This is a genomic window from Photorhabdus antumapuensis (genome assembly GCF_020387775.1).
Lineage (GTDB): Bacteria > Pseudomonadota > Gammaproteobacteria > Enterobacterales > Enterobacteriaceae > Photorhabdus > Photorhabdus antumapuensis.
The window spans coordinates 1-57,671 of the sequence record NZ_JAHZMK010000083.1 but is presented as its reverse complement, the minus strand read 5'-3'; the positions used below and the strand labels follow the sequence as shown (position 1 = coordinate 57,671).

Here is a 57,671-nt window from a genome sequence, read left to right as displayed (position 1 = left end):
TTAAAGCATCCTGTTGGTTGCAAATTGTTGATGCAAAAGGAAAAAAATTATTTAGTGGAACTAAACATAAAGGTGACCATCTGAGTCTCTCTGGCTCATTACCTTATGAATTAACTATCGGTGCTCCGGCTGTTGTGGATGTACAGTTCCGGGGGCAAGCTGTCGATTTAAGCCGCTTTATTAAAGAGAGCCGTATCGCGCGTCTTAAAGTGCCAGCAGCACAATAAAGGGCCTGTTACAGTAGGGCATAGTTGTAGTTTTATCAGTAAACACATGGAAGTATGGGAGAAACACCAGTATGCATAATGAATCACCGATAAAAAGACGCAAATCTACGCGTATTTATGTAGGCAATGTGCCAGTCGGGGATGGTGCACCCATTTCGGTGCAGTCAATGACAAACGCACGTACTACAGATGTGGAAGCGACTGTTAAACAGATTAAATCGCTTGAGCGTGTTGGCGTTGATATTGTTCGCGTATCAATACCAACGATGGACGCCGCGGAAGCATTTAAGTTGATTAAGCAGCAAGCGAATGTTCCTTTGGTTGCAGATATCCATTTTGATTACCGTATCGCGCTTAAAGTTGCAGAGTATGGTGTCGATTGTCTGCGGATTAACCCTGGCAATATCGGTAATGAAGCGCGTATCCGTGAGGTTGTGGCTTCTGCCCGTGATAAAAATATCCCAATCCGTATTGGTGTGAATGGCGGATCATTGGAAAAGGATCTTCAAGAGAAATACGGTGAGCCCACTCCAGAAGCGCTGGTGGAATCGGCTATGCGCCATGTGGATATTCTTGACAGACTTAATTTCGATCAGTTTAAGATCAGTGTAAAAGCCTCAGATGTCTTTCTGGCGGTTGGTGCCTATCGCTTGTTAGCTCAGAAGATTGATCAGCCATTGCATCTTGGTATTACTGAGGCGGGTGGTGCCCGTGCAGGCTCTGTAAAGTCTGCCATTGGTTTGGGTATCCTCCTGTCAGAAGGTATCGGTGATACTTTGCGTATTTCTTTGGCTGCCGATCCTGTCGAAGAAGTTAAAGTGGGTTTCGACATTCTGAAAGCATTACGTATTCGTTCCCGTGGTATAAATTTTATCGCTTGTCCAACCTGTTCTCGTCAGGAATTTGATGTTATTGGCACAGTTAATGCCTTGGAACAGCGTCTGGAAGATTTACTCACACCGATGGATGTTTCTATTATTGGTTGTGTGGTTAACGGACCCGGTGAGGCGGAGGTTTCTACTTTGGGTGTCACCGGCGCCAGAACGAAAAGTGGCTTTTATGAAGATGGCGTACGGCAGAAAGTGCGTCTCGATAATGCTGATATGATCGATCAGCTTGAGGCTAAGATCCGTGCTAAGGCATCAATGCTCGATGAAAATAAGCGCATTGGCATAAGTCAACTGGACAAATAATGTATCTGATACTGGCTCATCGTTATGATGAGCCAGCGTTGTTTTGTTTGTTAATTGAAGCTCGTCGGTATTCGCTTCTATAATCAACATCATTTTTGAATCATTAACTAGAGATAAGACGTGGCAAAAAATATCCAAGCTATTCGAGGCATGAATGACTACTTGCCGGCAGATACGGTTATCTGGCAGCGTATCGAAACTATTTTGAAACGGGTACTGGCGGGTTATGGTTATAGTGAGATCCGCACACCGATTGTAGAGCAGACCCCGTTATTTAAACGAGCTATTGGGGAAGTCACTGATGTGGTTGAAAAGGAGATGTATACCTTTGATGATCGCAATGGTGAAAGTGTGACCCTACGCCCTGAAAATACCGCCGGTTGTGTGCGTGCCGGTATTGAACATGGTCTGCTGTACAATCAGGAACAGCGCGTATGGTATTTAGGGCCAATGTTCCGTTATGAGCGTCCACAAAAAGGTCGTTACCGCCAATTTTATCAGTTAGGTGCTGAAGTTTTTGGTCTTCAGGGGCCTGATATTGATGCCGAGCTTATTTTATTGACTGCTCGCTGGTGGCGCGAGCTCGGTATTTTTGAGCATGTGACGCTTGAACTGAATTCCATTGGCTCGTTGGCGGCACGCGCCAATTATCGCGAAGCGTTGGTGGCTTTTCTTGAACAGCATAAAGATAAGCTGGATGAAGATTGCAAACGCCGTATGTACAGTAATCCATTACGTGTCCTGGATTCAAAAAATCCCGAAGTTCAGCAACTTCTTAATGATGCGCCGGAACTGTTTGATTATCTTGATGCCGAATCAAAGGAACATTTTGATAGCCTGTGCGCACTTCTTGATGGGGCGGGTATCAAATATCGGATTAATCAGCGTTTGGTTCGTGGTCTGGATTATTATAACCGCACAGTATTTGAATGGGTGACAACGGCTCTTGGGGCTCAAGGGACGGTCTGTGCCGGTGGTCGGTACGATGGGCTGGTTGAACAACTGGGGGGCCGACCAACGCCTGCGGTGGGTTTTGCTATGGGGATGGAGCGTCTGGTTTTGCTAGTGCAAGAAATGAATCCGGCATTTGTCGCAGAGCGTTCAGTAGCCGATGTTTATCTCGCTTCTTTTGGTGAAGGTAGTCAGCAAGCGGCATTGATTTTGGCTGAACAGGTACGTGATACGTTGCCCCAATTGCGTTTAATGACGAACCACGGTGGTGGTAACTTTAAGAAGCAACTGGGGCGTGCGGATAAACAAGGCGCCAAAATTGCACTGATTCTCGGTGAGGATGAAGTCCGTTCTGGTCAAGTAGCCATTAAAGATTTACGTACAGGTGAACAACAAACGTTGCCGCGAAGCGAAATTGCTGCTCGTTTGGTTGAACTGTTAGGTTAAGGAGAGACTCTGTGGAAGTCTATACCAATGAAAACGAACAAGTAGACACGATCCGTCGCTTTTTTGCCAATAATGGTAAAGCCTTGGTTTTTGGGCTGGTGTTGGGTGCCGGGGCGCTGATTGGCTGGCGTTACTGGCAATCTCATCAGACAAATCAGTTGCAGGAAAGTGCAGAAGCTTTTGAACGGGTAGATCAAGGTTTAATTGCCAGTACAAAAGAGGGTCATGTTGCTGCTGAAAAATTTGCCAGTGAAACTAATAACAGCTATGGCGTGATGACGCATATGCATTTGGCTCAACTTGCTGTTGAAAAGAATGAGTTAACTAAAGCAGATCAGTTTTTATCTGCGGCGACTGGTCAGGCAAAAAATGAGGATTTGCAGGCTCTGGTGAATATTCGTCTAGCCAGGGTTCAATTGGCGGAAGATAAAGCGGATGCCGCGCTGAAAACATTGGAACAGGTCAAAGGTTCCGGTTGGGTTGCCGTCGCAGAGGATATTCGCGGTGATGCACTGTTGAAAAAAGGTGATATTGCCGGTGCCCGCGCAGCGTATACCAAAGGTTTGAGCTCAAATTCACCACAGGCAATCAAATCGATGTTAAATCTTAAATTGAATAACTTATCCAGCTAAGGGGAATTCTTTCAATGCAACTGCGTAAAACACTCTTGGTTGGTTTGGTGGCTTCCGTTCTGCTAGCCGGTTGTTCAAGTGAGCAAGACACAGTAACGATGTCACCATTGCCACAGGTCGAAAATCAATTTAACCCAAGCGAGGTTTGGGATAAATCTGTAGGTGATGGTGTAGGCCGTTATTATTCTCACTTGACGCCAACCTGGCAGGGCTCCGCTGTTTATGTTGCTGATCGTCATGGCATCGTTAAGGCGTTGGACATTGATAGTGGTAAAGAGATATGGTCGGTGAATCTGGCGGAAAAAGCGGGTTTCCTCTCTTCTCGTATACCTGCATTGCTCTCTGGTGGTTTGACCGTTTCTGGGGATCATCTATATGTAGGCACTGAACGTGCCAAAGTTATTGCATTGAATACCAAAGACGGCCAAGTTGCCTGGCAATCTGACGTTGCCGGTGAAGCGTTGTCGCGTCCTGTGGTGAGTGATGGTCTGGTGCTGATTCATACCAGCAATGGGATGTTGCAGGCATTGAGCGAGTCCGATGGTAAAGTGCAATGGTCCGTTAATTTGGATACACCATCATTATCATTACGTGGTGAATCGGCGCCTGCCGCGGCTTACGGTGCTGCCATCGTGGGTGGGGATAATGGTCGTGTCAACGCCGTCTTGATTTCTCAGGGACAGTTGATTTGGCAACAACGTATTTCTCAGGTAACCAGTTCTACAGAAATCGGTCGTCTTAATGATGTTGATACGACACCGGTTATTTCTGAGGGCGTGATATATGCAATAGCCTATAATGGTAATTTGGTGGCGCTTGATATGCGTTCAGGTCAGATCCTCTGGAAGCGCGATTTGGGTTCAGTGAACGAGATGGTTGTTTCTGGTGATAATATCTATATTGTTGACCAAAATGATCGTGTTATGGGTTTGCGTCAAAGTGATGGTGTCACTTTGTGGACTCAGACAAAATTGCAACACCGTAATTTAACCGCGCCTGAAATGTATAATGGCTATCTGGTTGTCGGTGACAGTGAAGGTTATCTGCACTGGCTGAATATGGATGACGGTAAGTTTGTTGCTCAACATAAAGTTGATAGTTCCGGTTTAATGAGTCGTCCGGTTGTTGCCAGTGATAAATTGATGGTACAGGCGAAAGACGGTACGGTTTATCTGTTTACCCGTTGAGTTTTGCTTACTGCCTGTTTACCGGAAATATAGAGTAAAGAGTTGTTATAATCCTACGGCTCCTGAAAAGAACAGGGGCCGTTTCGTCTTTTTAGTGTTTTGTTGCAGCTAATGATGAGTAGCAAAATACTGATTTCAAATTTAGTCATGAGGCATCAACAAATGACACCTATCGTCGCTCTGGTAGGGCGCCCAAATGTGGGTAAGTCCACATTATTTAACCGTTTAACCCGTACAAGAGATGCGCTGGTAGCGGATTTTCCAGGTCTGACTCGCGACCGCAAATATGGTCGAGCTGAGGTTGAAGGGCAGGAGTTTATTATCATTGATACTGGTGGTATCGATGGTACCGAAGAGGGTGTGGAAACCCATATGGCAGCTCAAGCTTTGATGGCGATTGAAGAGGCCGATATTGTTCTGTTCATGGTAGATGCTCGTGCCGGACTTATGCCAGCAGACCACGCGATAGCAAAACATCTACGTGGTCGCGAAAAAGCGACTTTTTTGGTCGCGAATAAAACTGACGGTGTTGATATTGATACCGCTATTGCTGAATTTTATTCCCTCGGATTGGGGGATATCTATTCTATCGCTGCTTCTCATGGCCGTGGTGTCACCCAACTTATCGAACGAGTCCTGTTGCCTTTCTACGGTAAAGGTGAAGAAGAAGTGGTTGAGTTGACTGAGGAAGAGGCCAACGCAGCTTATTGGGCAGAGCAGGAACAGAATGAAATTGAGATGGTAGAAGAGGAGGAGGATTTTGATCCATCAACTCTGCCATTGAAATTAGCCATTGTCGGTAAGCCAAATGTGGGTAAGTCTACGTTGACTAACCGTATCTTGGGTGAAGAAAGGGTTGTGGTTTACGACATGCCAGGCACTACCCGTGACAGCATTTATATTCCGATGGAGCGCGATGGCCGTGAATATATCCTTATCGATACCGCAGGGGTACGTAAGCGGGGTAAGATCTCTGAAACGATTGAAAAATTTTCAGTCATCAAAACCCTTCAAGCGATTGAAGATGCTAACGTTGTATTGTTGGTGATCGATGCGCGAGAAGGCATTTCCGATCAAGATTTGTCATTATTGGGTTTTATTCTTAATAGCGGGCGCTCATTGGTCATTGCGGTCAATAAATGGGATGGCATGTCACAGGAAGATAAAGAGAGTGTGAAAGAGATGCTGGATTATCGTCTTGGTTTTGTTGACTTTGCCAGAGTCCATTTTATTTCTGCTTTACATGGTAGTGGGGTGGGGAATCTGTTTGACTCGATTCTTGAGGCTTATGATTGTGCCACTCGTCGTGTCAATACTTCATTGCTAACCCGTATCATGCGTATGGCCGAAGAAGATCATCAACCGCCGATGATACGTGGGCGCAGGGTAAAAATGAAATATGCCCATGCTGGTGGCTATAACCCACCAATCGTTGTGATCCACGGTAATCAGGTAACCGATTTGCCTGATTCCTATAAGCGTTATCTGATGAACTATTTCCGTCGATCTCTGAAAGTGATGGGGACGCCGATTCGGATTCAGTTTAAAGAAGGGGCAAATCCCTATGCGGATAAACGTAATACGTTGACACCAAATCAAATGCGTAAGCGTAAACGTCTGATGGCACATCTGAAAAAGCGTTAATGCTAATTGTAGAAAGACGTGTAAGAAAAAGGGTGGTGATTAACCACCCTTGTTGTTGGCATTCCATATCTGAGTAATGATTTCTGGTGCATCTGACTCTGGAAGGGTGAAGTGGTATTCTTCATTTCCATTGGCGATACTGAGCAGATAATAATGTTGATCAGGATATGGTGATGGTGGCATAGAATCAGAAAAATCTTGTTCTATGGCTTGAAGAAATAACTGCTGTTGGTGCGGAGACAGTGATTTTAAATCCACTGTTTTATCTTGATTAAGGCCAGGTGTAGCGGCAAATCCTCCTTGCAGGGAAATCGTGATTTTGCTATCAGTTGTGAGTTTGAGAGTTTTATTATTCATGATATACCAGTTTTGTTACGGTTATTTTTCACGTCTGTTTAGTATAGCGTAAAATTCGTTATTAACAATTTTAGTATCTTTTATCAGATATATTTTTTACTAGTCAGGTATTACAAATAATAAAATATCGCTGGCGTTACACCAGCGATATGTTGATAGATTAATCTTCAGTTTTATCTTTATTTTTGTCCTTATCGTCTTTATCTTCCTTTACTTTAACACCCACTTCTTGCCAGCTATCAATCGTTGCTTTTTCAACATCTTCATCAAATAACTCACGAGCATGTTTAACTGTTAATTTAGCGAAGGATGAGAAGTTCGCATCACGTGCAAGATCTTTATCCAACAATGTGTTGTACCATATTTTTCCTGCTTTCTCCCAGGCATATCCACCTAATTTTATCGCAAGATTATAGAAGGCTTTATTAGGAATACCTGAATTAATATGAACACCACCATTGTCTCTATAAATCGGCAGCTCTTTAAAATCATCCATATGACCAGGCTGTGGATCTTTACCGAGAACTTCATCATCATATGCGCTGCCGGGTTTTTTCAGTGAACGAATCCCTACGCCTTTAATGTCTTTGCCCAGTAGCTCGCTTCCCATAATCCAATCTGCTTCATCAGCTTTTTGTTTCAGATAATGTTGTTTTACTAATGAGCCAAAAACATCCGCTATTGATTCATTTAATGCTCCAGACTGAAAGAAATAGACCAGATCCGCTGTTTTCTCAATAACACCATGAGATAATTCATGGCCGATAACATCGACAGAGGTTGTGAAATCATTGAAGGTTTTGCCATCTCCGTCGCCGAATACCATTTGTCCGTTGCCCCAGAATGCATTCATATATTCTTCGCCATAATGCACAGTGGCAATCAATTTCATTCCTTTATCATCTAATGAGTTGCGATTGAAAACTTCTTTATAGAAATTGTAAGTTGCTTCTAAATATCTATATGCGTTATCAACTGATTTATCTTCGTTATCTGGATCTCCTTCATCTCGTACTAATTTTCCTGGCAACTTGCGTTTATTTTCTGCATCGTGAATAGAACGATGTATAGTTGTATTGGTAACTTTATCGTCATCGCCGGAATCATCGGAAGATTCTCTAATAACATTGTCCAACATTAAACTCTGAGTGTGATTTAATGTCATTAATACTTTCTTCTTTTCATTGTCATTATTATAAATATTTTGAAGAATGTACGGCGGTATTACGCCTCTGTAGTTATTGTTTTGTATTTGCATAAAATATCTCCTGGAATAAATTTTTAGTTATTAATTAGAGGTACTCTTTAGGTACGGATTCATATTAAACACGTTTCCAGCAGATAGTCATCAGGTCCAACCTGCTTCTTTTATGTTAAGGGGTTGTTAACAATTTGTTAATGTTTTTTGTGTGAGGGATTCTTGCATTGGCTGTAATAAAAATATAAATAGTTAGGAATAGTTTTTTATAATATTCCTAACATGATAGAAAATCATATCCAGTTTTTTGCTGGTAGGAAGTCGGTATATAAAGCGGCTTCCGCAGATCCTGATTCAGGGTGATAATCATATTCCCAGCGTACCAATGGTGGCATGGACATTAAGATAGATTCTGTTCGTCCCCCGCTTTGTAATCCAAATAGGGTTCCCCTGTCCCAAACGAGGTTAAATTCTACATAGCGACCACGGCGATATAATTGAAATTGCCGTTCACGTTCACCCCATAATATCTCCCTCCTTTTTTCCACAATAGGTAGATAGGCAGAAAGGAAACCTTTACCTATATCTTGAGTGAAATTAAAACAATGTTCAAAGTCAGGTATGCTTAAGTCGTCATAGAATAAGCCACCAATTCCACGGGCTTCGTTACGATGTTTAATATAGAAGTAATTATCACACCATTCTTTATATTTTGGGTAAACATTTTCTCCATAGGGTCGACATATATTTCGGGCGGTGGTGTGCCAATGAACAGCATCTTCCTTAAAACCATAATAAGGTGTTAAATCAAAACCCCCACCGAACCACCATACTGGTGCTTCACCTTCTTTTTCTGCAATAAAGAACCGAACATTAGCATGGCTGGTTGGTATATAGGGATTCAAAGGGTGAATAACTAGAGAGACGCCCATTGCCTGATAATGACGACCGACCAGTTCAGGACGGTGAGCTGTTGCTGATAAAGGAAGCATATCTCCTGATACATGAGAAAAATTAGCGCCTGCTTGTTCGAATATCGTGCCTTCTTTCATAATTCGACTACGGCCTCCGCCACCTTCTTCTCGTTGCCAGCACTGCTCAGTAAATTTCGCTTTGCCATCTGTCTGTTCCAGTTGTTGGCAAATTTCATTCTGTAATGAAAGGAAAAAAGATTTAATCTGATTAATGTTTGGTGTATTCATGATTCTTTTCCCATTATGATGTGGTGAGCGCTATATTATAGCTATTAGTGGAAGAGAATAGTGGAAGAGAACGCATTTTCGTATTGATTCCGGTGTTAAAGCGGAGATAATGAGAAAATAGTTATTTCAATAAAAACAGGTTGGTTAAGGATGGAAATTCGGGTATTTCGACAAGATGATTTTGAAGAAGTGATCACCTTATGGGAACGCTGCGATTTACTTAATCCTGGTGTTGATCCGGAAGTGGATATCGAGCGTAAATTGACGCATGATCCTGACCTGTTTTTAGTCGCGGAAGTGGTTGGTGAAGTGGTTGGGACGATTATGGGTGGTTATGATGGTCATCGTGGTTCAGCTTATTATTTGGGAGTTCATCCTGAATTTCGTGGTAGGGGAATTGCGAATGCATTAATTGCCCGATTGGAGAAGAAATTGATTGCCCGTGGCTGCCCAAAAATAGTTCTTATTGTTCCTGAAGATAATGATGCCACTATCTATATGTGTGAAAAACTGGAATATGAAGATCGTCATCAAGAGAGCGTTATTTTTAGTAAGCGTTTGATTGTTGATCAGGAATATTGAGTTCAGATATGGCTGAGTGAAAGAATACCACTCAGCCAAAAGGCATTAGTTCAATTTGGTGACTTTTTTTACATCAATAGTCATACCATTCCATTCTTTATCGACTTCACCTTCAAGACGGATTCTGTCTTGAGGCGTTATCGTTTGACCATTCCAGTATTTATGATCAACTTCGACTTCAACAATTCCTGCATTATCGCGGAATATGAAGTGATCACTGTGGATACGGGATTCAATATGTCCTTCCAGTACGACCCAACTGTCATCTCTCATATTTTTAACTTGTTGGGTGGTGGAAACTCTTGCATTGTGATCAACAAAACCACCTTGTTGTGGTGCTTGGACGGGAGGCTGTGCTGAATCGGGACCAGAAAAACCACCAAATTGCGTCTGTGAGATTTGAGCCATTGACGGCATACTGAACAAAGTAATCAAGGCGGTGGTTATAAATATTTTTTTCATCATAGTGACCTTACTAATAGTAATGACTTTTAGGGAGGGTAATGATACCGTTAAGTTGTATTTTATCAATAAAATATTCATCTAAAGTAATTAGTTTAAACATTCTCTGAAACTAACAATCAGATGTGATGTCTCAGTGCCTATCTCTGTATTGAGTCATAAGGGAACCAGTTATGCAGAAGTATACTTTAACTAACATGTTGTCAGGATTACGTTTTGTCACAATAAGTGGTGCATTGTTACTGGCCGGTTGTACGGGTTCATCGGGTTTTTCATGGTCGGATTTGTCTCCTTTTAGCTGGTTTGGCAGCCCTTTAAAAATCTCAGATCAGGGTGTGGGAGAAATAAATGGTCTGACAGCAATGAATAAAGACGCAATAGAGAAGGGGTTGGATAGAAAGTACCACTTACGCAGTGGCATGGAAACAAAAAATGGTCAATTGGTGACAGTATTTCAAGCAATGGATGGGGATCAATTGAAGATAGCGTTATTTGGTCAGGCCGATGGAAAAGTCAGTCGCATTGAAGTGTTGGATGAAAATATTGAAACCGTCTGGAGAACAAAGGTCGGCATGCCATTTTCGGCACTTTACAGCAAGGCATTTGATGTTTGCCGAAATACGGTGAGTGAGTCAGAGAAGAGCGCTATTGTTTGCGTATCCCCACAGAGCAAACATGTCAGTTATCTGTTTACCGGTAATTGGAATGGCCCTGAAGGTTTGATTCCTTCTGATGATGTACTGAAAAACTGGAAAGTGGAACGTATCGTCTGGAAACGATGAGAGTTTCTGATTAAAAACATGAACTGAGCCGGTTTGGTGAGTTTAATGTTCCTTTTGCGGAGCCGTAACAGGCCCGCATTTTTCATTTAATATTTCTGTCAGCTTATTGCGTTTCATACTTTCTAAGTGCAATTTGGTATATTAAACGGTGATAGTTATCTACCTTGTTATAAATAAACTGGATACATTAGTCACTGGCGCGTTATTTGATGAAATAACGGATAAGGTGAGAAATGAAAAAGTATTCAATAAAAAATACGATACTAAACGGACTGGTGGTAGTAACTTTATTAGGCAGCAGTCATGCCTTTGCTGTAGAGCTGTTAAACAGCTCTTATGATGTTGCGCGTGAGCTATTTTCTGCACTGAATCCTGAATTTGAAAAACAGTGGAATGAGCAGTATCCACAAGATAAGTTGATAATCAAACAATCCCACGCCGGCTCCTCCAAACAAGCACTGGCAATTCTTCAAGGATTGCGGGCTGATGTGGTGACTTACAATCAGGTAACGGATGTGCAAATTTTGCATGATCGTGGCAATCTGCTCTCGGCTGATTGGCAGAACCGCCTGCCAAATAGCAGCTCACCTTACTATTCCACGATGGCGTTTCTTGTACGTAAAGGTAACCCCAAAGATATTCATAATTGGGATGACTTAGTGCGCCAGGATGTCAAATTAGTCTTGCCAAACCCTAAAACCTCCGGTAATGGCCGTTATGCTTATTTGGCCGCTTGGGGGGCTATTCAACAGGAAAATAGTGGAGATCAGGGTAAAACTCGTGAATGGATGAAACATTTCCTGAAAAATGTCGCCGTGTTTGATACTGGTGGTCGCGGTGCAACAACGTCATTTATTGAACGTGGCTTAGGTGATGTGCTGATCAGTTTCGAATCTGAAGTTAATAATATTCGCAAGCAGTATGGTGGTGACAAATATGAAGTGATCGTTCCACCGGTAGGTATTCTGGCAGAATTCCCTGTGGCTTGGATTGATAAGCATATTGCGAAAAACGGTACAGAGAAAGCGGCTAAAGCTTATCTGAATTATCTTTATAGCCCACAGGCACAGCGGATCATTACCAGCTTTAATTATCGTGTCAGTAATAAAAACGTGATGGCTCAACAGAGAGTCCGTTTTCCAGAAACTAAGTTGTTTCGATTGGAAGATCAATTTGGTGGTTGGCCTCAAGTGATGAAAACTCACTTCAATACTGGCGGTATACTGGATCAATTGCTGGCCGAGGGGCATAAGTAATGTTTTCGAGATCCAGTAAGCGAGTATTGCCTGGTTTTGGGTTGAGTTTAGGCAGTAGTTTGTTCTATACCTGCTTGATTTTATTGTTACCTCTGAGTGCATTAGTTGTGCAGCTTTCCAGTATGACCTGGGAACAGTATTGGCAGGTGATTGCTAATCCCCAAGTTGTAGCGGCTTATAAAGTGACATTGCTGGCAGCAGCGGTTGCCAGTTTGTTTAATGCGGTGTTTGGTATGCTGATGGCATGGGTTTTAACCCGCTATCGTTTCCTTGGCCGTAGCTTATTGGATGGTTTGATGGATCTCCCTTTTGCGTTACCTACTGCGGTAGCGGGATTGACATTGGCAACGCTATTTTCTGTGAGTGGTTGGTATGGCTCTTGGCTTGGGCACTTTGATGTGAAAGTCGTGAATACTTGGTTGGGTATTGCGGTAGCGATGGCGTTTACAAGCCTGCCATTTGTTGTGCGAACGATTCAGCCGGTACTTGAAGAGCTAGGGCCAGAATATGAAGAAGCAGCTCAAACATTAGGCGCTAATCGTTGGCAAACTTTCTGGCGGGTTGTATTGCCAGAATTATCTCCGGCTTTAATTGCGGGCACAGCACTCTCTTTTACCCGCAGCTTGGGGGAGTTTGGTGCAGTGATCTTTATTGCCGGTAACATTGCATGGCAAACAGAAGTGGTATCACTGATGATTTTCATCCGTTTACAGGAGTTTGATTACCCCGCTGCCAGTGCCATCGCATCAGTTATATTGGCAATATCCCTGATATTATTATTTAGCATTAATACTCTGCAAAGCCGCTTTGGTAAACGGATTGGGGGGCATTAATGGTTGAATTATCTGAATCTTACGTAGCACAACGACCACCTGTAAATTGGGCGAAATGGGCGCTGATCATAACAGGTGTATTGTTTTCAATCTTACTGTTAGTGATCCCCATTGTCTGGATATTTATGACTGCCTTTTCTAAAGGAGTTGAGGTAGTTACTGAGAATCTTTTAGATCCTGATATGTTGCATGCCATCTGGTTAACGATACTGATCGCATTAATTACCGTTCCGGTAAACCTAATTTTTGGCGTCATGATCGCTTGGCTGGTAACGCGCTTTCAGTTTCCAGGGCGGCAATGTTTATTGACATTGATCGACATTCCGTTTGCTGTTTCGCCGGTCGTAGCTGGTTTGCTCCACCTATTGTTTTATGGTTCGAATGGTTGGGCCGGAAGTTTGCTAGAACCCTATGATATCCAATTGATGTTTTCCTGGCCGGGGATGGTCTTGGTAACGATATTTGTGACTTGTCCGTTTGTTGTTCGAGAACTGGTACCGATGATGCTTAGTCAGGGGAGCCAGGAGGATGAAGCTGCAATTTTATTGGGGGCGTCGGGTTGGAAAATGTTTTGGCGGGTGACGTTACCTAATATTCGTTGGGCGTTGTTATATGGTGTGGTTTTGACCAATGCCCGCGCAATTGGTGAATTTGGTGCTGTCTCAGTGGTATCCGGTGCTATTCGTGGTGAAACTTACACATTGCCGTTGCAGGTTGAATTACTGCATCAAGATTACAACACCGTAGGGGCATTTACTGCGGCGGCATTGTTGGCATTGATGGCAATTATCACTTTGATTGTTAAAAGTGCTTTGCAGTGGCGGTTAAGCCGCCAACATGGTTAAGGCAGGAGCAGAATATGAGTATTGAAATTAACAATATCAGTAAATATTTTGGTCGGACTCAGGTTCTGAGCGATATCACTCTGAATGTTTTTGCTGGAGAAATGGTTGCTCTGCTTGGTCCGTCAGGCTCCGGTAAAACAACCTTGTTGAGGATTATTGCGGGTCTGGAACAACAAACCGAGGGGAAGCTGAGTTTCCACGGGCAAGATGTTAGCCGTATGCATGCTAAAGATCGGCAAGTTGGCTTCGTATTTCAGCATTATGCACTGTTTCGGCATATGACCGTGTTTGATAACGTTGCTTTTGGATTGACAGTATTGCCACGACGTAAGCGTCCGAATATGGCGGCTATCCGCCGTAAAGTTATGGAGTTGTTGGAGATGGTGCAATTGACGCATTTTGCTGAACGCTATCCATCACAACTTTCTGGTGGGCAGAAACAGCGGGTAGCGTTGGCAAGAGCGTTGGCTGTTGAACCACAAATTCTATTACTCGATGAGCCATTTGGTGCACTGGATGCTCAGGTAAGAATGGAATTACGCCGTTGGCTACGCCAGCTCCATGAGGAGCTAAAATTTACCAGTGTCTTTGTCACTCACGATCAGGAAGAAGCGATGGAAGTGGCTGACCGGGTTGTTGTCATGAGGCAAGGAAATATTGAACAGGTAGGTACGCCACAAGATGTATGGCGTTATCCGGCAAGCCGTTTTGTGATGGAGTTCTTGGGTGAGGTCAATCATTTTAGTGGTGAAATTAAAGGCTCTCAGCTGTTGATTGGCGGACAGCACTTGCCTCTCAATGTGACGCCAATCCATCAGGGGAATGTTGATGTATTCCTGCGTCCGTGGGATATCATGATGAACTCGCAACCGACACTTTCCAGTCCATTGCCAGTACAGGTGACAGAGGTCAGTCCTAGAGGGCATTTCTGGCAGCTTTCTGTTCAGCCTTTAGGCTGGCATCATGAGTCGGTTGCTGTTGTTTGGTTTGATGAGACTTCAGTACCCACAAGAGGAAACCGTTATTTTATTGGTGGTACTGAAGCGCGTTTATATGCGGGTGATAAACAATTACAAACCCTGAGTTTAGCCCAAACTGCCTGATAATTATTTGGATTTGGTTGGTACCATTTTGCTCATCTGCTTACCGCCAGGGATGGGCATTTTTTATTTAAGGTCTTGCGATATATTTCTGAATATGGTTATTTCGCATTTCTATTAAATAAAATTTGGGTAATAGCTGTGGCAAGCTTGGAACATTTTATAGGTAACACCCCGCTAGTAAAATTACAACAAATCACCGATAAGCTGGGGGTGGAAATATGGGTGAAGCTTGAAGGTAATAATCCGGCAGGCTCGATAAAAGACAGAACAGCGCTATCAATGATTCAGCAAGCTGAATTGCGGGGTGAAATTTCTCCCGGTGACGTATTAATTGAAGCCACTAGCGGAAATACGGGTATTGCGTTGGCAATGATTGCCGCAGTAAAAGGTTATCATCTTAAATTACTGATGCCTGATAATATGAGCCTTGAGCGTCAGGCTTCTATGCGAGCTTATGGCGCAGAACTGATTTTGGTGAGTAAAGCCGTGGGCATGGAAGGTGCACGTGATTTAGCTCAGCAAATGGAGCGTAATGGTGGAGGTAAAGTACTTGATCAATTCAATAACCCGGATAATCCTTTAGCGCATTTTACGACCACAGGGCCGGAAATTTGGCAGCAGACGCAAGGGCGTATTACGCATTTTGTTTCCAGTATGGGAACGACGGGAACCATTACCGGTGTTAGCCGCTATTTAAAAAGCCAATCTAACAATGTGCAGGTTATTGGCCTACAACCCGCTGAAAACAGCCATATTCCAGGTATTCGCCGTTGGTCGCCGGCTTATTTGCCCGGCATTTTCCGCAAGGAGTTAGTTGATCAAGTGTTGGATATCACTCAGAAAGAAGCAGAAGATACCATGCGTTTATTAGCTCAGAAAGAAGGGATTTTCTGTGGGGTTAGTTCCGGCGGAGCTGTTGCCGGAGCATTAAGTGTTGCGGCACAAAATCCAGGGGCTGTCATTGTTGCCATTATCTGCGACCGTGGTGATAGATACCTTTCTACTGGAGTATTTAATTAATCTGGTTATGCATTCAGCGTGAGTAGAGTACAAGAAGCGGTAAGCTCTGCTCACACTTGCCAATTCCTAAATAGAAAACGATGTAAATTGAAGATAAGGGATAAAAAAACAGCCGTGATTGTCGGCCGTTTTTTAATATGAAAATGGTATTGTGACAGTTAAAGTATTGCTACTTTTTAATACGCATAATGGGTGTTTCACCCACAGTGACAGAACCACTCAACTTGGATAACTCTTTAATCTCATCCATGTTGGAAATAACAACAGGTGTCAGGGTCGATTTTGCTCTCTCTTCAAGGAATTTAAGATCGAATTCCAAAACTAAATCACCTTTTTGTACACGCTGACCTTCTTCAGCAATACGTTTAAAGCCTTCGCCTTTAAGCTCAACCGTATCAATACCAAAATGGACAAATAGCTCAATACCGCTGTCCGATTCGATAGAAAATGCATGGTTGGTTTCAAATATTTTACCGATTGTTCCATCAACTGGTGCAACTATCTTGTTGCCGGCGGGTTTTATAGCGATACCGTCGCCGACAATTTTCTCGGCGAAGACAACATCTGGAACATCTTCAATATTGACAATCTCACCAGATAAAGGTGCGATAATCTCAATAGTGCCGCTGTTTTTTTTATCATCTGAAACTAGAGATTTCAGTTTATCAAACAGACCCATGAATCTTCTCCTAATTGTTTATACTGGACCGCGTTTTAACCGATATTGTTAGCAAAGTGTTTTTTCTTTGATGAAGGTATCAACCAATTCTATCAACCCTTTAGCGGTAGACTGAGAAAGTGCTTGCTCAGCTAGCGCTTTTGCATCTTCGTAACGAGTATTACGAATGATTTTCTTGATGCGGGGAATAGAAATCGCACTCATACTAAACTCATCCAGCCCCATGCCTAATAGCAACAAGGTAGCACGTTCATCACCTGCAAGCTCGCCACACATCCCCGTCCATTTACCTTCAGCGTGTGAAGCATCGATGGTTTGCTTAATCAGGCTCAATACTGCTGGTAGCATCGGGTTATAAAGATGAGAAATCAACTCGTTACCACGGTCTACAGCAAGAGTATACTGAGTTAGATCGTTTGTCCCAATACTGAAAAAGTCAACTTCTTTTGCCAGGTGATGAGCAATAACTGCTGAAGCGGGTGTTTCTATCATCACACCCATTTCGATTGCTTCATCGAATTTTTTACCTTCTTCGCGAAGCTGGCCTTTCAGCAATTCAAGTTCTACTTTCAGTTCCTGTACTTCTTCTACAGAAATAATCATTGGAAACATAATACGTAATTTACCGAAAGCAGATGCACGTAAGATAGCACGTAACTGAGAATGTAAGATCTCTTTTCGATCAAGGCAAATACGAATTGCACGCCAACCAAGGAATGGGTTCTCTTCTTTCGGTAGATTCATATAGGGCAGATTTTTATCACCACCGATATCCATCGTACGTATAATAACCGCTTGGCTACCCATTGCTTCGGCAACAGCTTTATAAGCTTGGAATTGTTCTTCTTCTGTTGGCAGCGCATCACGATCCATAAACAGAAATTCTGTACGGTATAAACCGACACCTTCGGCGCCATTGAGTTCAGCGCTGATCACATCACGGATGGTACCGATATTGGCACAGACTTCGACCTGATGACCATCAAGAGTCATTGCCGGGAGATCTTTCAACTTTGCAAGTTCAGCTTTTTCTGACAGATATTCGTTTTTGGTCTTTTTTAGCTGTTCAATTTCTGAATCAGACGGGTTGATGTAAATATGGTTATTTACCGCGTCCAGGATTAGGTAATCACCATTCTGGATTGTCGTCGTCGCCTGGGTGGTACCCACGATCGCTGGTAGTTCAAGAGAGCGGGCCATGATTGACGTGTGGGAAGTTCGGCCCCCTAAATCGGTAATAAAGCCGAGTACTTTTTCCAGATTGAGTTGTGCGGTTTCAGATGGGGTCAGGTCGTTGGCAACCAGAATGACTTCCTCTGAAATTGAGCCAAGATCAACAATGGGCATACCCAGAATGTTTTTCAGCAAGCGTTTACCGATATCACGCACGTCTGTGGCACGTTCTTTCAGGTATTCATCATCTAATTCTTCAAGGGCTTTGGCCTGGGTTTCAATAACAGAATAAACCGCGGCATCTGAGGTTTTGAAATCGTTTTTGATTAACGCAATAATTTCTTGCTCAAGTTCTTCATCTTCCAATAGCATGATATGCCCTTCGAAGATTTCAGCTTTTTCTTCTCCGAGGTTTTTTGCTGCTATGTTCTTGATGATTTCTAGCTGAGATGAGGCTTTTTCACGACCTTGCTTGAAATGGGAAATTTCTTGTTCGACTTGCTCTTGGCTGATTTTTTTCTGATTGATAATGATTGAGTCTTCTTTCAGTAATAGTGCTTTACCGAAAGCAATGCCTGGTGATACTAATATGCCTGAAATCATGATGTTACCTAACTACTAATAATTATTATTTAAAGAGCCAGCCCACAGATGGTTTGCTGTTTTAGGACATGCATTTAAACTGATATCCCCAGATAAAAGTTTATCCGGGGATGAGGAACGGCTAAGTGAATACCTGTTTATACCCGTTATCTTTCAAGTTGCCTCTTTGTTGGCTGCACTCGCTCACCCCGGTCACATAGTTAGCTATGCTTCCGGGGATTCGCTTCCTTGCCGTCTTGATGCATCTTGAAATCCATAGGGCATATTCACAATCTCTGAATCTTGACTGGCTTTGCGGTTAATGGAAAGTTATTCCAGTTCTGCCATCAATTTAACCAGATGCTCGATTGCTTTTTGCTCATCTTCACCTTCAGCAGAAATGGTCACTACAGTGCCTTGAGTGAGTCCCAAAGTTTGTAGCTTAAATAGGCTTTTGGCACTGGCAGTTTTACCACCGGAAGTCAGTGTGATGTCGGAGGAGAAACTTTTGGCTTCTTTAACAAACTGTGCAGCGGGACGGGTGTGTAGGCCATTTGGCGCAGTAATGGTGACTTCTTGCTGGAACATAACGTTTCCTCAATAACTTAGATTTTTGCTATGTAAGTTAAGAATCTGTAATGGACAAATTTTAACTTGAGTGTTTATTCACTGCCTATCCCATTTAAGACGATTTTATTTATCTAAAGAGAGAACTGAGTAATGTTCTGGTAAAAGCGAATAGCTCTTGAACGCTCTTTAGTACGACCCGTAAGTTCCGGGTCATGTGTTGTGCTGCCTGTATCACTTTTACTGGTAAGAATGAACAGCACTAACGACGTCTACTGAGATAGACTCTCAGGTTGATAATGTAATAAAAATTTTTATTCATTATCAAAAAAATTGTTCTTTCCGATGCTTCTGATTGATAGTTTGAAGTAAAGATAGATCGCGGAACTACTTAACTGAAACTACTACTCCTGCTAATTAATTTCGAGCATCGAAATAATTATTATTGGTTAAATACTAGACCCATTGTAAGAAATCATCTGGCAAAGTGTAAAAATTTGATCTACCACACAGAAAAAGCACCATTTAGGTGCTTTTTTATCAATAAATCTAAGTAACTTACTTAAAAACTTTTATTCATCAGACAAGTCAGTAAACAATACACTGCTTAGATAGCGTTCACCTGATGAAGCCAGAATAACGACGATATTTTTATCTTTATATTCTGGCTCTTGAGAAAGTTTCACCGCTGCTGCAATGGTGGCGCCAGAGGAGATACCTGCCAGAATGCCCTCTTTTACCATAATTTCACGTGCGGTTTTAATCGCTTCCTCGTTGCTAATTTTGAAAACGCGATCAACCAATTTCAAATCAAGGTTATCTGGAATAAAACCCGCACCAATACCTTGGATCTTATGGGGGCCCGGTTTCACTTCTTCACCGGCCAGAGTCTGACTGATAACTGGCGAGTCTTCAGGTTCTACAGCAACCGCAGTAATATTTTTACCTTTGGTGTTTTTCAGGTAACGAGCAACGCCTGTTAATGTACCGCCAGTCCCTACACCGGCAACAAATACATCCACTTCACCGTCAGTGTCTTCCCAGATTTCCGGGCCTGTGGTTTTTTCATGGATTTCTGGGTTTGCCGGATTGCTGAACTGTTGCAGGATAATATAACGATCGGGATCGCTAGCTTTAATCTCGTTAGCTTTCTCAATGGCCCCCTTCATACCTTTAGCGCCTTCCGTTAGTACCAGTTGTGCTCCCAATGCTTTCAATAGCTTGCGGCGCTCAATACTCATGGTTTCTGGCATAGTCAGCGTTAATTTGTAGCCCCGAGCGGCGGCAACATAAGCAAGGGCTATCCCGGTATTACCGCTGGTAGGTTCTACCAACTCTTTCCCTGATTGTAGGATACCGCGTTTTTCAGCATCCCAAATCATGTTGGAACCAATGCGACATTTTACACTAAAACTTGGGTTACGGGATTCTACTTTTGCCAGAATACGCCCATTGCCAAAGTGTTTTAGGCGAATTAACGGGGTACGACCAATAGTCAAAGAATTATCTTCGTAAATTTTACTCATACTCGTCTTTCAACTCCCTTTAGTGATATCCGGTCAACAATACGCCAACAACCGGTTAATGGAAATATAACTTAAATATATTTTTATTGTCTAAAAGAATAACTTAAATGAATATCACGGCATAATACGAGGAGCGTGTTGATCTCGATAGTGATCGACCCACATTGCCGTTGCTGCGCATACGGCAATAGGCATAATCACCAAATTGACAATGGGTATCATTGTTAAAATACTCACTGTTGCGCCAAATTGCAGATTAATTATTTTGTTTTGGCGAAGGGCACTACGCATTGTTGGAAAACTGACTTTGTGGTTATCAAAAGGGTAATCACAATATTGAATCGATAGCATCCAGGCACTGAAAATAAACCAGAGCACAGGTGCAACAGTCTGTCCGATAACAGGAATAAAATAGAGCAGCAATAAGACCAGAGCGCGCGGAATATAGTAGCACAGCTTGACTAATTCCCGTTTCAGGATACGTGGAACATCTTTGAAGAGTGCGATAACGCCGGTATCCGGTGCGGGGATTCCTGTTAAATCCGCTTCCAGTTTCTCCGCTAGTAGACCATTGAATGGTGCTGCGATAAAATTCACTATTGTGCTGAAGAAGTAAGTAAAAATCAGCAAAACAGAGATCACGGTCAGAGGCCATAAAATATAACTGAGCCATTGCATCCAATCCGGTACTTTGTTCACTATCCAAGGGATCCAATTCTCCAGTTTCTGGTAGAGCCACCAAAATGAACCACCGAGAAACAAAATATTTGCCAACAAAGGCAATAAGACAAATCTTTTAATGCCTGGGCGAGTCATTAATTTGCAACCTTGCACCAAATACTGAAAGCCGCTCAAATTTTTTGGCGATTTTGTCAAATTCAGCATACTTCCTATTCTCTCCTGTGTGATTGAAACGCTATCATATAGGCAGGATTTTCGACTGACTAGTATTGTTCTGTATAAAAAAAATGCAAAAGAAGCTTGTTAGGCATTTTTCTGATAAGAAAAGTGTGTATAAGCTTGCACTTGTGTTATTTGACAAATACAGTTAATACAGAAAATATTCCGCCGTGGTGGCATACTTAATTAAACAACAGAGATAGCAATGATGCAGGATTTGCGTCTGATATTAATCATTGTTGGTGCGATAGCAATAATAGCTTTGCTGCTACATGGGTTGTGGACCAGCCGTAAAGAGCGTTCTTCGCTTTTTCGTGATCGCCCAGTTAAACGTCATAAACATGATCGTCAGAATAGTTTCGTCGATGACAGTGATGATGAAGCGTCCGACAATCAGCAAAAGCCTTATGCCCATAAGCAGGTAAAATCTCATCAGGAGTATAAAGCTGAGTCAGCTATTGAGCGTCGTCAGCAAAAGTTGACTGGAATTGATGCTGTAATGCCTGAAGAAAGCGATGATCCGTTGCTGACGGGTCATCAGCCTGAGACGACAGCGAGAAAAGCCGTCGAAGAAGAGCAGGAACCCCAACTCGGTCTGTTTGAATTTGAAGAGCAGAATGAGTCTGAAAGAAACCAATCTGTGATTGAAGGAAAATCTCAGGAGGCGGTTGGCGAAAAAGAAGCTCAGACTAAAGCGAAAGAAATTGTTTTGGTTCTTCACGTAGCAGCGCACCACGGACAGGAGCTGAATGGTGAACCTTTGCTGCAAAGTATTCTACAATCTGGCTTCCAGTTTGGGGAAATGCAGATTTTTCACCGCCACGTGAACCCATCAGGTAGTGGCCCGGTACTGTTTAGCCTGGCAAATATGGTGAAACCGGGCTCATTTAATCCTGAAATAATGGCTGATTTTACGACTCCAGGGGTTTCTATGTTTATGGTGGTCCCTTCTTACGGAGAATCTAGTCAGAATTTTAAATTGATGTTGCAGGCGGCCCAGCGTATTGCTTCTGATGTTGGGGGTGTGGTGCTTGATGATGAGCGAAAAATGCTGACACCGCAAAAAATTGAATTGTATAAGGCACGTATTCGCAGCACACTTGGTGTTCAGGTATAATCAATTTATCGAATGTTCAAGCCCCCGCCAGTCGGGGGCTTTTTATCGCTGGTTATAAATCATGAAATCAACTGCTCAACAAATAGAAAAGCTCAGAACAGCACTGCGTCATCATGAATATCTGTATCACGTCATGGATGCACCAGAGATCCCTGATGCAGAATATGATCGGTTAATGCAGGAATTGAAGGATCTTGAAGAACAATACCCTGAGTTGATTACATCGGATTCACCAACGCAGCGGGTTGGAGCGGCTCCTCTGACGGCTTTTGAACAAGTCCGCCATGAAATTCCTATGTTGTCACTGGATAACGTATTTGATGAAGAGAGTTACCTGGCGTTTGATAAGCGGGTGCGTGACCGCTTGAAAGAGACCCTGGATTTAGCTGTGTGCTGTGAGCTGAAACTAGATGGTTTGGCTGTCAGCCTGTTGTATGAAAATGGTGAGTTGGTACGGGCTGCAACTCGTGGTGATGGTACAACAGGGGAAAATATTACATCCAATATACGGACTATCTGTGCAATTCCACTGCGTCTATTCGGCGAAAATATTCCAGCTCGTATTGAAATTCGCGGTGAAGTTTTCATGCCGCAAAAAGGGTTTGAGAAGCTGAACGAGGAAGCTCGCCGCACGGGTGCAAAAGTATTTGCTAACCCACGTAATGCGGCGGCTGGCTCTCTGCGTCAGCTCGATCCCCGTATTACGGCTAAACGTCCATTGGCTTTCTTCTGTTATGGTGTTGGTGTATTGGAAGGGGGAGAGTTACCGGCCAGTCACTACGAGCGATTGATACAGTTTAAGAAATGGGGATTGCCGGTCAGCGATAAAGTTAAAGTTTGTACCAATAGTCAACAGGTTATTGATTTTTATCATGATATTGTAAACCAGCGTTCCGCATTGGGGTTTGATATCGATGGTGTTGTTGTTAAAGTCAATTCGCTGGAATTGCAGGAAACATTAGGCTTTGTTGCCCGTGCGCCACGCTGGGCCACGGCATTCAAATTTCCTGCTCAGGAGCAAATGACGATTGTTCGTGATGTTGAGTTTCAGGTTGGTCGTACTGGCGCCATCACACCGGTAGCACGTCTGGAGCCAGTGCAGGTCTCTGGTGTAATTGTCAGTAATGCAACATTGCACAATGCGGATGAGATTGAACGTTTAGGTTTGCGGATTGGCGATACGGTTATTATCCGCCGTGCTGGTGATGTGATTCCACAAGTTGTCGGTGTTTTGGAAGACAGAAGGCCGCAGGACAGTAATGAAGTGGTTTTCCCTGAACATTGTCCGGTATGTGGAGCAGATATTGAAAGGATTGAAGGGGAAGCTGTCGCGCGTTGTACGGGGGGATTGGTGTGTGGTGCTCAGCGTAAAGAAGCACTTAGACATTTTGTTTCCCGTCGAGCGATGGATGTTGACGGCATGGGAGAAAAGATTATCGATCAGTTGGTGGATAAAGAGTATGTCGAAACCCCAGCAGATCTTTTCAGACTGACGGCAGGCAAGTTGACTGGGCTTGATCGCATGGGGCCGAAATCTGCCCAGAATGTGGTGGATGCGTTGGAAAAAGCGAAAAAAACCACCTTTGCCCGTTTCCTTTATGCGTTGGGTATCCGTGAAGTTGGGGAAGCGACCGCTGCTAATTTGGCTGCTCATTTTGGCGAACTGGGTAAATTACGTTCCGCTGATGAGGAAGCATTGAAAGAGGTTCAGGATGTTGGCGAAGTGGTGGCAAAACATGTCGTTAACTTCTTCAGTGAACCTCATAACCAAACAGTCATTGACGATCTGATTGATAATATCGGTATCAACTGGGAACCGGTCATCGTAACGAGAACTGAGAAGATTGACAGCCCATTTTCGGGTAAAACAGTTGTATTGACAGGTTCATTGCATCAGTTATCCAGGGATGAAGCCAAAGCTAAACTTATTGCATTTGGGGCAAAAGTGACGGGCAGCGTTTCTAAGAAAACAGATTTGGTGATTGCGGGTGAAGCCGCCGGTTCAAAGTTAGCTAAAGCTAATGAGTTGAATATTCCGGTTATTGATGAAGAAGAAATGATCCGTTTATTGGGTGAATAACTTTTTGTTTACATACTGATTATTGAGAGTTTTTCTCAATAATCAGTCATACGCTATGAAGGTATTTATAAAGCTTATTTTATACGATTCAGCTAAAAATGTGATCAGGCCCATTAAGTAAAGGTTTACAGTAAGAATTATTTCAGTTTAATGTGATACTTATCCTCATTTGATCGCCTTTTATTACATAGAATGCATTTATAAGAGTTCGCTTTCTATCGTGTTTGGAGTGTGATATGTCTCAGATCCTGCATTTCTTTTTAGCTTTGATTGTCATTGGCGGCCTTGCTATTTTGGCAAGTAGTGACCGTAAAAGTATTCGTCCTCGCTATGTTATTCAATTGCTTGTTATTGAACTTATATTGGCTTGGTTTTTCCTGAATTCTGGTATTGGTCAGGAATTTGTCATGGGATTTGCTGGTTTGTTTGAGCATTTACTGAAATATGCGGGTGAAGGGACTGAATTCATTTTTGGCGGCATGATGGATGCGAAACTGGCATTCTTCTTTCTGAATGTATTGTGCCCGATTATCTTTATCTCTGCGCTGATTGGTATTTTGCAGCATATCAAACTATTGCCAATCATCATCCGCGTTATTGGTACTCTGCTGTCTAAAGTCAACGGCATGGGTAAACTGGAATCATTTAACGCAGTCAGTTCTCTGATACTTGGGCAGTCTGAAAACTTTATTGCTTATAAAGATGTACTGGGAAAAATGTCTGAGCGTCGTATGTACACGATGGCGGCAACGGCAATGTCAACGGTTTCTATGTCAATCGTTGGTGCTTACATGACAATTTTAGCGCCTAAATATGTTGTAGCAGCATTGGTGCTTAATATGTTCAGTACTTTTATCATCCTATCATTGATTAATCCGTATGCTGTTGACAGTGAAGAAGATATTCAGATGAACAATCTTCACGAAGGCCAAAGTTTTTTCGAAATGCTAGGTGAATATATTTTGGCGGGTTTCAAAGTGGCGCTTATTGTCGCTGCTATGTTGATTGGTTTCATTGCTCTAATTGCGGCTATTAATGCGTTGTTCAGCATGGTGTTTGAGAAGAGCTTCCAGGAAATGCTCGGCTACGTGTTTTATCCATTTGCTTGGGTGATTGGGGTCCCCACAGATGAAGCATTACGGGTTGGCAGCATCATGGCAACCAAATTGGTTGCTAACGAATTTGTGGCAATGCACAGCTTACAATCAATTGCGACAGAACTTTCTCCTCGTTCACAGGGTATTTTGTCGGTATTCTTGGTTTCTTTTGCAAACTTCTCTTCCATTGGGATTGTGGCAGGTGCGATTAAAGGCTTGAATGAGAAACAGGGTAATGTTGTTTCGCGCTTTGGTTTGAAACTCCTGTTTGGTTCAACGCTTGTCAGTTTCTTGTCTGCGGCTATTGCAGGTTTGGTACTGTAAAAGATAACGTTTTATCGTGGAATATTGCATCATGGATGGTGCAGTTTCCTTTTCACATATTTCTCCTTATAGACGTGCAAATGATGGAAAAAGAAAACCTGATAGAAATAGCTAATACTGCAATGCCGTTCGGTAAATACAAAGGGCGTATGCTCATTGACTTACCGGAAGAGTATTTATTGTGGTTCGCTCGTAAGGGTGAATTTCCACAAGGTAAATTGGGTGCGTTGATGGAGATGACTTTAGCAATAAAACTAGAGGGACTAGATTCGTTGGTGAAACCATTGAAAAAAGGTTAGCCAGGGTTGGCATTTGTTTTTTAAACGATGAGAGTGGTTAGATATGGTAATAACCAAAAGGCCCTGAAAGCATGGCTTTCAGGGCCTGATAATTTTGGTGGAGCTAAGCGGGATCGAACCGCTGACCTCCTGCGTGCAAGGCAGGCGCTCTCCCAGCTGAGCTATAGCCCCACGAGTGTGGTATTTCCTAATTTTAGTACCAAATACCTTGTTTCAATATAAAGGCTTTGGTGGAGCTAAGTGGGATCGAACCGCTGACCTCTTGCATGCCATGCAAGCGCTCTCCCAGCTGAGCTATAGCCCCAATCAAAATCAATGGAACGGGGCGCATAATATGAAACCCTGCAAATACTGTCAACGGCTAACTTATCATTCTCGCAACAAGCGTTGAAAAAGCCATCAATTTTATGATGAGTTAACAAAAATAGAGGTTGAGCAATGGGTTGAATTGATAACAAAAAGGCATCACCTGTGATAAGTGATGCCTTGGGTACATTAATTAGGATTAAATTTCACGTTGAGTAATGAATTCCAGCGCTTGATTGATACGGGATAGAGTACGGGCTTGCCCGATAGCGTGAATAGTGACATCCACACCAGGGGATTGACCTGCACCGGTAGCAGCAACACGCAATGGCATACCAACTTTACCCATGCCGACTTCCAGCTCATCAGCGGTGGATTGAATGGCATGATGAACATTTTCTGGTGTCCAATCAGTAATTGAAGCTAGCTTTGCATGGACAACTTCAAGAGGTTGACGGGCAACTGGGCGTAAATGTTTCTTTGCTGCATCGGCATCAAATGCAGCAAAATCTTCATAAAAGTAGCGGCAGGATTCTGCCATCTCTTTCAGAGTCTTACAACGTTCGCCCAATAATTTAATCAGATCAACCAACTGTGGACCATTACGGGTATCAATACCTTGTTGCTCAATATGCCATGCTAGATGAACGGCAACTTTCTCTGGAGGCAGGGTATTAATATAGTGATGGTTCAGCCATTGCAGTTTTTCTGTATTGAATGCGCTGGCGGATTTATTGATAGCATCCAGGCTGAACAGCTCTGTCATTTCTTCAATGCTGAAAATTTCTTGATCACCGTGCGACCAACCCAAACGAACCAGATAATTCAGCAGTGCTTCTGGCAGGTAGCCATCATCACGGTATTGCATAACACTCACTGCACCGTGACGTTTGGACAATTTTTTACCGTCATCACCTAGGATCATCGAAACGTGTGCATATTCTGGCACGGGAGCGCCTAGTGCTGTCAGAATATTAATTTGGCGAGGTGTATTATTGATATGGTCTTCACCGCGGATGACATGGGTGATCTCCATATCCCAGTCATCGATAACAACACAGAAATTATACGTTGGTGAGCCATCGGTACGACGGATAATCAGATCATCAAGTTCCTGATTACTGAATTCAATTGGGCCCCGGATACGATCATTAAAAACAACAGAACCTTCTTGTGGATTGCGGAACCGGACGACATGGGGTTGAGCGGGGTTATGTTGACATAGATTATCACGGCAACGGCCGTCATAACGCGGTTTCTCGCCATTTGCCATTTGAGTTTCCCGCAACTCTTCCAGACGTTCTTTAGAACAATAGCAGTGATAGGCACTCCCTTGTTCTAGCATTTGATCAATTGCCTGGTTATAACGATCAAAACGTTTCGTCTGATAATAAGGGCCTTCATCCCAATTCAGATTTAACCAGCTCATACCGTCCATAATGGCATTGATAGCTTCCTGAGTTGAGCGTTCAAGGTCAGTATCTTCGATACGCAATACAAATTCGCCTTTGTTATGGCGGCTATATAACCAGGAATAAAGTGCGGTACGAGCACCGCCAACATGGAGATAGCCAGTTGGGCTTGGTGCGAAACGGGTTTTGATTTTACTCATCGGGGATTGCCTTAATTACGTTTCACTTTTCAATGAACGTTATCGGTGATTTAAAGTAATAAAAGTGGGGGGTTATTTTATCACTGCACCTTAATTCCTCAATGCTGTTAACGGGAAGTTATTGAGAAAAGTCAGCGTATTTGTCTAAACTGTACCCTATAGTGATGATAATTATCTCTCCCTTGTTTAATTTTGAGACGAACGATATTTTTCTCTAGAAAAAGCGTTGACTCACTCTGAACTATCCCTATAATGCGACTCCATCACGACGGGGCGATTAGCTCAGTTGGTAGAGCATCTCCCTTACAAGGAGGGGGTCATCAGTTCGAATCTGGTATCGCCCACCATCTCGTTGTGATAAAAATGATTTTATGATTGGGCGATTAGCTCAGTTGGTAGAGCATCTCCCTTACAAGGAGGGGGTCATCAGTTCGAATCTGGTATCGCCCACCAATCATAAATTCAGTGGTATAGAAGCAGTAATAATCATCATGAAGTGGGCGATTAGCTCAGTTGGTAGAGCATCTCCCTTACAAGGAGGGGGTCATCAGTTCGAATCTGGTATCGCCCACCACTTCATTAAGATTGTTTCAGGCGGTATCACGTATCTTTGGTGTGGGTCGTTAGCTCAGTCGGTAGAGCAGTTGACTTTTAATCAATTGGTCGCAGGTTCGAATCCTGCACGACCCACCACGCCAAAAGACACGATTAGAGTAATTCTCCTATAGATGGGTCGTTAGCTCAGTCGGTAGAGCAGTTGACTTTTAATCAATTGGTCGCAGGTTCGAATCCTGCACGACCCACCATGCCAAAAGACACGATTAGAGTAATTCTCCTACAGATGGGTCGTTAGCTCAGTCGGTAGAGCAGTTGACTTTTAATCAATTGGTCGCAGGTTCGAGCCGAGCGAAGCGAGACAACAGCGCGTGAGCGCTGGCCCGAAGGGCGAGGCCGTAGGCCGAGTCATCCTGCACGACCCACCATGCCAAAAGACACGATTAGAGTAATTCTCCTATAGATGGGTCGTTAGCTCAGTCGGTATAGCAGTTGACTTTTAATCAATTGGTCGCAGGTTCGAGCCGAGCGAAGCGAGACAACAGCGCGTGAGCGCTGGCCCGCAGCAAAAAAGTCACGAGCAATGCGAACATTCAAACTATGGCCTCTTGGAAACAGGTAGAACCAAGATGTGGTAAGTAACTTTAGTACTTGTACGGCACATCGGCTAATCAATGAGTCGTCAGAGCCTTATAGAAATTAGGGTTTTCTTGGATGATAGCTAACACCTTTGCCGCTAGTCCTGTCGGGTTTCGACGCTTTTGCTCCCAGCTTTTAATTGTATCAAGGCTAGTGCCTAAAGCCTCCGCCATCTCTGCCTGTGAGATGTTAAGTTGAGCACGGATAGCTTTAACGTCGGCAACTTCGTATCGGGTCACACGTGCTGCGGCTTTATTACCTTGTTTAATTTCAACTGCTTCTTCGAGGGATGCTTTCAATTCGTCAAAAAAACTCATATTACGCCTTATTCTTTTATCGTCGGGTAAACATACTAGTTTCGATAAATTCTATAGCATGACTTACAAATTTATTCTATACCTTGAGCATGAGCTTCATCATTATGTGTATATACAAATTTTACGCTCAAATAATATATCTTATCTATTAATGATACAAAATCCATTGATATTTTATGAGTCATTTTGAGTTGTTTAGATCTGTTTAGCGGTGTATTCTGTATATACAGATTAACCATGAGTTGAAAACACCGAAGCACATGAAGTTCTTGATATCATCAAACATCAGATTGAAATTAGCAGGCAAAAAGCCGCCTGTTAATGAAGAGGATATACTCCAGTGTTTTTCTAATCGGGTTGGACGTTTTCTTGAGGATACAAGGGAAGATAATAAAACTGAGCCACCCACTAAATGGTTTATATCTGAAACTGATTACGGTGTTAAGTTAAAAATAGTCTTTATCTATTATCCTGAAAAAGGGGTTGCTATAAGGACTGCCTATGCACCTAACGAAGATGAATTGAGAATTTACCGAAAATACGGTCTAGGAACAGAGAAATGAGCAGGCAAACTGATAAGCGAGCAAATAACCTGATAGCTTCCACCGATGAAGCATGGGAGAACGGTGAGCTTGGTTGTAGTGAGTCTCACGTTAAAGTATCTGATGATATAACAGAAGATCTGATTAACGAAGTGTTGGAGTTACAGCCCATTTCAATTAGGTTAAATCGATCTCTGATAGAAGACTTGAAAATGATAGCTGACCTTAATGGCTTAGGCTACCAGCCATTGATCAGGCAAGTTTTAAATCGTTTTGCTAATAGTGAGAAAAAACGGGTACTCGCCGAAGCTCACAGCAAAGCAATGAGAAGTGAAAAAAGAAAATCCAGTAAACGTCATAAGGCTGCTTAACTACATAGTCTTAGCTGCATAGTATATAAATGTAAAAAACCAACTGGTGAGGTTGGTTTTTTTGCATTTACCCTTGAATAGTGTGGTTTGCCTTTATGCTATTAATTAACTGCTTGCCAGTCATTCACTGTTAAACGATCTATACCAATAAAGCCGGATGGGATAAGCTTTACCTAATTGTTGTACTAGTTAATTATTAGGATATAAAAATGAACCTCTATGGATTAGTTGCTGATATTGGCGGCACCAATGCCAGATTAGCACTTTGCAATTTGGAAGATGGGGCTATTGATCGAATTGAAACATATAGTGCAAAACAACACACTGGATTAGAATCTATTATCAGTTACTACTTAGCGGAGCAAAAAATAGCAGTAGCTTATGCATGTATCGCTATTGCTTGCCCGATAAATGGTGATTGGGTAGAAATGACCAATCATCAATGGGCATTTTCTATTAGTGAGCTGAAACAGACATTTGGGCTAGAAAAATTAGATGTGATTAATGACTTCACAGCTGTATCTATGGCTATTCCAATGTTGACAGAGGAATACAAGGTTCAATTAGGAGGAGGAGAAGCGGTTAAAGACAAGCCGATAGCGGTTTATGGGGCAGGGACTGGCCTTGGTGTCGCTCATTTGATCAAAGTGGATAAGCAATGGGTCAGTTTACCGGGTGAAGGCGGCCATGTGGATTTTGCAGCGAATAGTGAAGAACAAGATGCAATATTGGCTGTTTTACGGCGTAAATTTGGGCACGTTTCGGTAGAAAGAATCTTGTCCGGTAGTGGGTTGGTAAACCTTTATCAGGCTATTGCCATTTTGGATCATCGTCAGCCAGAAGATTTAGAACCAGAAACAGTGACGCAACGAGCGTTGGATGAAAGTTGCCAATATTGCTATCGTGCTCTGACACTATTTTGTGAAATTATGGGGCGATTTGGCGGAAATTTGGCGCTAAATATGGGGACTTTTGGTGGTGTGTATATCGCTGGTGGTATAATGCCGCGGTTTCTTGATTTCTTTAAGCAATCGAACTTTCTTCATGGATTTGAAGATAAAGGGCGCTTTAAACCGTTAGTACAACAGATTCCTGTTTATTTGATTACTCATCCACAACCAGGATTATTAGGTTCAGGTACCTATTTACGGCAACAACTTTCACTTATTGATTAAATTATAAAGGCAGATATATATTTCAAAATTAATGATTGTATATATCTGCCTGGAATTTTTTAAAATGTCACTATTGCAACTATATATTAATATTAAAATCTATGAAAAATCCATTTTATTTTTAAGTGTTAATGGTTTTATTTATATGGATTAGAGATTTAAGAATAAATTTAAAGAAGAGATATTATGATTTATCCAATTCATGGGTGAAATTATTATCTCTATAATTCACATTGAAAACAGGATATAAAGTTTTAGTTTAAGATCTTAATCCTATAAAATGGAATAATAATGATGTTGCTAATTTTTTTTCATATAATTTATATGGTTACGATTTATCTTGGTAAATCGTGAATATTATACCTAATAGATTTCGAGTTGCATCGCGACGGCAAGGGAGCGAATCCCCGGGAGCATAGATAACTATGTGACCGGGGTGAGAGAGTGCAGCCAACAAAGAGGCAGCTTGAAAGATAACGGGTATATATTTAAATACTTCCCATTTGCTGCTTAATCTCCCTTGATTGAGTTTATTATCGGCAATATTGCAACCAAGTTTTATCATTATTGGGGTGTAATATCAGAATAAATTATTATGTGATTATCAACGCCTAAATAGATGGTATTAAAAGATCGATATGACATTTGACAATGAGATTTATATTCACAATATTTATGTAACTAATTGATTTATTTTAGATGAAAAGCGGATATGTTATTATGCTGTTTTTCATGGTTAAATACTTTTAAGTTATTGAAATTTTAATTGTTTTGTTTTCTCTTTTTATACTTTATAATCTGTCAAAATTTTTTATTTAGAACAGTACTGGATAGAAATGAAAACGATAGAAGTTGATGAAGACCTTTACCGCTATATTGCCAGCCATACACAACATATTGGTGAAAGTGCATCTGATATTTTACGGCGAATGCTAAAATTTAACGCCGAGCAGCCAGTACAAAATGTACAGCCTCTCAGTGCTGTGGAGAAAGCGCCAGTAGCCCGCCCGCGTGATTCTGTCCGTGTGATACGTGAATTGTTACTTTCAGATGACTATTCTGACAAGAAAAAATCTGTTGAGCGTTTTATGTTGATCTTATCTACGTTATACAGCTTGAATAGTGAAAGTTTTTCCCAGACGACTGATGCTATGCACGGCCGCACCCGTGTTTATTTTGCTGGTGATCAACAGACATTGCTCGCCAGTGGTAAACAAACTAAACCTCGCCACATTCCGGGCACACCTTTTTGGGTAATTACTAACACCAATACTGACCGTAAGCGTAATATGGTTGAGCAAATTATGCAGGATATGAAATTCTCAGCCAATTTTATCGACAAGGTGTGTGGCACAATTTAACTGATTAAGGCTGTGCTGACGACAAAGTACAGTGCAGCTTTTGTCCAGGGGAGATTTAAAGTGGTAAATCATCCGCGTGCGGGACAGATTGCCCGCCAAAGTGATCTGATAAATGTAGCGCAACTTACATCACAGTATTACACCTTACATCCTCAGCCGGAAAACTCAGAGCATAAGGTTAAATTTGGTACATCCGGTCATCGTGGCAGTTCTCAGCGTCACAGTTTTAATGAAGCGCACATTCTGGCAATTACTCAGGCTGTTGCAGAAGTTCGCAAGCAGCGGGGAATCAATGGCCCTTGTTATGTGGGTAAAGATACCCATGCTTTATCAGAAGCGGCATTTATTTCCGTATTGGAAGTCTTGACGGCTAACAACGTAAATGTGATTGTGCAGGAAAATAATGGATTTACGCCAACACCTGCGATTTCTCATGCCATCCTTTGTTATAACCGCTTGGGGAAAGCATTGGCTGACGGGATTGTTATTACTCCTTCCCATAATCCACCTGAAGATGGGGGGATTAAATATAATCCGCCTGATGGTGGCCCCGCAGATACGGATTTGACAGCAATTGTAGAACGTCGTGCCAATGAGTTGCTCGCAGAAGGTCTGAAAGGTGTTAAACGTTTGCCATTTGTTCAGGTATTGAACAGCGAATATTTGCATCAGCAGGATTTAGTTGAGCCGTATGTTAGTGCGTTGGGTGATGTGGTTGATATGGCTGCTATCCAGCAGGCTGGGCTAAAAATCGGTATTGATCCTTTGGGTGGTTCTGGTATTGCGTTCTGGCAGCGTATCGGTGAGCGCTACAATTTGGATCTGACGTTGGTTAATGATCAAGTTGATCAGACATTCCGTTTTATGCACTTGGATCATGATGGCGTCATTCGCATGGATTGCTCGTCCCCTTGGGCAATGGCGGGTTTGTTAGCCATGCGCGATAAGTTTGATTTGGCTTTTGCAAACGATCCTGATTATGACCGCCACGGTATTGTCACTCCTGCCGGTTTGATGAATCCGAACCACTATCTGGCAACCGCGATAAATTACCTATTCCGCCATCGTCCGCAATGGTCAGAAAGTGTTGCGGTAGGCAAGACCTTGGTGTCCAGTGCCATGATTGATCGGGTCGTTGCCGATCTTGGTCGTGAATTGGTGGAAGTACCCGTGGGTTTTAAGTGGTTTGTTGATGGACTACACAAAGGTGAGTTGGGCTTTGGTGGAGAGGAGAGTGCGGGGGCTTCTTTCCTGCGTTTTGATGGTACGCCGTGGTCTACAGATAAAGATGGGATTATCTTGTGTTTGCTGGCGGCAGAAATGACCGCAGTGACAGGGGAAAATCCGCAGCAGCATTACAATAAGTTGGCCGCCCGCTTCGGGACACCAAGTTACAGCCGTATTCAGGCGCCGGCAACTTATCAGCAGAAAGCATTATTAGCCAAGTTGTCACCAGAAATGGTGAAAGCAGAGAGGCTTGCAGGCGATCCAATCATAGCCCGGTTGACAAAAGCTTCTGGTAACGGAGCGTCAATAGGCGGCTTAAAAGTGATAACAGAAAATGGCTGGTTTGCTGCCCGCCCATCTGGGACAGAAGAAGCCTACAAAATTTATTGTGAAAGTCTCCTTGGCCCTGAGCACCGGGAGAAAATTGAGCAGGAAGCACTGGATATTGTTAACCAGGTTTTTGCCGCTGGTTGATCTTTTTGGTCGATTAAGAAGAATCCGCAATGGCGATAACGGCTTTTGCGGATTTTTTATTTTCATCCCAGAGCAACCATTAATGCACCGGCAGTAATCAATGCAACACCAGCTACGGCCATAAGTGATATCTTTTCACCAAATAAGATAACGGCTAGAATGACGGCAAACACGACACTGAGTTTATCAATTGGGGCAACCTGAGAAACATTACCGTTTCTCATTGCCAGAAAGTAAAACAACCATGACAATGCCCCCGCCACACCACTTAAAATGATAAAAAGCAACGCTTTGCGGTTTGTCAGTATTTCACTAACCAGATTTAATTTTCCCTGTACGACAACGACACCGACAAGAAACAACGCCATAATGACTGCGCGTATTGCTGTTGCTGTATTGGCATCAAGACTTTGTAAACCGATTTTCCCGAAGATAGCGACCAAAGCGGCAGTAAACGCTGATAATAAGGCATAGATAAGCCAGGCACCCATCGCGAATAAATCCTATTGTTAGTATCAAAAGTATCAAATGAGTTGAGATGATAAGGCAGTTCTCTCTGTTTGAATATACCATTGCTTTCATTAAGGAAATTAAAGAATAAACTCATTACTAATCCCAGTTTTAGTTAGTGAATATTTTGGACCCGTGAAATAGTTTTCAGTTTTTATCTCAGATGGCTTCATATAACTCTATGAATAATGATTATCTTGACCAGAGTTTAGCTATTAAACGAAAATACAATTTTATTTATATATTTCACTTTGAATATACCTAATAGATTTCGAGTTGCAGCGCGGCGGCAAGTGAACGAATCCCTAGGAGCATAGATAACTATGTGACTGGGGTGAGTGAAAGCAGCCAACAAAGCAGCAGTTTGAAAGATGAAGGGTATATAATATTACAGTTTATTTTGGGATTAAATTAAGCTGAGTTTTTCAGTTGATTGATGATTATTTGAATAGATAAAGATTGAACAAAAAGATTTTTATCTAAGATTAAGGGCCCTTTTTACCTGTGTTTTTACCTGTTAAAGTGTAAAGCACTTATGTCATTATGTTGATCACTAACATCATGAGCATTTGATCTACGCTTAACATGCAACAAAAATGTCATATTTTGTTTGCAATTAACATCTGTTTTGATAATATATTAACAATACATTATATATCATTGAATTTACTTTATCGTACAGATCATCCTAGTTCTTGCTTCTACATTTTACTTTTGTAGAGGCAAGTGGATTTTATGTACTCTCATAAGTATTTTAAATACCTGGTTTAAAAGATACCAATATAAATAATATAAGAAAATAACAATGAAAAATTTTTCTCTTAATAGTTATACATCCATACCGGCATGTATATGGGGTCTATTTCTTGGGACTTTTGTAACAAGATCAACATCAATGATGGTATGGCCTTTTATTTCCATCATACTATATACAAAATTCCATTTTACTGCATCGATGATTGGATTAGTTCTCTCTTTATCCATTGCGATTTCATCAATATTAAGTTTTTATGCAGGTTACTTCTCTGATAAAGTCGGCCGGGCTAAGATAATTGTCATTGGATGTCTTATATCTTCATTGGCATATTTAATATTATGGTTATCTGAGCATCAGTTTGGTTTTATTATTGGCACTTTATTAGCGAATATTTCCTGGGCGCTTGTGAATAATCCAATAAAAGCAGTTATCGGTGATATTATCGAGGAAAAACAGGTAAGAGAAAATGCCATGTACTTAAGGTATTTATTTCTTAATGCGGGTGCGGTAGTCGGGCCTTATTTAGGAATAAAATTAAGTCTGGATATTAATTCTATCTCTTTTCTGATTGTTTCGATATCCTATGTCATTTTTATGATCCCTGTTTATTTATTTAGTAAGAAAATAAAAATAAACTTAATAAATAATGATGACTTTAAAGGAACGATAAAGATTTTATTGAATGATCGGGTATTTTTAATGTTGGTCATAAATAATATTCTCATGATGTTTATTTTTGGCCATTTCGATTCAACTTTGCCACAATTAATTACTTCATTAGGGTTTAATGGGTATGCTGAGTTTATTGCTTCGCTTATTATGTTGCATGCGATAACCATTGTCGTTATGCAGTTACCGTTTTCCATGTTAACGCAAAACATGGAGTTAGAAACGAAAATAAATATAGGGGCTGTATTACTCATTTTATCTGAATTAATGTTCTTTATCTCATTCAAGTATTATGATGTTTATTTATTGTGGTATATAGCCGCGTTTACCATGAGTATCAGTCAAACTATTTTGTTTCCATGTGTGAATGTTTTTATTGATCGTTTGGCACCAAATGATTTACGTGGTGCGTATTTTGGTGCAGCGTCACTTTATAGTATTGGTTTTTCTATATCTCCATTGGTTGGTGGTTCTGTTATCCAATTCTTTGATGGTGGAGTGTTATTTCAATTATTAGCGATATTAAGTGTATTAATGTTGGTAATTTTCTGTCGGATGTTTAAACTAAGGGATAAACATGAAATTAATATTAGAAGAAGTCTCAAATCTTAGACCAACCGAATTATATTGTCCTGTTCGTGTTGAGCAGTTAATAGAAAAAGTTAAACTTGAAGGTTTTTGGACTCAACCAATCTGGATTGATGAAGCAACGAATATCGTTATTGATGGTCATCATAGACTTGAATTAGCCAAAACACTAAAATTAAGTTGTATTCCTTGTCTGGCATTTGATTATGAGAAGGAGTTGTTGGTTTATTCCCGCAATGAGGAGAAAACAATTAATCATATTGATGTTATTAAGGCAGGTTTGGATGGGCAACCTCTTGGTTATAAGCAGACTCGTCATGAGTTTGCCGGAAATATTATTGAAATACAAATTTCGTTAAAAATGTTAGGGTTTGTCAATGAATAAGCAATTTTATGATGTGGTAATGTGTGGTGCAGGGCCTGCAAATATTTCATTAATCCCAGATTTATTAAAAGATGAAGCCATAAAAAATTGTCTGATTTTAGAAAAAACAGAGATGGTTGGTTCTGGCGCATTAAAGAAATATAAAATTACCGCGAACTCTTTAGGTAGTGTATTTTTAGAGAAATTTGACGGTTGTGATGATGAACTTAGTCAATATATAAGATCAGCATCAGAGTGGGAACATTTTAGTGCCAATAAAGATAAGCCAGTTGAATTGAGGTTTGTCGGCCAATATTTGGAGAGAATTGCACGCTTTATTCAGGAAAACAAATATGGTGATCGGTTTGATGTTTTGACTAGTGCGGAAGTAAAAAAGATTAAGCAGAATGAAGAGGGTGACTATGATATAACTTATCATAAAAATAATGAAGATTATATTGTATCAGCGCGAAAAGTACTGTTTAATATAGGCGGAAGTCCAAACAAATCCAGGTTATTACATAATAGCAATAATATTACATCAGGTGATTTCATTAAAGGTTTCTATGATGACGTCATTAATAAAGGTAGTGTAAAAAGTATATCCATATTGGGTTCGTCACACAGTTCTGTTTCTTGTTTGATTAGGCTTATTGAGCAATTAGAATTTGCAGGAAAAATAAATGTCTTCGTAAATAAAGATTTCAAGTTGTTTTTCGATTCACCTTCAAGTGCAGAATCTTACGGCTATGATTTCACACAGGAAGATATTTGTCCTTTAAGTAACCGAGTGAATAGATATTCAGGTTTAAGATATGATTCTTTTGCTTTTGCACAAGAACTTAAAGAAAGAAAATATAAAAATATTTCCATCTTGAATATTTCAGAAATTTCTGATGATGAAGTTATTAAGCTCATTAATTGTGATGATTTACTTATTCATTGTACTGGTTATCATTCTAAACTTGTTGAAATAGTTAATGAAAATAATGTTCCTATTGAATTTAAAAGTGATAGATATGGTTTGCTAACTAATGAAAAATTAAGTCCTATATCGACGTCAGATGAAGTACTTAATAATTTTCATGCATTCGGTCTGGGATCTGGTGTAAAGACGGGTGGTGAAAATGGTGGAGAGGCAAGTTTTCATGGAAGAATTGACGGGGTTTGGGTATATCAGCATGTTATATATGACATCGTATTTAATTGATATTTAATTCAATATTAATTTTATATTATTAAAGAACTATATTTTAGGTTAATTCCTATTTAACAATAAAAATAACCTTTTAACATCCATTTAAAATAAATTATTAAGACTATGAATATAAAAACCGTAATACTTCTCTGTGCTGGAAGAGGCAGTAGATTATCAACTAGAACATCAAATAAACCAAAACCTTTGGTAGAAACAAATCAGATATCATTTATCGATAATGCACTGAGGAATATCGAATCGGTCGGTATTAAAAAAGTGATTATTGTGGTGGGTTATAAGAGCGATATTTTAATGGCTCATATTAAACAAAACGCATATAACTTGCATATTGAATTTGTTAATAGCGATAAGTGGGAATCGACGAATAATATCTATTCTTTATATCTCGCCAGAAATTGGATTAAGCAGGATACCCTGATTCTTGAAGGAGATATCTTCTTTACTAAGAAATGTTTGGAAATTGTCATGTTAAAAGCGGGAGATCTTAATGTACTTGTTTCTCCTCTTAGCCAAAATATGGAAGGAACTTATGCAAAAGTCGATAATGATAATATCGTTGCGCTAAATTCCACAAAAGATAACAACTATCAGGTTGAAGACGGTCAATATAAGACGGTAAATATTTATAATATTTGTACTGCTAATTTTGCTGAATATGTTACTAAAGAGCTGGAAAGTTACGTTAATGGTGGCTCGACTGGGTTATATTATGAGGATATATTTAAACAGTCTTTACTGAATAATGTGGCTGAATTTAAAGTAAGTATTGTAGATAATTCTCAATGGTATGAGGTAGATAATACTTATGATCTTGCTATTTGTGACTTCATTTCAAGTAATAATAAACTAGATCTTGTTCAAAACAGGCATGGTGGTTACTGGCGTTATCCTATTATTGACTTTGGCTTAATTTACAATTTCAACTTTCCACCTAAAAAATTGAAAGATGAAATAAAGAATAATTTTGATGAAATATTTTTAAATTATCCTGGCGGGAATCGTTTAATCGAGCACGCTTTATCTGAATTTATCGGGATAGAAAGAACGCAATTATGTATTTCAAATGGTGCTGCTGAGATAATTAAACGGCTGCCTGATGTTTATACAGGAAAAGTATTAGTCACTGTACCTTCATTTAATGAATATGCTAATTGCTTTGGAAACGCAAGAACGATATATAGTTATACCAAAGAGCATCGGCATTTTGAGATAGATGTTGATGAAGTATTAACTTTGGTAAAGGAAGAACAGCCAAGTGTTGTTATTATTGAATCACCTAATAATCCGACAGGTAAATTGACCCCTATTGATAGTCTGTTATATTTGGCTGGCGAATTGTTGGCATTAAATATCGACTTAATTATTGATGAATCTTTCTTAGATTTCTCTAAAATGCGTGATGACACAATGTTAAAGCATTTAGATAACTATAAAAACTTATCTGTTATTCGAAGCATGAGTAAAACCTTCGGGATTGGTGGTATTCGTATAGGGTATATTGCTGCTGCAAATCAGGAATTACTTGGTAAAATAAGAGCCGTGTTACCAATTTGGAATATTAATGGTTTCGCTGAAGAGTTTTTATTGAGATTACCTCAATATAGAGGGAGTTACAAATTAAGCTGTGAAAAAGTGATTAGTGATACGTTAAAATTACAGCAAGAATTAAACTCAATAGAAGGTATTACCGCATTTGAGACAGACTCTAATTTTGTTTACTGTAAATTGCATATTTCCGATGCAAAGACTATCTCACGGTTACTTTTAGATATTCATGGTCTGTATATAAAAGAGTGTTCTGGTAAAGGAAATTCAGACTCTGATCTCTATTTACGTATTTCTTGCCGAACGCAAAGCGATAATGAAATTTTAATAAATGCATTACGTACGATTATGCAGTGGCAAATAAACATTAATGATATGAAAGCGATCAAAGAAGTTAAAGAGGTTTGCGAATGAATAATCCCAAAACAGTGGTAATTTGTGGTAAAGGAGAATTGGCAATATTCATTTGTCAATATTTCTTAAATCATAAAGGCTATAAAATATCGCACGTGGTGGCAGATAAATTCGAACCTGTAAGTACTGATCAGACGTTAATCGATTTCTGTTATCAAAATAATATTTCTGTTATTGAAGATAATAAGGTTGAAAATCTACCAGGCTATGAAAGTGGTGATTTCACTTGCGATTTATGTTTTGTCGTATTTCATAAGCGGATATTGCCTTTAAAATTCATTAATTCGTGTAAGAAAATATTAAATATCCACCTGTCTTATTTGCCTAAATATCGAGGCGTAAGACCGGTTAATTGGGCTTTGAAAAATGGGGAACAGTTTCATGGTGTGACGATCCATGAAATCAACGAAGGGATTGATGCCGGGCCAATTGCAAATCAGATCTCGTTTGCTATTTATCCTGAATTTGAAGAGGTCATTGATACTTATACACGGGCTATTAGCTATGCCAGACAATTATTCCTTGACACGATGCCAATATTGGAAAAAATAACACTAAGACCTCAGATTGATTCAGAGGCAACAATTTATTATGAAAAGGATAATCATAGTCTGGAAGAACGGATGACATTTACCAAGCAGGCATCGCTCGAATTACTTAATAAAGCTTAGGTGATCTGCCCTTAACACTGGAACGCTCTATGTATAATCTCATTGCCACAGATCTTGATGGAACGCTTTTACTTCAAGGAGATACAATTGGTAAGTTTACCCGCAAGGTGCTCACTGATTTATCAAGTATGGGAAAGCAGATCGTATTTGCAACGGGCAGACATCATGCTGATGTGAATTCGATTATTGGTGATTTTGATATTCCTGTGCATTTGATTACTTCGAATGGCGCCAGATTAACCAGTGCTTGTAAAAGTCTGGACATGAGACAACATTTGCCAAGTCACGTAGTAAAAAGAGTGATTGAAGAAACGCGGGCGGATAATGATTTAGTGATCAATATGTATTGTGGTTCTCAATGGTTAACCAGTGAAGCAAAGCATAATTTTAGCGATTTTAGTCAGAATGATAACTTTAATCCAATATTCAAGCATGTTGATGAAATGCCTTGTGATGTGGTTGAAAAAGTTTTTTTCATTCATAAGAGTAGAGATCATGATGCATTGGTTAAATTAGAACATCATTTAATTGAGCTATTTTCTGATTATGTCAGTGTCGCTTTTTCATTCCCTTGGTGTCTGGAGGTAATGGGTAGTGGTGTTTCAAAGGGGCAAGCTTTAATTCAGCTCGCCGGGTTTCTTGGTATCCCAATTGATAAAACGATTGCATTTGGTGATGGTATGAATGATGTTGAAATGCTTTCAACCGTCGCTAAAGGGGTCATAATGGGAACGGCGCATAATAGGGTGAAACAAGCTCTTCCTGATGCCGATATTATTGGTTCTTGCTGTGAAGAGTCTGTCGCGCATTATTTATCTGAGAATCTGTGTCAGGCGAGTAATTGTATCCTGTGATTGCCTAATCTGAATTCTTCTTAAAGAAGGATGCTAATTGCCTGAGGTACGAGCAATGTTTTTATTTGAAATGTTGTTCGTGGTTAGCCTCAGGCATTAAGGCATAAATCGATAACCAATGCCGGTTTCAGTCAATAAATGTTTTGGTCTGGTTGGGTCGGTTTCCAATTTTTGCCGCAGATGCCCCATATAAATCCGTAAATAATGGTTATGTTCAACATAATGAACCTTATATACCTTATGGATTTCAAGATGCATTGCGACGGCAAGGGAGCGAATCTCCGGGAGCATAGGGGAGGATGTCAAAACAGACAGAATATTCCGCGATAAACTGCTACAAATTGGTTATTTTGTTTAGTATATTAAACAAGTGTGCGCAAATTTTCGGACTAAAAACCAAAATTTTTGTTTTTTAAAACCATATACTAAACAGAGAGTCAGAACAATGAACCAGTATATTGATTTTAATTCAACCATTTACCCCTTCCCACCCAAACCTGCTTTTCTCAGTAAGGATGAAAAAAAACATTGCTGTGAAAAAATTAAACGCCTTCTGAAACAGCAGGATGCCGTTATGGTCGCGCATTATTACACTGATCCAGAGATCCAGGCTTTAGCTGAAGAGACAGGCGGATGTGTCGCAGATTCATTGGAAATGGCGCGTTTTGGTAATCATCATCCAGCTTCTACTTTATTAGTTGCCGGTGTGCGATTTATGGGAGAAACCGCCAAAATTCTCAATCCTGAAAAGCGTGTTTTAATGCCAACGTTGGAAGCTGAGTGTTCGCTAGATCTGGGTTGCCCTGAAAGAGAATTCACTCAATTTTGTGATGACAATCCTGATCGTACCGTGGTGGTTTATGCAAATACATCAGCAGCAGTTAAAGCACGAGCGGATTGGGTTGTGACTTCAAGTATTGCTGTTGAATTGATCGATTATCTGGATAGTCAGGGGAAGAAGATAATTTGGGCACCCGATCGCCACTTGGGGAATTATGTCCGCAAGCAAACAGGTGCTGATATTCTTTGTTGGCAAGGGGCTTGTATTGTCCATGATGAATTTAAAACTCAGGCTTTGACAAGGATGAAAGGTCTGCATCCCGATGCTGCGGTATTAGTTCATCCTGAATCACCGCAAGCCGTGATTGATCTGGCTGATGCTGTTGGTTCAACCAGTCAATTAATCAAAGCAGCGCAATCTTTGCCGCATCAGAAACTGATTGTGGCAACAGATAAGGGCATCTTTTATAAAATGCAGCAAGCATGTCCTGAGAAGCAGTTATTTGAAGCCCCTACGGCTGGAGAAGGCGCAAGTTGCCGTAGTTGTGCTCATTGCCCGTGGATGGCAATGAATGGTTTACAAGCCATCGTTCAGGGATTGGAACGAGGAGGGGTTCAGCATGAAATATTGGTTGAAAAAGAATTGCGGGAAAAGGCACTTATTCCTTTAAATAGGATGCTTGATTTTGCAACTCAGTTAAAATAGATAATTGAATAATGAGAGTAATATTTTGTTGTCGATAATAATAGGATATAACAGATGGATTTTTTCAGTATTAACAATATATTAGTCAATATACCTCTGGGAAAGGGAGGATATGATTTATCGTGGATTGAAGCGGTAGGTACGATCGCGGGTTTGTTATGTATTTGGTTTGCCAGTCAGGAGAAGATAATTAATTATTTGTTTGGACTAATTAATGTCACATTATTTGCTGTGATTTTCTTCCAAATTCAACTTTATGCCAGTCTATTGCTGCAATTATTCTTCTTTGTGGCAAATATTTATGGTTGGTATGCCTGGAGCAGGGTTAATGATCAGCAGCAGATTGAACTTAAAATACGTTGGCTAAGTTTGAATAAGGCGGTAATGATTAGTCTAGTTTCTGTGCTATTGATTGCCATTATGACTTTTAATATTGATCGGGTCTTTGGTTATCTGACTCAGATTGCCGTGATGATTATGCAAAAATTTGGCTTTAATGTTCAGATGCCGATATTGGAACCTGATGCATTCCCATTCTGGGATTCGACAATGACGGTGCTATCTATTGTGGCAATGATTCTGATGACCCGCAAATATGTTGAAAATTGGCTGGTATGGATGGTTATCAATGTGATAAGCGTTGTTATCTATTTCCATCAAGGCGTTCTGGCAATGTCGTTGCAGTATGTGATTCTCTTGGGCATTGCATTTAATGGCTCCCGTTTGTGGATTCAGGCAGCTAAGGAGAACCGTTCTTTGCCATTATCTCGTGTGAAATAGTTTCCTAACTATGCCAGAGAATTGTTTTGTTGATTTCTGGCATATTTTTAGGTATTTACTTTGATAATTCTCATTTCTAAAGATATTTCAACTATAAGAATAGAACTGACCCCATTTGACTATATCTTGCTATGTCTTAAGTTAAGCATTGATTTATTTATTCTCTACAAAGAATATTTACAGTTTGGCTTATAACAGTTAGATTAAAATCACAAGATTGTTTTAATTAAATATACAAAGATGTTAGATGAGAGAGGGCTATGAATTATCAGAATGATGATATAAGAATTAAAGAGATAAAAGAATTATTACCTCCTGTGGCACTACTTGAAAAATTTCCAGCAACTGAAAAGGCTGCATTTACAGTACGTAAGGCGCGCAAAACGATTCATCAAATTCTGACGGGTGAAGATGATCGTTTGTTGGTTGTGATTGGGCCATGTTCTATTCATGATCCTAAAGCAGCGATGGAATATGCAGGGCGGCTGAATGAATTGCGTGAGGAGCTGAAAGAGGATCTGGAAGTTGTCATGCGAGTTTATTTTGAAAAACCGCGTACAACTATTGGCTGGAAAGGATTAATTAATGATCCTCATATGAATCATAGTTTTGATATTAATGATGGTTTGCGTTTAGCTCGTCAGTTGTTACGGGATATTAATGACATGGGGCTACCGGCTGCGGGTGAATATCTGGATATGATTTCTCCACAGTATTTAGCCGATTTGATGAGTTGGGGAGCAATTGGCGCTCGTACAACGGAATCTCAGGTCCATCGTGAGTTGGCTTCTGGCCTCTCCTGTCCGGTTGGTTTTAAAAATGGCACCGATGGTGCGATAAAAGTTGCCATTGATGCGATTAATGCAGCGGGTTCCCCTCACAGTTTCCTTTCTGTCACTAAATGGGGACATTCCGCGATTGTCAATACCAGCGGAAACAACGATTGTCATATTATCTTGCGTGGTGGTAAAGAGCCGAATTACAGTTCTGAACATGTCGCTGCCGTGAAGCAAGGCTTGGAAAAAGCTGGTTTGCCGACAAGAATTATGATTGATTTCAGTCATGCCAATAGTTCTAAGCAATTTAAAAAGCAGATGGATGTGTGTTCAGATGTGAGTCAGCAGATTATTGCTGGGGAGAAAGCGATTATTGGGGTGATGGTAGAAAGTCATTTGGAAGAAGGAAATCAGAATCCGGATAGCGGTCTGCCATTGGTATATGGTAAAAGTATTACTGATGCTTGCATTGGTTGGGCTGACACTGAAATTTTGTTACGTCAATTGTCGTCGGCAATAAAAGCGCGTCGTGGCTGATAACATTTTTCCAATGTAAAAAAACCGGAATCGACAACTCCGGTTTTTTATGTTTGCTGGAAAATAGAGTGTCAGCAATTTTTTATAGGCAATGAATTATTTCGCCTTACCTTGGTTTGCTACAGCGGCGGCTTTTGCTGCAATTTCATCAGCGTTACCCAGATAGTAATGTTTGATTGGTTTCATGTTTTCGTCGAATTCATAAACCAGAGGTACCGCTGTTGGGATATTCAGCTCAAGAATGGCTTCTTCGCTCCTATTATCCAGATATTTAACTAAAGCACGCAAAGAATTACCATGCGCCGCGATAATTACTTTCTCACCTTGAGCAACACGCGGTTTGATAACGTCTTCCCAATAAGGGATCACGCGTTCAATAGTCGTTGCCAGGCTTTCAGTCACGGGTAACTCTTCTGGTTTCAGATTTGCATAACGTGGATCATGGCCTGGGAAACGTTCATCATCTTTAGTTAAATCTGGTGGGGTGATAGCAAAACCACGGCGCCACAGTTTAACTTGATCATCACCGTATTTAGCTGCGGTTTCTGATTTGTCCAGACCTTGCAGAGCACCATAATGACGTTCATTCAGTTTCCAACTTTTTTCAACAGGTAACCACTGTTGATCAACTTGATCCAGAATGTTCCACAGCGTATGGATAGCGCGTTTTAGGACGGAGGTGTAGGCAAAATCAAAAACAAAACCTTCTTCTTTCAACAGTTGCCCTGCTTGTTGAGCTTCGGCGCGACCTTTTTCAGATAACGCGACGTCAGTCCAGCCAGTGAAACGGTTTTCTTTGTTCCACTCGCTTTCGCCATGTCTTACCAGAACCAGTTTAGTGACAGCCATAGCTTAAACTCCTTAAAAATCAAACTTAATGATAACTGAGCGCATTATATTGCCCTATGCACCAGAACCGCAATCTATACCCGTTATCTTTCAAGTTGCCTCTTTGTTGGCTGCACTCACTCACCCCGGTCACATAGTTAGCTATGCTCCCGGGGATTCGCTCCCTTGCCGTCGCGATCCATCTTGAAATCCATAGGGTATATAGTCTTGTTCCAAACTTTATTTGTTTGAAGATCTGAATTTTTTGCAGATTGCTGAAATAGATACCGTGCAAGTTTGACACGTTATAGTACGGTTACCAACTTGATTGGGTAAGTAAAGAACAGCAAATGAACCAAATTGAGCACGAAATGGAACCCAACAGCAACCCAAAGACGGCCACTCCACATCCATGCCAGCCCATATATTAATCCTGCAAGCGTAGCAAAAATCATCAGTAATGGGCCGCCGACGAAGTGTGCACCACCAAAAATCAAGGCAGTGATGATCAGGGCAAAATAGGGGTTAATCCACTGACTTAACCTCTGTTGGATATAGCCACGGAATAGCGCTTCTTCTGCCAGAGAAACGAAGAAAATATTTGCCAGTATAAACATCGGTAACCATTGTGGCATATGCAGTTCAACTGCGAGCCCGCCGAGAGCTGTTGCTATGCTTAACAATACCGGAATAGCAATAGCTAAGATTATCCATGCATAAGGCCGAATTTTGGTCAGAGGCTTTGTTGTAAACAGGCCAGGCATGCAACATAACAGCAGGAAAGGAATGAGTGCTTTATCAAAGTTGAAATACATTGAGAATGGGGCGCTATGAGGTCCTACCTGAACTTTATCGAGATATTTCAGGTTATGAAAACCTGGGATCAGATGCAGGAATAACGCGATACCAAAAGCGAGCAATAGCAGCTCAGTGGTTATTTTAATAACGTTATTTTGCTGAAAATAGAGACGTAGTGCACCTAACAAAAAAATAATCGCAATAGTGGCCATTGCTGGATAAATCATAACTTGCGTGACGAACCCGGTAATAACCGCAGCCAGTAGAACAATAAGTGCAGTAGTGCGGTGTATAGCTAATAGCGCTAGTGATGTAGCAAGTAAACCCCAAATCATATATTTCCCTTTATTTTTAACAAATTAAAAAATGATCTGAAAAGCAGACCAAAAATCGATGATGGATGTTATTTAGTGAGCAAAAAATAATAATGTATGATAATTAAATTGCGATGCTTTTTTCACTGGTCGGAGAAGTTCTCCTGCTGGTAATAATCGTTCCTTAATTCAGATTATTTGGTTAAGGATTGACCGCCTCATTAAGGTGCTGATAGAAATGGCTGTGATAATAATGTCGATGAAAATTGGCTAGACTCATGAGTAGATCCCCGCATAACGGGGAACTATCAGAAATCAATCAGAAACTTTCTCCGTTTTGTAGCAGTATAGATCATTATCAGGAATAAATATCAGCCGGTGAGTAATGCATTGCGGTGCATCTTCCTGATGATGAGAAACAAACAGTAGCTGAGTATCACCGTCAGCAATCATGATATCAATAAAACGTAATATTAACTGGCGGTTGAGGGGATCAAGCCCTTGCAGAGGTTCATCAAGGATTAATAAAGCTGGATGTTTAACCAGTGCGCGAGCTATCAGAACAAGTCGTTGTTGTCCCCATGAAAGGCTGTGAAACGGGCCGTTGGCAATCTGAGCCGATAATCCCAGTAAAGCTAGCCATTCATCAGCAAGTTGCTGCTGGCGATCTGATACTGTCTGATAAAGACCAATTGAATCGAAGAAACCGGATAGAATCACATTACGAACGCTGATATTGACACGATATTCCAGATGAATACTGTTGCTGATATAACCAATATGGCGTTTGATGTCCCAAATAGTTTCGCCACTACCGCGTTGGCGGCCAAAAAGGATCAGCTCATTACTGTAGCCTTGAGGATGATCTCCGGTAATCAGACTCAAAAGCGTTGATTTTCCGGCACCATTTGGGCCAATAATCTGCCAATGTTCACCTGAATTCACTTGCCAATCTAGTCCATGCAAAATTGGCTGATCATTATACTGAACGATACCGTTACGTAGGATAATCAGCGGTTGATCGGGCGGTAGCTGATTATCGACAGGAAGTTCATCTGTTTCAGGTAAATGAATACCGTTCAGTTTTTCACTGTGTGCCAGTTGAGCCACCAGTGAATCTGCCATCACTTTTTCTTTGATGCCAACAGAGGTTAGCTGGCAATCCGCGAGTACGCCAATCTGATCAACAAAATCTGGGATTTCACTGAACCGGTTAAGGATAAGTACCAAAACGATTCCTTTTGATGACAATTTTTCCAGTAATTCAGTGAGTTGACCACGAGCGAATGGATCAAGGCCATTAAAAGGTTCATCAAGAATCAGCAAATCAGGTGAAGCCATCAGTGCCTGGCAAAGTAATGTCTTGTGGGTTTCACCGGTAGAAAGATATTTAAAGCGACGGGAAAGTAAATCCATAATACCGAACTGTTTTGCCAGCGCTAGGCAAAGTTCATTATCTTTATGATAAATCTGGATAATTTCTGCCGCAGTGTGACCGGTATCATCTTCATCATCACTGAGCATATCAGTATTATTGCGTTGCCATTCTTCTTCTGTCAGTTTTTGTAATTGTTCTTGAGAGACGCGGGCGCACTTGCGAAATGAGCAATTTCGTTCACCGGAAAGTAGGACTAATTCATTGGAAAGCGCACGGGCCAATGATGATTTTCCGCTACCATTAGCACCAATAAAAGCCCAATTTTCGCCGGAGGCTATTTTTAGTGATGATAACTGCAAGGTACGAGTATCACTTAAACGGAAGCAGCCTTGCGTTATTTGCAATTCAGACATCTTTTATTCCTTTTTAAGTAACGCAAATCTCTTCCCACAAATAAGCGGAATACCGCAGAATGTCAATATTAACTTTTAATTAACATTTAATATCGGACACTAGGGGATGTGTTAGGTATGTAACACCATAATATTCCTGGATATTCCGAATTGCTCAGTGATAATAGGGTCAATTCTTAACATAGAGTTGCAATAATGACTTGGTCAGCATTAAAAAGTGCAGTGATTTTATCTCCAGAATGGAGTTTCAGGTTATTTGCTTCTTGATTGGGCAGAGTAGAACAGAGGATTTCACCGCCATCAAGAACAATAATAATTTCTGTGTTCTCTTCGCCCGTTTCAATTTTACTGATCAGCCCTGTCAGGGCATTGTCGAAATGACCGATAGAGAACTGCTCTTTAGTGAGTTTCACCCAAGGCGCTTTAATGAGTGCCAATACCTCCTTACCTGTTACCAAACTGAGACGGTTGGCGCTTTGTTCTGTTAATGCCGCATTCAGTGATGTTTGACCATCTGCCAGCAAGATGCGGATATGTTGCTGCACCTGATTATGGTCACGGTCAGTAATTGTGCCAAAGAATTGGTTACGGGCGCTGGTTTGCAGAGAAAAACGGGAAATTGCCGCTAACAGGCTATCGAGGGGAAGTTGGTCATCTTTTAGCACATCAAAGGCTTTTTGCTGAATTTGTGTCAGTAGATCGTAAAGTTGCAATAGACGTTCGCCATAATGGGTAAGATTTGTCCCGCCGCCTCCTTTACCACCTGTAGCACGGTCTACCAGTATTTCATCTGCCAACTGATTCATTTCGTTAATTGCGTCCCAAGCACTTTTATAACTGATGCCAGCCCGTTTTGCTCCCTGACTGATAGAACCCGTTGCTTTAATCTGTTTTAGTAATAATATTCGCCGTGGATCTGCGAATAACCGTTGTTGTAATTTCAGTGTTAGTAGAATTTCGGCTTGCATGATAGTTTTTTTTAGTAAATATAATCGTAAATTTTTATAGGCTAACCCGAAAAACGCACGTTTAGCCGGTTACAGTTGTCTGTCTTTGTCTAGAATGGTACTAATTATAGCGGTATTACCCGCTATGGTTAAAAATGTGTTATGTTGCTGGCTCATTTAATGAGCCATTGTGTGAGGCTACCATGTTTGAGTTGATTAAAAGTATGGCTTTCGCCCTGGTCATGGTACCGGTAGTGATGGTCGGAATTTTAGGTTTAATTTATGGTCTTGGGGAACTGTTTAATATCGTTTCCCGTATTGGTCGTTCTGAAAAGTAAAACTAATATTTTTTACACCAGATGCTATTCTGATTACCCGGTGATTAACCGGGTAATTTGTCTTAATTAATCATAATCAGTTCAATTTTATTCATTTGGTTTTTCTATTACAGTATTTTACTTCGAATTAAATTAGATAGTAAAAGTTGCTCGCAATTTGCCGATTAATATTGGAATACTCTTCCAATTGACGTTATATCTTGTTATACACAACGAACTGATGGGTAAGAAACAGGTGGAAAACAAATGAAAAAGAGTTTTGGCAAACTGCTAGTTGGCGTTGTCGTTTCTTTTGCTTTGACGTGGCAAGTGTGGGCTACGGAAAAAGTCACGTTATTCGCTGCTGCCTCGTTGACTAATGCACTTGATGATATTGCGGCGCTGTATAAGCGAGAGCAAAAAGGTGAAGTGGTGGCTTCTTATGCTTCATCTTCCACTTTGGCTCGCCAAATTGAGCAAGGTGCGCCGGCAGATATTTTTATTTCTGCTGATCAACAGTGGATGGATTATGTTGCCGGGAAGAAACTGATTATTGATGAAACTCGGTTGACTATGTTGGGAAATCAACTGGTTCTGATTGCACCGAAAGCGAGTAGACTCAATAAAGTTGATATTAATAAAGAAACCAAATGGAAATCCTTATTAGAGGGCGGTCGTCTTGCTGTTGGTGATCCAGATCATGTTCCAGTGGGTATTTACGCTAAAGAGTCTCTGCAATATTTGGGAGCATGGGAGAAGGTTAATCCCCTGCTAGCGCGGACCAGTAATGTGCGCAGTGGTCTGGCGCTGGTGGAACGTGCGGAAGTTCCGTTGGGTATTGTTTATGGTTCAGATGTCGTTGCGAGTGATAAAGTCAAAGTGGTGGGGATTTTCCCAGAAGAGAGTCACAAACCTATTGAATACCCAATGGCGATAATCAAAGACCATAGTAATCCCACTGTTCTCGATTTTTATGGGTATTTGAAAACCCCTGAAGCCGTTGCAATTTTTAAACGTTACGGTTTTCACCCACTTTAGGAATAGATTTTTTGGTCATGTTGAGTGAATACGAATGGCAAGCCATTATCCTGAGTCTGGAAGTTTCAGGTATGGCGGTATTACTTAGTCTGCCATTTGGGATTTTGATGGCGTGGATTCTTGCTCGTTTCCAGTTTCCTGGTAAATCATTACTCGACAGTATTATCCATCTGCCACTGGTGTTACCACCCGTGGTAGTGGGTTATTTGCTGTTGATCAGCATGGGGCGTCGAGGATTTATCGGTGAATGGTTATATGACTGGTTTGGGATCAGCTTTACATTCAGTTGGCGTGGTGCTGCATTGGCTTCGGCTATTGTTGCTTTTCCATTGATGGTCAGAGCGATACGTCTGGCGCTGGAAGGTGTCGATCGGCGGCTGGAACAGGCTGCTCGTACTTTGGGTGCGAATCCGTTTAAGGTATTTTTTACTATCACATTGCCGCTCTCTTTGCCTGGGGTTATTGTGGGCACTGTTTTGGCATTTGCCCGTTCATTGGGTGAATTTGGCGCAACTATCACTTTTGTATCCAATATTCCAGGCGAAACGCGGACAATCCCTTTGGCAATGTATACCTTGATTGAAACACCCGGAGCAGAAATGGCTGCGGCTCGTTTGTGTGTCATTGCTATTATTCTGGCGTTGATATCACTGATGATTTCTGAATGGTTAACCCGTTGGGGAAGGAGACGTCTGGGAGCAACATGTTAGAGCTGGATTTTGAGCAACAACTTGGTGATCTTCATTTACAGGTCAATACACAGCTATCCACTGAGGGGATTACGGCTGTCTTTGGCCTTTCAGGTGCCGGGAAAACGTCACTGATAAATGTTATTGCCGGTTTGATACGCCCACGGAATGGGCGGATTGTCCTTAATGATCATGTGCTGGTCGATATTGCAAAGGGTACCTGCTTGCCACCAGAGCAGCGTCGTATAGGCTATGTTTTTCAGGATGCCCGGCTTTTTCCTCATTATCGAGTAAAAGGTAATCTTCAATACGGAATGTCTCCAGAGATGAAGCCGGAATTTGATAGCATTGTTAGTTTGCTAGGAATTGAGCATTTACTATCTCGTTTTCCTCTTACCTTGTCCGGCGGTGAAAAGCAGCGGGTTGCTATCGGTCGTGCTTTATTGACGGCACCTGATCTGCTGTTAATGGATGAACCGTTGGCATCGTTGGATCTCCCTCGTAAAAGAGAACTATTGCCTTATCTTGAAAGGTTGTCTGAAGAGGTCAACATCCCGATTTTGTATGTCAGTCATAATCTGGATGAGATTCTGCGTCTGGCAGAAAATGTACTCGTCATGGATAGCGGAAAAGTCAGGGCAACAGGAACATTGGAAGAGGTTTGGTCCAGTAGTGCATTACGTCTTTGGTTACAAAAAGATACCCTTAGCAGTATTCTGAATGTTTCAATGGTTGAACATCATAATCGTTATGAAATGACAGCGGTAGCGCTCGCTGACCAGGCTTTATGGTTGCCGAAAATTGATGTTCAACCGGGAACTGATTTGCGTATCAGAATAGATGCTTCAGATGTTTCATTAGTATTGGAACCTCCTCGCGGCAGTAGTATCCGTAATGTTTTAGCTGTGAAAGTGGTTGAATTTTTTGATGATAATGGACAAGTTGATGTCAAATTGGCACTGAGTGGTCACTATTTATGGGCAAGCATCACCCCGTGGGCAAGAGATGAACTTAATTTGCGGCCTGGGCAGTGGCTTTATGCTCAGATAAAAAGTGTTTCTCTTTATCGGCAACTGTAATCTTTGCCAAAAATAACAACGGGGAGCTTATTGAGGGGGTCCCCGGACGGTGATTTTGTCAGACAAGCGATTAAAGAACATACTTGCGAATAACTTCGGCAATCCCTGGCTGAGTATTATCCAGTGTTACCAGATCGGCTTGTTCTTTAATCGCATCCACACTGTTACCCATAGCGACACCGAGTCCGGCGGCTTTCAGCATGCTCAGGTCATTAAAGTTATCACCAAAGGCAATAACATCTTTCATCCTCATTCCTTGTGATTCAACCCATTGTTTCAAGCGCATACCTTTACTGTTACCTTTTTTGGTAATATCCACCTGATCGAACCATGACCATTCACACGAAAGCCCTGTGTCATTTGCGATTTGTGCAGTGACTTCCCGCAGTTTTACTAAATCAGGAGAACAGGTTGCAAATTTCCAGATAGACTGTACTTCGTCAAGAGCATGTTGAAAGCTATTAACATGTCGCATAGTTGGGCGTTGAGATTCAGGTAGGGTTTCAGACCATTTCATGGTACGGACAACTGTGTCATACGGTTCTTCATATAACATGGCATCATCCACATACATCAGACGGTGAATATCTGTGTTTTTTAAGTGGGTGAGAACGTTTATAGCTTCCTGAGTTGACAGTGGATCTGAGGCTAACACTTTCTTTTCATGGTAATCATACAGATAAGTACCATTACAGCAGATAACAGGAGTATCGAGTCGCAAAGCCTGATAAAAGGGGTGGATAGCGACATGATGACGGCCAGTGGCAATTAGCACCTTAATACCCGCTTTACGTGCTTCATTTAGTACAATGAGTGATTCTGGCAGGATATTCTTTTGAGGATCGAGTAGTGAACCATCCAGATCCAGTGCAATGATACGATATGACATAAATTAGCCTCATAACTATATATAATCTAAAGATATTACATTGGAGCTGAATAAAGCTACACCAATTATGCGGTGAGTTTAACCGATAAAACCAATACAGCGTCGCTATAGCTCAATAAAATGGTAATGGATAATTAAGGAGTGAAGATGAAACAAGTGGTTTATACGGCGAGTCCAAACAGTTGTCAGATTCATGTTTGGAGCCTGAATAATGAAGGTGAGTTATCACTCATCCAGACAGTTGATGTACCGGGGGAAGTACAACCAATGGTGGTTAGCCCGGATGGTAAACATCTTTATGTTGGCATCCGGCCACAATTCAGTATTGTCACTTACCAGATTGGCTCTAGAGGGGAACTGGCACAACAGGGGATTTCATCAATACCGGGTAGCCCGACTCATATCTCTACTGATAAACAAGGTCGTTTTCTGTTCTCTGCTTCTTATAGTTATAACAATCTGAGTGTCAGTCTAATTGACGAACAGGGTATTGTGGGTGAACCTGTTCAGGTTATTGCAGGCTTGCAAGCACCGCATTCGGCTAATATTGACTGGGATAATAAACAACTATTGGTTCCTTGTCTGAAAGAAGATCGCATCCGTATTTTTGAGATGGCAGAAGAGGGTTATCTGACAGAAAAACGTGCTGAGGAAATCACTACGGCAATGGATGCGGGTCCTCGTCATATGGCATTTCATCCAAATCAGCAGGTGATTTATTGTATTAATGAACTGGATTCTACGGTGGATGTTTACCGCAAGTGGGAAAAATACCGGACTGTTCAGACGATTGATTCATTGCCGGCAGATTTAGCGGGTGTTCGTTGGTCTGCGGATATTCATATTACGCCGGATGGTCGTCACCTTTATACCAGTGAACGGACTTCAAGTTTGATCAGCCATTTTGTTATTTCGCCAGAAGGTTTTAATTTGACTTTGGCTGGTCACTATAAAACTGAAACTCAGCCGCGTGGTTTTGCTATCGATCATCGCGGAAAATATCTGATTGCATCAGGTCAAAAGTCTGACCATATTTCAGTCTCTTCTATTGATAAATATACCGGTAAATTGACTAAATTGGCGCGCTATCCAGTAGGTAAAGGCCCAATGTGGGTAACGGTGCTGGCCTTGTGAATCTGGTAGACGTTCATGTAAATAACCGGTAATTGTTAGAGCGAGTTTGCGTTAATACAACTGCTAAATTTTGCGGTTATTCAGCCGGACAGGTGCAAAAATGGTTTTCTGTGCTTGCCCGGTTACCTGCCTGGCCGAACAATCGGTTGAATGAGCTGCTCCCCGGCCGGATAATCCCTTCAATTAACATCCCTTTTGTTGTTATCTGACAACGCAAGGTGAGTTCACCGGAGCATTACGCTGATACAGTTCGGGAATAATAGTGGAGCAGGGCATTGAGCTTAATACAGCAAAATGATTTCCGGATAGGAAAACCAGAGAGCGTTATTATGATTGTGTACCCGAAAATAAATCATCGTCTCCATCATCAAAAAAATATCCCTGTTTTATCTCACAGGATAGGACTTTTACATTTCCATACTTATCTATTCTATAAAAGCTATAATTAATAAGTGAGTTATCCCATAATATAATCGATATAACGTGGCTTAATTAAATGTATTCTCATTCGCATAATAGGACTGATAACCATTCTCTTTTTTACCTATCCCATCAGGCACGATGTATTTATTATTTAGTTAATTGAAAAATAGTATAAATTTAAAAAAATATAACCGATCTCTGTCGCGCTGAATGACCCTAATGATAACAAAACAGATAAGTCGCTATCACTTTATGAAGATAAATACTATCTTTTTTTGCAGAAAATATCATCTCGTTTAGGTTTTATTAATATATTGTCTGTTATTTATCCCCTTTGGCGAGTTTTCTCTCTGATAAATGCTAAACAAAAAGTGCTTTTTTTAAAAAAATGTCTTGCTTTTTTAAAAGACAGTTTAGAAAATCACCCTGGTTAGGAAATGGCCTGTCCGATAAATATCTTTATTTATGGGGGGGGTCTTGTCGGTGTTCTCTTATTTTCTGCTCGGTCAACTGCCTGTCCTGAAATACCTGAAACCGGTTTTATCTTCCTGAAATTCATTATGGCCTGACTCAGGTTATAGAGTTCTTTTTTATTATTGAGGAGCCGCTTGTGACACAGAGTTTTCAAAACGAAATCCCCAAAGCGCGGATTAATATCAAATTAGATTTGCACACTGGCGGGGCGCAGAAAAAAGTCGAGTTACCGCTGAAATTATTGGTGATGGGCGATTACAGTAACGGGCAAGAACAGCGTCCCCTCTCGGAAAGAGAAAAGGTGGATATAAACAAAAACAATTTTGACCGGGTACTGGCTGAATTTAGCCCGGCGGTTAATCTGACGGTCGAAAATACCCTGGCCGGCGACGGGAGTGAGACGAATATTGCGCTGGCTTTCCGACAAATAAAAGATTTTGAGCCGGAGCACGTCGCCCGCCAAATTCCCCCACTGCGGGCATTGCTGGCGATGCGTAATTTGTTACGCGACCTGAAATCTAATCTGCTTGACAATGCCACTTTTCGCCGGGAGTTGGAACATATTCTCCAGGATGACCTGCTGAGCGACGAATTACGGGCAGAACTGGCGGCGCTGGCCTCGCAGGCAGACTGATTATCAGCCTGTTTTCATCCACTTGAGTCAGGAGAAGTTCATGACGATACAAGCACAAACCCCGGCGTCGGTGACTACCACAACCCACAGGGAAGGCGGGATTTATTCCGCGTTGTTTGAAAAAATTAATTTACAGCCGGTCGAACAACTGGGCGACATCGACCGCTTTCAAAACAATGATGCCCTGGCCGATGTGACGACGGATGAGCGCGTGACCGCGGCGGTCAGTGTTTTTCTGACCCTGCTGAAAGCATCGGCTCAAAAAGTTAAACGGCTGGATAAAACCTTGTTGGATCATCATA

Annotated in this window: 54 protein-coding genes, 8 tRNA genes, 1 other RNA gene and 2 pseudogenes (1 of these 65 running past the window's edge); 45 read left to right on the top strand and 20 right to left on the bottom strand. The window is 41.2% G+C overall.

Annotation, left to right across the window (positions count from 1 at the left end; all coding sequences use genetic code 11):
• The 6 genes from rodZ to der all read left to right on the top strand — a co-directional run.
• Positions 1–227, top strand: partial view of a cytoskeleton protein RodZ gene (gene rodZ, locus KZ793_RS22085; RefSeq protein WP_225817229.1) — the end only. It extends 787 nt beyond the left edge of the window; only the last 227 of its 1,014 coding nucleotides appear in the window; its start codon lies beyond the left edge, outside the window; the stop codon is at positions 225–227.
• A gap of 71 nt (positions 228–298) precedes the next feature.
• Positions 299–1,420: a flavodoxin-dependent (E)-4-hydroxy-3-methylbut-2-enyl-diphosphate synthase gene (gene ispG / locus KZ793_RS22080; protein WP_225817228.1), complete on the top strand. Its 1,122-nt coding sequence runs from the start codon at positions 299–301 to the stop codon at positions 1,418–1,420.
• Between the two features lie 120 nt (positions 1,421–1,540).
• Entirely contained in the window at positions 1,541–2,818 is a 1,278-nt protein-coding gene (gene hisS / locus KZ793_RS22075; protein WP_225817227.1) for a histidine--tRNA ligase, read from the top strand.
• Between the two features lie 11 nt (positions 2,819–2,829).
• Complete coding sequence (locus KZ793_RS22070; RefSeq protein ID WP_225817226.1) at positions 2,830–3,450, top strand: YfgM family protein; 621 nt, start codon at positions 2,830–2,832, stop codon at positions 3,448–3,450.
• Between the two features lie 14 nt (positions 3,451–3,464).
• Positions 3,465–4,637: an outer membrane protein assembly factor BamB gene (gene bamB, locus KZ793_RS22065; RefSeq protein WP_225817225.1), complete on the top strand. Its 1,173-nt coding sequence runs from the start codon at positions 3,465–3,467 to the stop codon at positions 4,635–4,637.
• Positions 4,638–4,799: 162 nt separating this feature from the next.
• On the top strand, positions 4,800–6,281 hold the full coding sequence (gene der / locus KZ793_RS22060; RefSeq protein WP_225817224.1) for a ribosome biogenesis GTPase Der: 1,482 nt from the start codon (positions 4,800–4,802) through the stop codon (positions 6,279–6,281).
• Positions 6,282–6,320: 39 nt separating this feature from the next.
• Here the strand turns inward: der and KZ793_RS22055 are convergent, their stop codons facing one another.
• From KZ793_RS22055 to hemF, 3 genes are all read right to left on the bottom strand, one after another.
• Positions 6,321–6,638 (bottom strand): protealysin inhibitor emfourin, encoded by a 318-nt coding sequence (locus KZ793_RS22055; protein ID WP_225817223.1) that lies wholly within the window; start codon positions 6,636–6,638, stop codon positions 6,321–6,323.
• 160 nt (positions 6,639–6,798) lie between these two features.
• Positions 6,799–7,896 (bottom strand): metalloprotease PrtS, encoded by a 1,098-nt coding sequence (prtS, locus tag KZ793_RS22050; protein ID WP_225817222.1) that lies wholly within the window; start codon positions 7,894–7,896, stop codon positions 6,799–6,801.
• A gap of 233 nt (positions 7,897–8,129) precedes the next feature.
• Positions 8,130–9,038, bottom strand: a complete 909-nt coding sequence (gene hemF / locus KZ793_RS22045; protein ID WP_225817221.1) for an oxygen-dependent coproporphyrinogen oxidase — start codon at positions 9,036–9,038, stop codon at positions 8,130–8,132.
• 150 nt (positions 9,039–9,188) lie between these two features.
• Between hemF and KZ793_RS22040 the strand changes: the two genes are divergently transcribed.
• A complete protein-coding gene (locus tag KZ793_RS22040; RefSeq protein ID WP_011145692.1) occupies positions 9,189–9,620 on the top strand; it encodes a GNAT family acetyltransferase in 432 nt (143 codons plus the stop codon).
• 45 nt (positions 9,621–9,665) lie between these two features.
• Here KZ793_RS22040 and KZ793_RS22035 read toward each other — a convergent pair whose 3' ends face one another.
• Positions 9,666–10,082: a YgiW/YdeI family stress tolerance OB fold protein gene (locus tag KZ793_RS22035; protein ID WP_397443655.1), complete on the bottom strand. Its 417-nt coding sequence runs from the start codon at positions 10,080–10,082 to the stop codon at positions 9,666–9,668.
• A gap of 173 nt (positions 10,083–10,255) precedes the next feature.
• Between KZ793_RS22035 and KZ793_RS22030 the strand changes: the two genes are divergently transcribed.
• The 6 genes from KZ793_RS22030 (at position 10,256) to cysM (ending at position 15,921) form a co-directional block, all read left to right on the top strand.
• Positions 10,256–10,864 (top strand): RpoE-regulated lipoprotein, encoded by a 609-nt coding sequence (locus KZ793_RS22030; RefSeq protein WP_225817219.1) that lies wholly within the window; start codon positions 10,256–10,258, stop codon positions 10,862–10,864.
• Between the two features lie 233 nt (positions 10,865–11,097).
• Positions 11,098–12,120, top strand: a complete 1,023-nt coding sequence (locus KZ793_RS22025; RefSeq protein WP_225817218.1) for a sulfate ABC transporter substrate-binding protein — start codon at positions 11,098–11,100, stop codon at positions 12,118–12,120.
• The gene (gene cysT / locus KZ793_RS22020; RefSeq protein WP_225817217.1) at positions 12,120–12,953 is read left to right on the top strand and encodes a sulfate/thiosulfate ABC transporter permease CysT; all 834 of its coding nucleotides are present in this window, start codon (positions 12,120–12,122) and stop codon (positions 12,951–12,953) included. The genes KZ793_RS22025 and cysT overlap by 1 nt, the downstream gene beginning before the upstream one ends.
• Positions 12,953–13,798 (top strand): sulfate/thiosulfate ABC transporter permease CysW, encoded by an 846-nt coding sequence (cysW, locus tag KZ793_RS22015; RefSeq protein WP_225817216.1) that lies wholly within the window; start codon positions 12,953–12,955, stop codon positions 13,796–13,798. The genes cysT and cysW overlap by 1 nt, the downstream gene beginning before the upstream one ends.
• A gap of 14 nt (positions 13,799–13,812) precedes the next feature.
• Positions 13,813–14,901, top strand: a complete 1,089-nt coding sequence (cysA, locus tag KZ793_RS22010; protein WP_225817215.1) for a sulfate/thiosulfate ABC transporter ATP-binding protein CysA — start codon at positions 13,813–13,815, stop codon at positions 14,899–14,901.
• A gap of 138 nt (positions 14,902–15,039) precedes the next feature.
• Complete coding sequence (cysM, locus tag KZ793_RS22005; protein ID WP_225817214.1) at positions 15,040–15,921, top strand: cysteine synthase CysM; 882 nt, start codon at positions 15,040–15,042, stop codon at positions 15,919–15,921.
• A 169-nt stretch (positions 15,922–16,090) separates the two neighbouring features.
• Here the strand turns inward: cysM and crr are convergent, their stop codons facing one another.
• From crr to cysZ, 5 genes are all read right to left on the bottom strand, one after another.
• Positions 16,091–16,600, bottom strand: a complete 510-nt coding sequence (gene crr, locus KZ793_RS22000; protein ID WP_011145700.1) for a PTS glucose transporter subunit IIA — start codon at positions 16,598–16,600, stop codon at positions 16,091–16,093.
• A gap of 48 nt (positions 16,601–16,648) precedes the next feature.
• Positions 16,649–18,376 (bottom strand): phosphoenolpyruvate-protein phosphotransferase PtsI, encoded by a 1,728-nt coding sequence (gene ptsI, locus KZ793_RS21995; protein ID WP_225817213.1) that lies wholly within the window; start codon positions 18,374–18,376, stop codon positions 16,649–16,651.
• Positions 18,377–18,685: 309 nt separating this feature from the next.
• The gene (ptsH, locus tag KZ793_RS21990; RefSeq protein ID WP_021323875.1) at positions 18,686–18,943 is read right to left on the bottom strand and encodes a phosphocarrier protein Hpr; all 258 of its coding nucleotides are present in this window, start codon (positions 18,941–18,943) and stop codon (positions 18,686–18,688) included.
• Positions 18,944–19,494: 551 nt separating this feature from the next.
• The gene (cysK, locus tag KZ793_RS21985) at positions 19,495–20,448 is read right to left on the bottom strand and encodes a cysteine synthase A (RefSeq protein ID WP_225817212.1); all 954 of its coding nucleotides are present in this window, start codon (positions 20,446–20,448) and stop codon (positions 19,495–19,497) included.
• 114 nt (positions 20,449–20,562) lie between these two features.
• Positions 20,563–21,333, bottom strand: coding sequence for a sulfate transporter CysZ (gene cysZ, locus KZ793_RS21980; RefSeq protein ID WP_225817211.1), 771 nt, complete (start codon positions 21,331–21,333; stop codon positions 20,563–20,565).
• Between the two features lie 220 nt (positions 21,334–21,553).
• On the opposite strand from cysZ, the gene zipA reads away from it, so the two are divergent.
• The 4 genes from zipA (at position 21,554) to KZ793_RS21960 (ending at position 26,265) form a co-directional block, all read left to right on the top strand.
• A complete protein-coding gene (gene zipA / locus KZ793_RS21975) occupies positions 21,554–22,465 on the top strand; it encodes a cell division protein ZipA (protein ID WP_225817210.1) in 912 nt (303 codons plus the stop codon).
• A 61-nt stretch (positions 22,466–22,526) separates the two neighbouring features.
• Positions 22,527–24,545: an NAD-dependent DNA ligase LigA gene (ligA, locus tag KZ793_RS21970; protein WP_225817209.1), complete on the top strand. Its 2,019-nt coding sequence runs from the start codon at positions 22,527–22,529 to the stop codon at positions 24,543–24,545.
• Between the two features lie 236 nt (positions 24,546–24,781).
• Entirely contained in the window at positions 24,782–25,966 is a 1,185-nt protein-coding gene (locus KZ793_RS21965; protein ID WP_225817208.1) for a NupC/NupG family nucleoside CNT transporter, read from the top strand.
• Between the two features lie 83 nt (positions 25,967–26,049).
• The gene (locus KZ793_RS21960) at positions 26,050–26,265 is read left to right on the top strand and encodes a DUF3820 family protein (protein ID WP_011145708.1); all 216 of its coding nucleotides are present in this window, start codon (positions 26,050–26,052) and stop codon (positions 26,263–26,265) included.
• Positions 26,266–26,360: 95 nt separating this feature from the next.
• Here KZ793_RS21960 and KZ793_RS21955 read toward each other — a convergent pair.
• From KZ793_RS21955 to gltX, 3 genes are all read right to left on the bottom strand, one after another.
• Positions 26,361–26,436, bottom strand: a tRNA-Ala gene (locus KZ793_RS21955).
• 57 nt (positions 26,437–26,493) lie between these two features.
• A tRNA-Ala gene (locus KZ793_RS21950) sits at positions 26,494–26,569 on the bottom strand.
• Positions 26,570–26,770: 201 nt separating this feature from the next.
• Positions 26,771–28,183: a glutamate--tRNA ligase gene (gene gltX, locus KZ793_RS21945; protein WP_225817207.1), complete on the bottom strand. Its 1,413-nt coding sequence runs from the start codon at positions 28,181–28,183 to the stop codon at positions 26,771–26,773.
• 271 nt (positions 28,184–28,454) lie between these two features.
• On the opposite strand from gltX, the gene KZ793_RS21940 reads away from it, so the two are divergent.
• The 7 genes from KZ793_RS21940 (at position 28,455) to KZ793_RS21910 (ending at position 29,339) form a co-directional block, all read left to right on the top strand.
• Positions 28,455–28,530, top strand: a tRNA-Val gene (locus KZ793_RS21940).
• 30 nt (positions 28,531–28,560) lie between these two features.
• Positions 28,561–28,636, top strand: a tRNA-Val gene (locus KZ793_RS21935).
• 45 nt (positions 28,637–28,681) lie between these two features.
• Positions 28,682–28,757: transfer RNA gene (locus tag KZ793_RS21930), tRNA-Val, on the top strand.
• 43 nt (positions 28,758–28,800) lie between these two features.
• A tRNA-Lys gene (locus KZ793_RS21925) sits at positions 28,801–28,876 on the top strand.
• Between the two features lie 37 nt (positions 28,877–28,913).
• Positions 28,914–28,989: transfer RNA gene (locus KZ793_RS21920), tRNA-Lys, on the top strand.
• A gap of 37 nt (positions 28,990–29,026) precedes the next feature.
• Positions 29,027–29,166: transfer RNA gene (locus tag KZ793_RS21915), tRNA-Lys, on the top strand.
• A 48-nt stretch (positions 29,167–29,214) separates the two neighbouring features.
• Positions 29,215–29,339: non-coding RNA, RtT sRNA (locus KZ793_RS21910), on the top strand.
• A 70-nt stretch (positions 29,340–29,409) separates the two neighbouring features.
• Here the strand turns inward: KZ793_RS21910 and nadS are convergent.
• Positions 29,410–29,694: a NadS family protein gene (gene nadS / locus KZ793_RS21905; RefSeq protein WP_225817206.1), complete on the bottom strand. Its 285-nt coding sequence runs from the start codon at positions 29,692–29,694 to the stop codon at positions 29,410–29,412.
• Positions 29,695–29,954: 260 nt separating this feature from the next.
• On the opposite strand from nadS, the gene KZ793_RS21900 reads away from it, so the two are divergent.
• The 5 genes from KZ793_RS21900 to pgm all read left to right on the top strand — a co-directional run bounded on the left by KZ793_RS21900 (position 29,955) and on the right by pgm (position 34,844).
• A complete protein-coding gene (locus tag KZ793_RS21900; RefSeq protein ID WP_225817205.1) occupies positions 29,955–30,257 on the top strand; it encodes a hypothetical protein in 303 nt (100 codons plus the stop codon).
• Complete coding sequence (locus KZ793_RS21895; protein WP_139656378.1) at positions 30,254–30,607, top strand: hypothetical protein; 354 nt, start codon at positions 30,254–30,256, stop codon at positions 30,605–30,607. Before KZ793_RS21900 ends, KZ793_RS21895 begins: the two co-directional genes overlap by 4 nt.
• Before the next feature lie 209 nt (positions 30,608–30,816).
• Positions 30,817–31,782 carry a glucokinase gene (glk, locus tag KZ793_RS21890; RefSeq protein ID WP_225817204.1) on the top strand — a complete coding sequence of 322 codons (966 nt, stop codon included), beginning with the start codon at positions 30,817–30,819 and terminating at the stop codon, positions 31,780–31,782.
• Between the two features lie 836 nt (positions 31,783–32,618).
• On the top strand, positions 32,619–33,143 hold the full coding sequence (seqA, locus tag KZ793_RS21885) for a replication initiation negative regulator SeqA (protein ID WP_225817203.1): 525 nt from the start codon (positions 32,619–32,621) through the stop codon (positions 33,141–33,143).
• Between the two features lie 60 nt (positions 33,144–33,203).
• Positions 33,204–34,844 (top strand): phosphoglucomutase (alpha-D-glucose-1,6-bisphosphate-dependent), encoded by a 1,641-nt coding sequence (pgm, locus tag KZ793_RS21880; RefSeq protein ID WP_225817202.1) that lies wholly within the window; start codon positions 33,204–33,206, stop codon positions 34,842–34,844.
• A gap of 62 nt (positions 34,845–34,906) precedes the next feature.
• Here the strand turns inward: pgm and KZ793_RS21875 are convergent, their stop codons facing one another.
• A complete protein-coding gene (locus KZ793_RS21875) occupies positions 34,907–35,335 on the bottom strand; it encodes an EamA family transporter (RefSeq protein WP_225817201.1) in 429 nt (142 codons plus the stop codon).
• Positions 35,336–36,159: 824 nt separating this feature from the next.
• Here KZ793_RS21875 and KZ793_RS21870 point away from each other — a divergent pair.
• The 6 genes from KZ793_RS21870 to KZ793_RS21845 all read left to right on the top strand — a co-directional run bounded on the left by KZ793_RS21870 (position 36,160) and on the right by KZ793_RS21845 (position 42,435).
• Complete coding sequence (locus tag KZ793_RS21870) at positions 36,160–37,392, top strand: MFS transporter (RefSeq protein ID WP_225817200.1); 1,233 nt, start codon at positions 36,160–36,162, stop codon at positions 37,390–37,392.
• Positions 37,358–37,753 (top strand): ParB N-terminal domain-containing protein, encoded by a 396-nt coding sequence (locus KZ793_RS21865; protein WP_225817199.1) that lies wholly within the window; start codon positions 37,358–37,360, stop codon positions 37,751–37,753. Before KZ793_RS21870 ends, KZ793_RS21865 begins: the two co-directional genes overlap by 35 nt.
• On the top strand, positions 37,746–38,942 hold the full coding sequence (locus KZ793_RS21860) for a hypothetical protein (protein ID WP_225817198.1): 1,197 nt from the start codon (positions 37,746–37,748) through the stop codon (positions 38,940–38,942). Before KZ793_RS21865 ends, KZ793_RS21860 begins: the two co-directional genes overlap by 8 nt.
• 111 nt (positions 38,943–39,053) lie before the next feature.
• A complete protein-coding gene (locus KZ793_RS21855) occupies positions 39,054–40,910 on the top strand; it encodes an aminotransferase class I/II-fold pyridoxal phosphate-dependent enzyme (protein ID WP_225817197.1) in 1,857 nt (618 codons plus the stop codon).
• Positions 40,907–41,581, top strand: coding sequence for a formyltransferase family protein (locus KZ793_RS21850; RefSeq protein WP_225817196.1), 675 nt, complete (start codon positions 40,907–40,909; stop codon positions 41,579–41,581). The genes KZ793_RS21855 and KZ793_RS21850 overlap by 4 nt, the downstream gene beginning before the upstream one ends.
• 29 nt (positions 41,582–41,610) lie before the next feature.
• On the top strand, positions 41,611–42,435 hold the full coding sequence (locus KZ793_RS21845; protein WP_225817195.1) for a Cof-type HAD-IIB family hydrolase: 825 nt from the start codon (positions 41,611–41,613) through the stop codon (positions 42,433–42,435).
• Positions 42,436–42,531: 96 nt separating this feature from the next.
• On the opposite strand, the pseudogene KZ793_RS21840 reads toward KZ793_RS21845, so the two are convergent.
• Positions 42,532–42,666, bottom strand: a pseudogene (locus tag KZ793_RS21840) (winged helix-turn-helix domain-containing protein); the annotation flags it as partial.
• A 214-nt stretch (positions 42,667–42,880) separates the two neighbouring features.
• Between KZ793_RS21840 and nadA the strand changes: the two are divergent.
• The 3 genes from nadA (at position 42,881) to aroG (ending at position 46,014) form a co-directional block, all read left to right on the top strand.
• Positions 42,881–43,921: a quinolinate synthase NadA gene (gene nadA, locus KZ793_RS21835; protein ID WP_225817194.1), complete on the top strand. Its 1,041-nt coding sequence runs from the start codon at positions 42,881–42,883 to the stop codon at positions 43,919–43,921.
• Positions 43,922–43,975: 54 nt separating this feature from the next.
• Positions 43,976–44,701, top strand: a complete 726-nt coding sequence (gene pnuC / locus KZ793_RS21830; RefSeq protein WP_225817193.1) for a nicotinamide riboside transporter PnuC — start codon at positions 43,976–43,978, stop codon at positions 44,699–44,701.
• Between the two features lie 260 nt (positions 44,702–44,961).
• Positions 44,962–46,014: a 3-deoxy-7-phosphoheptulonate synthase AroG gene (aroG, locus tag KZ793_RS21825; RefSeq protein ID WP_225817192.1), complete on the top strand. Its 1,053-nt coding sequence runs from the start codon at positions 44,962–44,964 to the stop codon at positions 46,012–46,014.
• Between the two features lie 96 nt (positions 46,015–46,110).
• On the opposite strand, the gene gpmA is transcribed toward aroG, so the two are convergent.
• The 4 genes from gpmA to modE all read right to left on the bottom strand — a co-directional run bounded on the left by gpmA (position 46,111) and on the right by modE (position 50,713).
• Entirely contained in the window at positions 46,111–46,863 is a 753-nt protein-coding gene (gpmA, locus tag KZ793_RS21820) for a 2,3-diphosphoglycerate-dependent phosphoglycerate mutase (protein ID WP_118985384.1), read from the bottom strand.
• Positions 46,864–47,147: 284 nt separating this feature from the next.
• Positions 47,148–47,972 (bottom strand): CPBP family intramembrane glutamic endopeptidase, encoded by an 825-nt coding sequence (locus KZ793_RS21815; protein WP_225817236.1) that lies wholly within the window; start codon positions 47,970–47,972, stop codon positions 47,148–47,150.
• Between the two features lie 297 nt (positions 47,973–48,269).
• On the bottom strand, positions 48,270–49,745 hold the full coding sequence (gene modF, locus KZ793_RS21810) for a molybdate ABC transporter ATP-binding protein ModF (protein WP_225817191.1): 1,476 nt from the start codon (positions 49,743–49,745) through the stop codon (positions 48,270–48,272).
• A gap of 176 nt (positions 49,746–49,921) precedes the next feature.
• On the bottom strand, positions 49,922–50,713 hold the full coding sequence (gene modE / locus KZ793_RS21805; protein ID WP_225817190.1) for a molybdenum-dependent transcriptional regulator: 792 nt from the start codon (positions 50,711–50,713) through the stop codon (positions 49,922–49,924).
• A gap of 182 nt (positions 50,714–50,895) precedes the next feature.
• On the opposite strand from modE, the gene KZ793_RS21800 reads away from it, so the two are divergent.
• The 4 genes from KZ793_RS21800 (at position 50,896) to modC (ending at position 53,815) form a co-directional block, all read left to right on the top strand.
• The gene (locus KZ793_RS21800; RefSeq protein WP_074525014.1) at positions 50,896–51,030 is read left to right on the top strand and encodes an AcrZ family multidrug efflux pump-associated protein; all 135 of its coding nucleotides are present in this window, start codon (positions 50,896–50,898) and stop codon (positions 51,028–51,030) included.
• A 246-nt stretch (positions 51,031–51,276) separates the two neighbouring features.
• The gene (gene modA / locus KZ793_RS21795; protein WP_225817189.1) at positions 51,277–52,047 is read left to right on the top strand and encodes a molybdate ABC transporter substrate-binding protein; all 771 of its coding nucleotides are present in this window, start codon (positions 51,277–51,279) and stop codon (positions 52,045–52,047) included.
• 17 nt (positions 52,048–52,064) lie between these two features.
• Complete coding sequence (modB, locus tag KZ793_RS21790) at positions 52,065–52,757, top strand: molybdate ABC transporter permease subunit (RefSeq protein WP_225817188.1); 693 nt, start codon at positions 52,065–52,067, stop codon at positions 52,755–52,757.
• On the top strand, positions 52,751–53,815 hold the full coding sequence (gene modC / locus KZ793_RS21785) for a molybdenum ABC transporter ATP-binding protein ModC (protein ID WP_225817187.1): 1,065 nt from the start codon (positions 52,751–52,753) through the stop codon (positions 53,813–53,815). Before modB ends, modC begins: the two co-directional genes overlap by 7 nt.
• Positions 53,816–53,885: 70 nt before the next feature.
• Here modC and KZ793_RS21780 read toward each other — a convergent pair whose 3' ends face one another.
• Positions 53,886–54,704 (bottom strand): pyridoxal phosphatase, encoded by an 819-nt coding sequence (locus KZ793_RS21780; protein ID WP_225817186.1) that lies wholly within the window; start codon positions 54,702–54,704, stop codon positions 53,886–53,888.
• A 147-nt stretch (positions 54,705–54,851) separates the two neighbouring features.
• On the opposite strand from KZ793_RS21780, the gene pgl reads away from it, so the two are divergent.
• The 3 genes and pseudogenes from pgl to KZ793_RS21765 form a co-directional block, all read left to right on the top strand.
• A complete protein-coding gene (gene pgl / locus KZ793_RS21775) occupies positions 54,852–55,838 on the top strand; it encodes a 6-phosphogluconolactonase (protein WP_225817185.1) in 987 nt (328 codons plus the stop codon).
• 1,033 nt (positions 55,839–56,871) lie between these two features.
• On the top strand, positions 56,872–57,369 hold the full coding sequence (tssB, locus tag KZ793_RS21770) for a type VI secretion system contractile sheath small subunit (protein WP_225817184.1): 498 nt from the start codon (positions 56,872–56,874) through the stop codon (positions 57,367–57,369).
• Between the two features lie 40 nt (positions 57,370–57,409).
• A pseudogene (locus KZ793_RS21765) lies at positions 57,410–57,671 on the top strand (type VI secretion system contractile sheath large subunit); the annotation flags it as partial.

Excerpts from the sequence above, each read along its gene's own strand:
- ispG (WP_225817228.1), top strand. The coding sequence starts at position 299 with ATGCATAATGAATCACCGATAAAAAGACGCAAATCTACGCGTATTTAT.
- bamB (WP_225817225.1), top strand. The coding sequence starts at position 3,465 with ATGCAACTGCGTAAAACACTCTTGGTTGGTTTGGTGGCTTCCGTTCTG.
- der (WP_225817224.1), top strand. The coding sequence starts at position 4,800 with ATGACACCTATCGTCGCTCTGGTAGGGCGCCCAAATGTGGGTAAGTCC.
- KZ793_RS22055 (WP_225817223.1), bottom strand. The coding sequence starts at position 6,638 with ATGAATAATAAAACTCTCAAACTCACAACTGATAGCAAAATCACGATT.
- prtS (WP_225817222.1), bottom strand. The coding sequence starts at position 7,896 with ATGCAAATACAAAACAATAACTACAGAGGCGTAATACCGCCGTACATT.
- hemF (WP_225817221.1), bottom strand. The coding sequence starts at position 9,038 with ATGAATACACCAAACATTAATCAGATTAAATCTTTTTTCCTTTCATTA.
- KZ793_RS22040 (WP_011145692.1), top strand. The coding sequence starts at position 9,189 with ATGGAAATTCGGGTATTTCGACAAGATGATTTTGAAGAAGTGATCACC.
- KZ793_RS22035 (WP_397443655.1), bottom strand. The coding sequence starts at position 10,082 with ATGAAAAAAATATTTATAACCACCGCCTTGATTACTTTGTTCAGTATG.
- KZ793_RS22030 (WP_225817219.1), top strand. The coding sequence starts at position 10,256 with ATGCAGAAGTATACTTTAACTAACATGTTGTCAGGATTACGTTTTGTC.
- KZ793_RS22025 (WP_225817218.1), top strand. The coding sequence starts at position 11,098 with ATGAAAAAGTATTCAATAAAAAATACGATACTAAACGGACTGGTGGTA.
- cysT (WP_225817217.1), top strand. The coding sequence starts at position 12,120 with ATGTTTTCGAGATCCAGTAAGCGAGTATTGCCTGGTTTTGGGTTGAGT.
- cysW (WP_225817216.1), top strand. The coding sequence starts at position 12,953 with ATGGTTGAATTATCTGAATCTTACGTAGCACAACGACCACCTGTAAAT.
- cysA (WP_225817215.1), top strand. The coding sequence starts at position 13,813 with ATGAGTATTGAAATTAACAATATCAGTAAATATTTTGGTCGGACTCAG.
- crr (WP_011145700.1), bottom strand. The coding sequence starts at position 16,600 with ATGGGTCTGTTTGATAAACTGAAATCTCTAGTTTCAGATGATAAAAAA.
- ptsI (WP_225817213.1), bottom strand. The coding sequence starts at position 18,376 with ATGATTTCAGGCATATTAGTATCACCAGGCATTGCTTTCGGTAAAGCA.
- ptsH (WP_021323875.1), bottom strand. The coding sequence starts at position 18,943 with ATGTTCCAGCAAGAAGTCACCATTACTGCGCCAAATGGCCTACACACC.
- cysK (WP_225817212.1), bottom strand. The coding sequence starts at position 20,448 with ATGAGTAAAATTTACGAAGATAATTCTTTGACTATTGGTCGTACCCCG.
- cysZ (WP_225817211.1), bottom strand. The coding sequence starts at position 21,333 with ATGCTGAATTTGACAAAATCGCCAAAAAATTTGAGCGGCTTTCAGTAT.
- zipA (WP_225817210.1), top strand. The coding sequence starts at position 21,554 with ATGATGCAGGATTTGCGTCTGATATTAATCATTGTTGGTGCGATAGCA.
- ligA (WP_225817209.1), top strand. The coding sequence starts at position 22,527 with ATGAAATCAACTGCTCAACAAATAGAAAAGCTCAGAACAGCACTGCGT.
- KZ793_RS21965 (WP_225817208.1), top strand. The coding sequence starts at position 24,782 with ATGTCTCAGATCCTGCATTTCTTTTTAGCTTTGATTGTCATTGGCGGC.
- KZ793_RS21960 (WP_011145708.1), top strand. The coding sequence starts at position 26,050 with ATGGAAAAAGAAAACCTGATAGAAATAGCTAATACTGCAATGCCGTTC.
- gltX (WP_225817207.1), bottom strand. The coding sequence starts at position 28,183 with ATGAGTAAAATCAAAACCCGTTTCGCACCAAGCCCAACTGGCTATCTC.
- nadS (WP_225817206.1), bottom strand. The coding sequence starts at position 29,694 with ATGAGTTTTTTTGACGAATTGAAAGCATCCCTCGAAGAAGCAGTTGAA.
- KZ793_RS21900 (WP_225817205.1), top strand. The coding sequence starts at position 29,955 with ATGAAGTTCTTGATATCATCAAACATCAGATTGAAATTAGCAGGCAAA.
- KZ793_RS21895 (WP_139656378.1), top strand. The coding sequence starts at position 30,254 with ATGAGCAGGCAAACTGATAAGCGAGCAAATAACCTGATAGCTTCCACC.
- glk (WP_225817204.1), top strand. The coding sequence starts at position 30,817 with ATGAACCTCTATGGATTAGTTGCTGATATTGGCGGCACCAATGCCAGA.
- seqA (WP_225817203.1), top strand. The coding sequence starts at position 32,619 with ATGAAAACGATAGAAGTTGATGAAGACCTTTACCGCTATATTGCCAGC.
- KZ793_RS21875 (WP_225817201.1), bottom strand. The coding sequence starts at position 35,335 with ATGGGTGCCTGGCTTATCTATGCCTTATTATCAGCGTTTACTGCCGCT.
- KZ793_RS21870 (WP_225817200.1), top strand. The coding sequence starts at position 36,160 with ATGAAAAATTTTTCTCTTAATAGTTATACATCCATACCGGCATGTATA.
- KZ793_RS21865 (WP_225817199.1), top strand. The coding sequence starts at position 37,358 with ATGAAATTAATATTAGAAGAAGTCTCAAATCTTAGACCAACCGAATTA.
- KZ793_RS21860 (WP_225817198.1), top strand. The coding sequence starts at position 37,746 with ATGAATAAGCAATTTTATGATGTGGTAATGTGTGGTGCAGGGCCTGCA.
- KZ793_RS21855 (WP_225817197.1), top strand. The coding sequence starts at position 39,054 with ATGAATATAAAAACCGTAATACTTCTCTGTGCTGGAAGAGGCAGTAGA.
- KZ793_RS21850 (WP_225817196.1), top strand. The coding sequence starts at position 40,907 with ATGAATAATCCCAAAACAGTGGTAATTTGTGGTAAAGGAGAATTGGCA.
- KZ793_RS21845 (WP_225817195.1), top strand. The coding sequence starts at position 41,611 with ATGTATAATCTCATTGCCACAGATCTTGATGGAACGCTTTTACTTCAA.
- nadA (WP_225817194.1), top strand. The coding sequence starts at position 42,881 with ATGAACCAGTATATTGATTTTAATTCAACCATTTACCCCTTCCCACCC.
- pnuC (WP_225817193.1), top strand. The coding sequence starts at position 43,976 with ATGGATTTTTTCAGTATTAACAATATATTAGTCAATATACCTCTGGGA.
- aroG (WP_225817192.1), top strand. The coding sequence starts at position 44,962 with ATGAATTATCAGAATGATGATATAAGAATTAAAGAGATAAAAGAATTA.
- gpmA (WP_118985384.1), bottom strand. The coding sequence starts at position 46,863 with ATGGCTGTCACTAAACTGGTTCTGGTAAGACATGGCGAAAGCGAGTGG.
- modF (WP_225817191.1), bottom strand. The coding sequence starts at position 49,745 with ATGTCTGAATTGCAAATAACGCAAGGCTGCTTCCGTTTAAGTGATACT.
- modE (WP_225817190.1), bottom strand. The coding sequence starts at position 50,713 with ATGCAAGCCGAAATTCTACTAACACTGAAATTACAACAACGGTTATTC.
- KZ793_RS21800 (WP_074525014.1), top strand. The coding sequence starts at position 50,896 with ATGTTTGAGTTGATTAAAAGTATGGCTTTCGCCCTGGTCATGGTACCG.
- modA (WP_225817189.1), top strand. The coding sequence starts at position 51,277 with ATGAAAAAGAGTTTTGGCAAACTGCTAGTTGGCGTTGTCGTTTCTTTT.
- modB (WP_225817188.1), top strand. The coding sequence starts at position 52,065 with ATGTTGAGTGAATACGAATGGCAAGCCATTATCCTGAGTCTGGAAGTT.
- modC (WP_225817187.1), top strand. The coding sequence starts at position 52,751 with ATGTTAGAGCTGGATTTTGAGCAACAACTTGGTGATCTTCATTTACAG.
- KZ793_RS21780 (WP_225817186.1), bottom strand. The coding sequence starts at position 54,704 with ATGTCATATCGTATCATTGCACTGGATCTGGATGGTTCACTACTCGAT.
- pgl (WP_225817185.1), top strand. The coding sequence starts at position 54,852 with ATGAAACAAGTGGTTTATACGGCGAGTCCAAACAGTTGTCAGATTCAT.